The organism is Peribacillus sp. Hz7 (assembly GCF_042136355.1).
Lineage (GTDB): Bacteria > Bacillota > Bacilli > Bacillales > DSM-1321 > Peribacillus > Peribacillus asahii_A.
The window spans coordinates 115,344-173,014 of the sequence record NZ_JBHHJV010000007.1; the positions used below are offsets into that span (position 1 = coordinate 115,344).

General features: G+C 37.5%; 46 protein-coding genes, 1 pseudogene and 1 riboswitch (1 of these 48 only partly in view). Of the genes and pseudogenes, 13 read left to right on the plus strand and 34 right to left on the minus strand.

Going from position 1 to position 57,671, the window contains the following annotated elements; translation table 11 throughout:
* Positions 1–126: the 5' end (the start) of a YfkD famly protein gene (locus ACE199_RS11845; RefSeq protein ID WP_375349980.1), read on the minus strand. 690 nt of this gene lie to the left of the window's left edge; the window shows 126 of its 816 coding nt (coding positions 1–126); it begins with the start codon at positions 124–126; its stop codon lies beyond the left edge, outside the window.
* A gap of 182 nt (positions 127–308) precedes the next feature.
* A complete protein-coding gene (cax, locus tag ACE199_RS11850; protein WP_375349981.1) occupies positions 309–1,376 on the minus strand; it encodes a calcium/proton exchanger in 1,068 nt (355 codons plus the stop codon).
* A 443-nt stretch (positions 1,377–1,819) separates the two neighbouring features.
* Between cax and ACE199_RS11855 the strand changes: the two genes are divergently transcribed.
* The gene (locus ACE199_RS11855) at positions 1,820–3,739 is read left to right on the plus strand and encodes a heavy metal translocating P-type ATPase (protein ID WP_375349983.1); all 1,920 of its coding nucleotides are present in this window, start codon (positions 1,820–1,822) and stop codon (positions 3,737–3,739) included.
* 265 nt (positions 3,740–4,004) lie between these two features.
* On the opposite strand, the gene ACE199_RS11860 is transcribed toward ACE199_RS11855, so the two are convergent.
* Complete coding sequence (locus ACE199_RS11860; RefSeq protein WP_252292880.1) at positions 4,005–4,844, minus strand: YihY/virulence factor BrkB family protein; 840 nt, start codon at positions 4,842–4,844, stop codon at positions 4,005–4,007.
* Between the two features lie 17 nt (positions 4,845–4,861).
* Complete coding sequence (locus tag ACE199_RS11865; protein ID WP_127759002.1) at positions 4,862–5,248, minus strand: YtxH domain-containing protein; 387 nt, start codon at positions 5,246–5,248, stop codon at positions 4,862–4,864.
* A gap of 184 nt (positions 5,249–5,432) precedes the next feature.
* Between ACE199_RS11865 and ACE199_RS11870 the strand changes: the two genes are divergently transcribed.
* On the plus strand, positions 5,433–5,657 hold the full coding sequence (locus ACE199_RS11870; protein ID WP_119115680.1) for a DUF1128 domain-containing protein: 225 nt from the start codon (positions 5,433–5,435) through the stop codon (positions 5,655–5,657).
* Positions 5,658–5,700: 43 nt separating this feature from the next.
* Here ACE199_RS11870 and map read toward each other — a convergent pair whose 3' ends face one another.
* From map to ACE199_RS11890, 4 genes are all read right to left on the minus strand, one after another.
* Positions 5,701–6,447: a type I methionyl aminopeptidase gene (gene map / locus ACE199_RS11875; protein WP_375349984.1), complete on the minus strand. Its 747-nt coding sequence runs from the start codon at positions 6,445–6,447 to the stop codon at positions 5,701–5,703.
* Positions 6,448–6,672: 225 nt separating this feature from the next.
* On the minus strand, positions 6,673–7,407 hold the full coding sequence (motB, locus tag ACE199_RS11880; RefSeq protein ID WP_252292877.1) for a flagellar motor protein MotB: 735 nt from the start codon (positions 7,405–7,407) through the stop codon (positions 6,673–6,675).
* A complete protein-coding gene (gene motA, locus ACE199_RS11885) occupies positions 7,400–8,191 on the minus strand; it encodes a flagellar motor stator protein MotA (protein WP_375349986.1) in 792 nt (263 codons plus the stop codon). Before motA ends, motB begins: the two co-directional genes overlap by 8 nt.
* A 177-nt stretch (positions 8,192–8,368) precedes the next feature.
* Positions 8,369–9,472 carry an AbrB family transcriptional regulator gene (locus tag ACE199_RS11890; RefSeq protein WP_375349987.1) on the minus strand — a complete coding sequence of 368 codons (1,104 nt, stop codon included), beginning with the start codon at positions 9,470–9,472 and terminating at the stop codon, positions 8,369–8,371.
* Positions 9,473–9,665: 193 nt separating this feature from the next.
* Between ACE199_RS11890 and mreBH the strand changes: the two genes are divergently transcribed.
* On the plus strand, positions 9,666–10,673 hold the full coding sequence (gene mreBH, locus ACE199_RS11895) for a rod-share determining protein MreBH (protein ID WP_375349988.1): 1,008 nt from the start codon (positions 9,666–9,668) through the stop codon (positions 10,671–10,673).
* A 123-nt stretch (positions 10,674–10,796) separates the two neighbouring features.
* Positions 10,797–11,645, plus strand: a complete 849-nt coding sequence (locus ACE199_RS11900; RefSeq protein WP_127758995.1) for a YihY/virulence factor BrkB family protein — start codon at positions 10,797–10,799, stop codon at positions 11,643–11,645.
* Positions 11,646–11,741: 96 nt separating this feature from the next.
* On the opposite strand, the gene ACE199_RS11905 is transcribed toward ACE199_RS11900, so the two are convergent.
* The 10 genes and pseudogenes from ACE199_RS11905 to speD form a co-directional block, all read right to left on the minus strand.
* Positions 11,742–12,908, minus strand: a complete 1,167-nt coding sequence (locus ACE199_RS11905; protein ID WP_375349989.1) for a DHH family phosphoesterase — start codon at positions 12,906–12,908, stop codon at positions 11,742–11,744.
* Positions 12,909–13,105: 197 nt separating this feature from the next.
* Complete coding sequence (gene ribH, locus ACE199_RS11910; protein ID WP_127758993.1) at positions 13,106–13,573, minus strand: 6,7-dimethyl-8-ribityllumazine synthase; 468 nt, start codon at positions 13,571–13,573, stop codon at positions 13,106–13,108.
* 37 nt (positions 13,574–13,610) lie between these two features.
* Positions 13,611–14,234: pseudogene (gene ribB, locus ACE199_RS11915) on the minus strand (3,4-dihydroxy-2-butanone-4-phosphate synthase); the annotation flags it as partial.
* 12 nt (positions 14,235–14,246) lie between these two features.
* Positions 14,247–14,888: a riboflavin synthase gene (gene ribE / locus ACE199_RS11920; RefSeq protein WP_127758991.1), complete on the minus strand. Its 642-nt coding sequence runs from the start codon at positions 14,886–14,888 to the stop codon at positions 14,247–14,249.
* Between the two features lie 153 nt (positions 14,889–15,041).
* Positions 15,042–15,172: riboswitch (FMN riboswitch) on the minus strand.
* Between the two features lie 120 nt (positions 15,173–15,292).
* A complete protein-coding gene (locus ACE199_RS11925) occupies positions 15,293–16,429 on the minus strand; it encodes a DEAD/DEAH box helicase (RefSeq protein WP_375349990.1) in 1,137 nt (378 codons plus the stop codon).
* A gap of 38 nt (positions 16,430–16,467) precedes the next feature.
* The gene (locus ACE199_RS11930; protein WP_375349991.1) at positions 16,468–17,748 is read right to left on the minus strand and encodes an ATP-binding protein; all 1,281 of its coding nucleotides are present in this window, start codon (positions 17,746–17,748) and stop codon (positions 16,468–16,470) included.
* Positions 17,749–17,916: 168 nt separating this feature from the next.
* Positions 17,917–19,386 carry a sodium/proline symporter PutP gene (putP, locus tag ACE199_RS11935; RefSeq protein WP_375349993.1) on the minus strand — a complete coding sequence of 490 codons (1,470 nt, stop codon included), beginning with the start codon at positions 19,384–19,386 and terminating at the stop codon, positions 17,917–17,919.
* Between the two features lie 162 nt (positions 19,387–19,548).
* Positions 19,549–20,880 (minus strand): aminotransferase family protein, encoded by a 1,332-nt coding sequence (locus tag ACE199_RS11940; RefSeq protein WP_375349994.1) that lies wholly within the window; start codon positions 20,878–20,880, stop codon positions 19,549–19,551.
* A 370-nt stretch (positions 20,881–21,250) separates the two neighbouring features.
* The gene (locus ACE199_RS11945; protein ID WP_375349995.1) at positions 21,251–24,736 is read right to left on the minus strand and encodes a S8 family peptidase; all 3,486 of its coding nucleotides are present in this window, start codon (positions 24,734–24,736) and stop codon (positions 21,251–21,253) included.
* A 195-nt stretch (positions 24,737–24,931) separates the two neighbouring features.
* Entirely contained in the window at positions 24,932–26,239 is a 1,308-nt protein-coding gene (speD, locus tag ACE199_RS11950; RefSeq protein ID WP_375349996.1) for an adenosylmethionine decarboxylase, read from the minus strand.
* A gap of 208 nt (positions 26,240–26,447) precedes the next feature.
* Between speD and ACE199_RS11955 the strand changes: the two genes are divergently transcribed.
* On the plus strand, positions 26,448–27,722 hold the full coding sequence (locus ACE199_RS11955; RefSeq protein WP_375349997.1) for an S-adenosylmethionine decarboxylase related protein: 1,275 nt from the start codon (positions 26,448–26,450) through the stop codon (positions 27,720–27,722).
* A 43-nt stretch (positions 27,723–27,765) separates the two neighbouring features.
* Here the strand turns inward: ACE199_RS11955 and ACE199_RS11960 are convergent, their stop codons facing one another.
* On the minus strand, positions 27,766–28,200 hold the full coding sequence (locus tag ACE199_RS11960; protein WP_375349998.1) for a ferritin-like domain-containing protein: 435 nt from the start codon (positions 28,198–28,200) through the stop codon (positions 27,766–27,768).
* 216 nt (positions 28,201–28,416) lie between these two features.
* On the opposite strand from ACE199_RS11960, the gene ACE199_RS11965 reads away from it, so the two are divergent.
* The 4 genes from ACE199_RS11965 (at position 28,417) to ACE199_RS11980 (ending at position 33,113) form a co-directional block, all read left to right on the plus strand.
* Entirely contained in the window at positions 28,417–28,965 is a 549-nt protein-coding gene (locus ACE199_RS11965) for a 3D domain-containing protein (protein WP_375350000.1), read from the plus strand.
* Positions 28,966–29,198: 233 nt separating this feature from the next.
* Positions 29,199–30,110 (plus strand): ketopantoate reductase family protein, encoded by a 912-nt coding sequence (locus ACE199_RS11970; protein WP_375350001.1) that lies wholly within the window; start codon positions 29,199–29,201, stop codon positions 30,108–30,110.
* A gap of 143 nt (positions 30,111–30,253) precedes the next feature.
* Positions 30,254–31,543 carry a dicarboxylate/amino acid:cation symporter gene (locus tag ACE199_RS11975; RefSeq protein ID WP_286676607.1) on the plus strand — a complete coding sequence of 430 codons (1,290 nt, stop codon included), beginning with the start codon at positions 30,254–30,256 and terminating at the stop codon, positions 31,541–31,543.
* 151 nt (positions 31,544–31,694) lie between these two features.
* Positions 31,695–33,113, plus strand: a complete 1,419-nt coding sequence (locus tag ACE199_RS11980) for an NAD-dependent succinate-semialdehyde dehydrogenase (protein ID WP_375350002.1) — start codon at positions 31,695–31,697, stop codon at positions 33,111–33,113.
* A gap of 39 nt (positions 33,114–33,152) precedes the next feature.
* Here the strand turns inward: ACE199_RS11980 and ACE199_RS11985 are convergent, their stop codons facing one another.
* From ACE199_RS11985 to ACE199_RS11995, 3 genes are all read right to left on the minus strand, one after another.
* On the minus strand, positions 33,153–34,094 hold the full coding sequence (locus ACE199_RS11985; RefSeq protein ID WP_375350003.1) for an NAD-dependent epimerase/dehydratase family protein: 942 nt from the start codon (positions 34,092–34,094) through the stop codon (positions 33,153–33,155).
* Between the two features lie 80 nt (positions 34,095–34,174).
* Positions 34,175–34,759 carry a TetR/AcrR family transcriptional regulator gene (locus tag ACE199_RS11990; protein WP_375350004.1) on the minus strand — a complete coding sequence of 195 codons (585 nt, stop codon included), beginning with the start codon at positions 34,757–34,759 and terminating at the stop codon, positions 34,175–34,177.
* A 178-nt stretch (positions 34,760–34,937) separates the two neighbouring features.
* Positions 34,938–38,021: an efflux RND transporter permease subunit gene (locus ACE199_RS11995; RefSeq protein WP_375350005.1), complete on the minus strand. Its 3,084-nt coding sequence runs from the start codon at positions 38,019–38,021 to the stop codon at positions 34,938–34,940.
* 98 nt (positions 38,022–38,119) lie between these two features.
* Here ACE199_RS11995 and ACE199_RS12000 point away from each other — a divergent pair, with 98 nt between their 5' ends.
* Positions 38,120–38,953: a TetR/AcrR family transcriptional regulator gene (locus tag ACE199_RS12000; protein WP_375350006.1), complete on the plus strand. Its 834-nt coding sequence runs from the start codon at positions 38,120–38,122 to the stop codon at positions 38,951–38,953.
* Between the two features lie 156 nt (positions 38,954–39,109).
* Here ACE199_RS12000 and ACE199_RS12005 read toward each other — a convergent pair whose 3' ends face one another.
* The 10 genes from ACE199_RS12005 to ACE199_RS12050 all read right to left on the minus strand — a co-directional run bounded on the left by ACE199_RS12005 (position 39,110) and on the right by ACE199_RS12050 (position 51,197).
* Positions 39,110–40,213 (minus strand): AI-2E family transporter, encoded by a 1,104-nt coding sequence (locus tag ACE199_RS12005; protein ID WP_127758977.1) that lies wholly within the window; start codon positions 40,211–40,213, stop codon positions 39,110–39,112.
* A gap of 286 nt (positions 40,214–40,499) precedes the next feature.
* Entirely contained in the window at positions 40,500–42,026 is a 1,527-nt protein-coding gene (scpC, locus tag ACE199_RS12010) for a succinyl-CoA:acetate CoA-transferase ScpC (RefSeq protein WP_375350007.1), read from the minus strand.
* Positions 42,027–42,168: 142 nt separating this feature from the next.
* Positions 42,169–42,822, minus strand: coding sequence for a LytTR family DNA-binding domain-containing protein (locus tag ACE199_RS12015; RefSeq protein ID WP_252292858.1), 654 nt, complete (start codon positions 42,820–42,822; stop codon positions 42,169–42,171).
* A gap of 269 nt (positions 42,823–43,091) precedes the next feature.
* Positions 43,092–43,274 (minus strand): hypothetical protein, encoded by a 183-nt coding sequence (locus ACE199_RS12020; RefSeq protein ID WP_375350008.1) that lies wholly within the window; start codon positions 43,272–43,274, stop codon positions 43,092–43,094.
* 27 nt (positions 43,275–43,301) lie between these two features.
* A complete protein-coding gene (locus ACE199_RS12025; RefSeq protein ID WP_119115709.1) occupies positions 43,302–43,664 on the minus strand; it encodes a P-II family nitrogen regulator in 363 nt (120 codons plus the stop codon).
* 16 nt (positions 43,665–43,680) lie between these two features.
* A complete protein-coding gene (locus ACE199_RS12030; protein WP_375350009.1) occupies positions 43,681–44,895 on the minus strand; it encodes an ammonium transporter in 1,215 nt (404 codons plus the stop codon).
* Positions 44,896–45,190: 295 nt separating this feature from the next.
* Positions 45,191–45,394, minus strand: a complete 204-nt coding sequence (locus tag ACE199_RS12035) for a YbdD/YjiX family protein (RefSeq protein ID WP_119115711.1) — start codon at positions 45,392–45,394, stop codon at positions 45,191–45,193.
* 15 nt (positions 45,395–45,409) lie between these two features.
* A complete protein-coding gene (locus ACE199_RS12040) occupies positions 45,410–47,461 on the minus strand; it encodes a carbon starvation CstA family protein (RefSeq protein ID WP_375350010.1) in 2,052 nt (683 codons plus the stop codon).
* Positions 47,462–47,698: 237 nt separating this feature from the next.
* Positions 47,699–49,474: an ABC transporter ATP-binding protein gene (locus ACE199_RS12045; protein ID WP_375350011.1), complete on the minus strand. Its 1,776-nt coding sequence runs from the start codon at positions 49,472–49,474 to the stop codon at positions 47,699–47,701.
* Positions 49,458–51,197, minus strand: a complete 1,740-nt coding sequence (locus ACE199_RS12050; RefSeq protein WP_375350012.1) for an ABC transporter ATP-binding protein — start codon at positions 51,195–51,197, stop codon at positions 49,458–49,460. The genes ACE199_RS12045 and ACE199_RS12050 overlap by 17 nt, the downstream gene beginning before the upstream one ends.
* Positions 51,198–51,929: 732 nt before the next feature.
* Here ACE199_RS12050 and ACE199_RS12055 point away from each other — a divergent pair.
* The 3 genes from ACE199_RS12055 (at position 51,930) to ACE199_RS12065 (ending at position 55,310) form a co-directional block, all read left to right on the plus strand.
* Positions 51,930–53,000 carry an acyltransferase family protein gene (locus ACE199_RS12055; RefSeq protein WP_375350013.1) on the plus strand — a complete coding sequence of 357 codons (1,071 nt, stop codon included), beginning with the start codon at positions 51,930–51,932 and terminating at the stop codon, positions 52,998–53,000.
* A gap of 192 nt (positions 53,001–53,192) precedes the next feature.
* Positions 53,193–53,537 carry an ArsR/SmtB family transcription factor gene (locus ACE199_RS12060; protein WP_375350014.1) on the plus strand — a complete coding sequence of 115 codons (345 nt, stop codon included), beginning with the start codon at positions 53,193–53,195 and terminating at the stop codon, positions 53,535–53,537.
* Between the two features lie 30 nt (positions 53,538–53,567).
* Positions 53,568–55,310 carry a SulP family inorganic anion transporter gene (locus ACE199_RS12065; RefSeq protein ID WP_375350015.1) on the plus strand — a complete coding sequence of 581 codons (1,743 nt, stop codon included), beginning with the start codon at positions 53,568–53,570 and terminating at the stop codon, positions 55,308–55,310.
* A gap of 122 nt (positions 55,311–55,432) precedes the next feature.
* Here ACE199_RS12065 and ACE199_RS12070 read toward each other — a convergent pair whose 3' ends face one another.
* Positions 55,433–56,779, minus strand: coding sequence for an aspartate kinase (locus ACE199_RS12070; RefSeq protein WP_375350016.1), 1,347 nt, complete (start codon positions 56,777–56,779; stop codon positions 55,433–55,435).
* 326 nt (positions 56,780–57,105) lie between these two features.
* The gene (gene queF / locus ACE199_RS12075) at positions 57,106–57,603 is read right to left on the minus strand and encodes a preQ(1) synthase (RefSeq protein ID WP_127758965.1); all 498 of its coding nucleotides are present in this window, start codon (positions 57,601–57,603) and stop codon (positions 57,106–57,108) included.
* Positions 57,604–57,671 lie beyond the last annotated feature (68 nt).

Sequence of the window (57,671 nt, forward strand, 5' to 3'; positions counted from 1 at the left end):
AGCTGGAGGAATAGAAGTTTTCATAGAAGTTGCCTTTTTGACATCTGTTTTTTGCACAGCTCCTCCGATATCCGCTCCAATGAATGAACACATTAAAATGGCCAAAATCATTACTAGTCTTCTCATGGTGTCGCGCTCCTTTTAAAGAGAATAAGTCAATTGTCTATAGATTTTGTTCGTAGACCGTATTCTATACACAAGGTCGCTTCTCCAAACTTTTCCTTTCCTGCATAAGAAAAGAACAAAGCACCGGAAGCTAGACACCAAACTGTTTAGAAATTTATATTTTTTAACCTTTTAGCTTTGTTCTATAATAAATAAAAGCCAATTCCCATAATGACGTAAGCTGCCAGTAACGTTAATCCTTCAAACCAGTTTGTTTCACCATCATTCGAAATCATAATCATTAAAAATACCGCTGTTACCATCGAAATGAGCTCAGGCCAGGTGAACACAAGCGGCATATACGTTGGGAAAAGTAAAGATAGCAAAACTAAAACAGGAGCGACGAACATAGCGATTTGCAGCGTAGACCCAACTGCAATTTCTACAGCAATATCCATTTTATTTTTATAAGCCATAATAATCGCTGAAGCATGTTCAGCAGCATTTCCAACAATTGCTACAATGATGACCCCAATAAACAGCTCTGTCCAGCCAAATGTCTCCCCTACTTCACTAAACGTATGAACAAGATTTTCTGAAACGTAAGCAACCGCAACAGTCGCAGCTGCCAGCACGCCTATAGCCGCCTTTTTGCCCCATTCAGGTTCTTCCTCTTCATGCTCTCCTAGCGCTGCACCTTTTTCTGTCGGCTGATAAACCCCACGATGTGTTACTAGCTTAAAGAATAAAGCCGCCAAATAGAGAACAATTAAAATAACGGAAATACCAATACTTAGTGACATAGTTTCTACATCATTCATATTTTGACTAAACACTTCCGGAATAACAAACGCTACAATAACCGCAAAAATCAACAATCCCGCATTATGTCTTGCATCATATACATTAAACGTCTGCCTTTTATATTTCGTACCACCGATAAAAAACGATAATCCGGCTACTAATAATAAGTTTCCCAAGACAGAGCCAGTTAAAGAGGCTAATACGATACCGACTAAGCCCGCTTTTAATGAAAAAATGGAAATAATGAGTTCGACTGCGTTCCCAAAAGTCGCATTCAATAATCCCCCAATTCGCGGTCCCAACACAATAGCTAGACTCTCCGTTGCTCGCCCCATAAAGCTAGCTAAAGCTACAATCGTTAAACAGTACACAACGAACATAACAACACTTGGCCAATGCAATAATGATCCAATCACAGAAAGCGGAACACCAACTAACACAAGAATTAGAAAGATTTTATTTGTCATTTTATCAAGCCACCAACTTTCACATTAAAATAAGCAAATTCCTTTTCAATGTATTACTACACCAATCACTCTATGTTCCACTAATATCCCCATTTTCTTTCAAGATATAAGTAACTGTAGATTACAAATCCCCTAATTCTTTTCTATAGGTCTTATTAAACAATCAACAAAGCTATATAACACCACCTTTCCATCTAAAGTACAATTAGTTATCTAATTATATTTTTTACTAAATTAGAATTATTATAGTTTACTTTTTTGGGAAATATGATATTATATAAACAATCAAACATAGACAAAAAGCCGATATTCATTGCTGTCATTGAATAAACAATGGCAGCTTTCATCTTTTTTTAACGAAATGCAGATGATTATCTTTCTCACTTAAATATCACCTAACTGAGAAAAGCTATCATCATAATTAAGAAATCGGGGGGAAGACAATGACTACAGATACGAAGCAATTACGACAGCCTGCTACACTGGAATCATCGTGGCTTGAAAAAGTAAAACCGCATCTTGAACTGATTGCCGCTCTACTTAGTGGTGTTTTAATCTTAGCTGGATGGCTACTGGATAAGAATGGACTTGGAACAAGTGCTGTTATCATCTATTTAATGGCTTTTATAATCGGTGGATTTGCCAAAGCAAAAGAAGGCATTGAAGATACGATTGAAGATAAAGAATTGAACGTTGAAATGTTAATGATTTTTGCTGCAATTGGTTCAGCGATTATCGGCTATTGGACAGAAGGTGCCATCTTAATTTTTATCTTTGCATTAAGCGGTGCACTTGAAACATATACAATGAACAAAAGTCATAAAGAAATTTCTGCGTTAATGGATTTGCAGCCAGAAGAAGCGTTGCGCGTCACAAATGGCTATTCAGAAACTATTGCTGTCTCTCAACTTGTTGTCGGTGACCTTATTTTAGTAAAGCCCGGTGAACGAGTCCCATCTGATGGAACCATTACAGATGGACGTACAAACATTGATCAAGCAGCAATTACCGGAGAATCTGTTCCTGTTACAAAATCTGTTGGAGATGAAGTATTCGCTGGAACAGTAAACTTACGTGGAACGATTACCATTGAGATTACAAAACCTAATAGTGAAACATTATTCCAAAAAATTATCACTTTAGTACAATCTGCTCAAAGTGAGAAATCTCCTTCTCAGCTCTTCATTGAGCGTTTTGAAGGAACTTATGTAAAAGTAGTATTAGCCGTTGTAGCACTAATGATGTTTGTCCCTCACTTTGCACTCGGCTGGAGTTGGACGGAAACCTTTTATCGTGCCATGATCTTACTTGTTGTCGCGTCACCATGTGCTCTAGTGGCTTCGATTATGCCTGCAACGCTATCAGCAATTTCCAATGGGGCTCGACATGGTATTTTATTTAAAGGTGGCGTTCACCTTGAAAACTTGGGCAACTTACAAGCAATTGCATTAGATAAAACAGGTACATTAACAAAAGGAAAACCGGAAGTAACGGATATCGTTATTCGTGAAAACTTACAAGAAGAAGATTTTCTCCTTCGTGTCGCTTCTATCGAGAATTATTCAAACCATCCGCTTGCAACAGCGATAGTACGTTATGCAAAGTCTCGTATTACTAAAGAATTAGTGAAACCAACTGATATGGAAGATATATCTGGAAATGGTGTTCAAGCGTACTTTGGAAACGAATTTTGGCAAGTGGGCCGCGCAAGCTTTGTTGGTCGTGATGAAGCTGAGCAGTTCCAAAACGGAATCGCTCTTTCCCTTGCAAACGAAGGAAAAACAATTGTCTTCGCCAAAGATGAACATGGAATTGCCGGGATTATCACTTTAAAGGATGTCGTTCGTGAAGAAACGGTGAAAGCGATTGAAGCATTAAAGAAAGAAGGCATATACACAGTCATGCTAACAGGAGACGGTGAAAAAACAGCAAGAGCAATCGCAATTGAAAGTCATATTGATGCTTATATTGCTGAATGTCTTCCAGAAACAAAGGTTGATGAAATTAAAAAACTAAAAGAACAATTTGGCACAGTCGCTATGGTTGGGGATGGAATCAATGATGCTCCTGCTCTCGCAACAGCTTCTGTCGGGATTGCAATGGGAGAAGGTACAGATGTAGCTCTTGAAACAGCCGATGTTGTGTTGATGAAAAACAACCTGCCGCGAATTGCGGAAGCCGTAAAATTATCCAAGAAAATGAATCGAATTATTAAACAGAATGTAATTTTCTCAATTGTTGTGATCATGCTTTTAATCGCTTCTAATTTCCTCCAATTCCTAGATTTACCATACGGTGTAATTGGTCATGAAGGAAGCACAATCTTAGTTATTTTAAATAGCTTGAGGTTATTAAGAAGCTAAGAACAAAAGCGTAAGCATGTTAATCCGCCACGACATAAATACTAAAATAAAGAGGGCCCCTTTACGAAGAAGGAGCCCTCTATTATTAATGGTAACCGTTCTTTCCGTTCGCTGAGCCTGATGTTTTATGCTTTGAACGCTTTTTCCCTTTTTGTTTTGTGCTGCCATCTTTTTTTGCGCTATTGCTCATAATCAAGTGCCTCCCTTTATAAAGATGTGTACAAATAAAGTATTCGACAAAAACCAATGTCTCATGTTAGGCAAATTACGCGCAATCTGGCTTTTTTTTCTCACTGACTGAAGCATTTATTTCTCCGCCAATAATAATGATAATTCCACTTAAATAAAACCAAATCATTAACACGATAATCCCGCCAAGACTTCCGTACGTTGTCGAATAATGCCCAAATTTCTCTACATAAAAGGAAAATGCCAAGGACATAAAAACCCAGCCTACTGTAGCAAATATCGCTCCAGGAAGTACACTTAAACACTTTAATTTCTTATTAGGAGCAATCCAATATAGCATAAAGAAAACAAAAAAAAGAACAACAGAGCTAATCAACCATCGCAGCGTATTCCAAACGTTAATAAATTCTTCTGAAAAACCAAACTTTGCGAATAAAAAGAAAACAATTTGTTTTCCAAACAGCGGAAGTAATAAAGCGGCAAGAAAAACAAAAACCATCGCTAATGTGAGAATAATCGACATTCCCCGGGCAATAAAAAAAGAACGGTTTTCTGTTACGTCGTATGCTCGATTAAAAGCACGAATGATGGCATTAAGTCCATTAGATGCTGACCAAAGAGTAACAAAAATCCCAAATGAAAGTAACTTCCCATTCCCTTTCATCATCTTATTTAAGTTTTCTTCAATTAACTCCATGGACTTCTCTGGAGCAAAAGTATGCACCGTTCGTAAAATTTCCTCTTCAGAGTATGGTAAATACGCGACTAACGTAAACAAAACAATAAGAAGTGGAAATAGTGATAGCAGGAAGAAGTAAGAAAGTTGAGCAGCAAGACCAGATACATCATCAGCTTTTATTTTTTCTAGAAGTGTTTTAAAGAAGCTCCATCTCAGCATCACTCTTTTTACCACCATGCCACCACCTCGATTGTCTACTTCACCTGTTGTTCGCTTAGTCCTGCCTTTTTCTTTTCAGCAACGAAAGCCTCTTTCGTTTCTTCAATCATTTGTGAGACTTCTGATGGAATATGACTCAATTCTTCTACAGTATCTACAAGAAGCGCAACCTCATCCGACACTTTCGTCACGGTTGTCCTCATTTGTGTTGTAGCTTCTCGTACTTGATCAATGACACGGTCTGGATTTTTTGCCAGATAGTTAATACGTTCGCACCATTGCTTCGTACTTGCTTTTACACTATGTCTCGTTGATTTATCAAGAAGGCTTAAACAGCCTCCAACAACGGCACCTATCACTACAGCTTGAACAAATTTACTCTTCGGTTCTTCTTTCCTATAGTGTCTGCTTTCCCTACTCATCTATACCCCTCCTTGTCGTATATTAAATCATCTGATATTCCAAGTATATCCAATAATTTAGTTGTTTGTATATTTTTTATTTCTTTCTAAAATAGTTGTGATTAGAACGTACTGTTTCCATTGACTTCTATTCGTAATCATGAAAAGATGAACATAATTGAAAAAGAACGAGAGGATGGTAAACATGGATTTAACAAAAAATAGCCCAGAAGCAGTGGAATTTATGGTAGAAGCAATTAAAGAAAAGCTAAGAATGATGAATATTGGTGCGATTAAATCTGATTCATTTAATGCCTCTATGTACGAAGAGTTACATGAATTATACGAAATGGTTATGCGTAAAACAAATTTCAGCCCAAGCGAAATGGAAGCCATTGCTGAAGAATTAGGCCGATTACGTAATGTGTAACAATAAAACAAAGGGACGGATTAATAAGCTCCGTCCCTTCTTCTTATTGTTCAGTTAAAATAATCGGACCGTTTTTAGTAATCGCTAATGTATGTTCATACTGTGCTGAATATTTTCCATCAGCCGTTGAAGCAGTCCAACCATTCGCATCTCTCACCGCTTCGTAAGTACCAACGTTCACCATCGGTTCAATTGTAAAGACCATCCCTTCTTTCAAGCGCAGCCCTTTATGAGGTAATCCATAATGCGGCACTTGTGGATCTTCATGAATCACATTACCGATACCATGACCGATAAAGTCACGTACAACCGAAAAACCTTCCGCTTCCACATAAGACTGAATCGCATGACCAATATCTCCAATTCGATTGCCTGCAACCGCAACCTCAATTGCACGATATAGAGATTCTTTTGTTACAGCTAATAAATGTTCCGTTTCTTTAGACACTTTACCGACTGGATAAGTCCATGCTGAATCAGAAAGCGTCCCATTATAATTCACTACCATATCAATCGTCACAATATCCCCACCTTTCAGCGGTGTTTTCCGAGGGAAACCATGACAAATTTCTTCATTGATGCTCGCACATGTTGCATATTTATATCCTTTATATCCTTTTTGCTCTGGTTTTGCTCCATGCTGTTTTAAATAGGCTTCTACAAATTCTTCAATTTCCCAAGTTGTCACACCCGGTTGAATAAGCTTCGCAATTTCCCTGTGGCAAGCAGCTAAAATTTTTCCTGACTCATGCATAGCCTGTATTTCACGTTCAGATTTTAATACGATCAACGATGACACTTCCTTTTTAAAGTAGGCTGTATTAAATACTATTGACTTTGAGCTTATTTTAACAATGCTGAAATGCACTAGAAACCAATAGCTCCATATAACCAAGCCTTAAATTATGATACTCTCTTTATCTTACTGTAAATGTATTCATATGAAAACAATGAGGATACATTTTCTCATAACAAGAAAAAGGAATAAAAAAATCTGTCACTTTGGACAGATTTTTTATTCATCTACGTTTGTTCTTGGCACAATTAAAATTTCAACACGTCGGTTTTTAGCACGGCCTTCCGCCGTTTTGTTAGACGCAACAGGCTTAAATTCACCAAAACCTTTTGCGCTAAACCACTCTGGATCTAATTTATCGTTCTCTAATAAAATTTTCATAAAGTTAACCGCACGCATAACACTCAAATCCCAGTTCGAATCAAATTGATTTGTTTTAATTGGGAGATTATCCGTATGTCCACTAATAACAATACTCCGTGGTGGGTTCATCACAAGAAGCTTCGAAATATCTTTTGCAATCTGCTGATTCTCTTTCCCTACATCAGCAGCCCCTGATTCAAATAAAACATTATCACGAATTGTAACAAGTAAGCCTTCATCTGTAAGCGAAGTGCCTAACTTATCGTTCAACTCTTTATTTTCAATATATGTATTAACTTTACCTTGAATGTGTGAAAGCTCTTCTTGCTCCGTCTTTCCGCTTCCGCCTTGTTTTAAGGACTCTGCATTGTCCATCTGTGTTGTACTAGGAAAGTCCATTACCCCCGCTCCCCCTGTAAACACTTGATTAAAGTAATTAGACATCGAATTGAACTTCTTGGAGTCGATGGAACTGGAAGCAAAGAGAACAATAAAAAGAGCAAGCAAAAGCGTTAAAATATCCGCATAAGGCACTAACCAAGATTCATCGATATGCTCTTCATGATTTCTTTTCTTTTTCTTCCTAGCCATCTTGCTTCACTTCGCCTTCCAGCCACTTCTTCCGATCGTCAGCAGGTAAATATGAAGTTAGCTTCTGCTCAATTGTTCTCGGAGCTTCCCCTTCAATAATAGATAAAATTCCTTCAATCATCATTTCTTTAACTCTTACTTCTTGTTGAGACTTACGTTTTAACTTATTCGCAAATGGATGCCAAAGCACATATCCGGTGTAAATCCCTAGCATAGTTGCGATAAAGGCTGCCGAAATGGCATGTCCTAATGCGTCAATATCGGACATATTTCCTAAAGCAGCAACTAAACCTAATACAGCACCTAGTACCCCAAGCGTTGGCGCATATGTCCCGGCTTGAGTAAAGATTGCCGCACCACCGCGATGTCTCTCTTCCATCGCTTCGATTTCTTCCGTCAAGATATCACGTATGTAATCCGCACTTTGTCCTTCAACAGCAAGATTTAAACCGTTTTTCAAAAACTGATTGTCTATTTGATCTGCGATACTTTCAAGTGCTAACAAACCTTCTTTTCTAGCAATAACCGCCCACTCAGAAAAGGTTTTAATTAACTCCTCTGGTTTTGTTAACTGTTGTTCTGTAAATAAAATTTTAAATAGTTTTGGAACTTTCTTTAATTCAGACATAGGAAATGCTGTTACAACTGCTGCAACAGTCCCAACCATAATAATCATAATAGCTGCTGGATTAATTAATGCTGAAAAAGCAACCCCTTTAAAGAACATTCCCAAGGCTATTGCAATAACACCAAGCAAAACCCCTATTAATGATGCTTTATCCATAATACTCACCCATTCATTTAAAATCTTCTAGTATCTATTTCTTATATCGGAAGGTTGAGTAAAAAAATGAATATATTTTTGTTTTTTCCATACTTCGATTTCTAAAAACTCGTTCATTCATCGAACTCTGACACAAATAAGTCAAACATCCACAGCATCATATACGTAAGCCTTATATCAAACTTTATGATTGGACACCACTGATTTTTTTAGCGCTACCCACTTAATAAGCGGAGAAATCAAAAACAGAATAAATAAAATTCTAAACAGATGGAAACTCGTTACCGTTGAAACATCGATATGAACCGATAAGGCCGTCACAGACATTTCTGCCACTCCGCCTGGAGCAAGGCTTAAAAATAGCTCATTTACAGGTATAGAAACATAAGGCCCTAGAAATACAGCCATTCCATAGCAAAAAGCAATTAATAGAACGTTACTTACAAAAATAACACCGAACATTTTCTTAAACAACTGTGGATTATCTACTCTTAACGTATATCCTAAGTGTGCTCCAATCATTAATTGCGATAAATTTAACCAAAAGCTAGGTACTTCAGGAGCACCAGGACCAACCAAATTGAATAAAGTAGCCGCCAATAAAGGACCTAATAGATGCGGAAGAGGAAAATGAATTTTCTTACCAAGACTAATAAACCCAATAAGAACAAGCAATAATAATAGCGCAAACTTCCAATCATATTGAAGGAAAAAGAAATGCTCATTTGTAATAGGACTAACCGCAACCGCATCATCAGACAATACATGTGTAACAAGCCACGGCACAATCGAAATGACGAGAATCACTCGAAGTGTTTGCATAAAGGTAACAACTGTTTCATCTACACCTTTTAATTCCTCACTTAATATGACCATTTGAGATAACCCGCCTGGAAAACTTCCTAACAATGAAGTACCTGGACGAATGTTCATCCACTTTGCAATCAATAGCCCTGTTAGTACAGTAAATACGGTAATGACTGCCGTTGACAAAAGCATAATTGGTAAATGATGAAGCATCTCTGCCAACGCTTCTTTTGTAAAAGCACTTCCTAGTTGAACACCTAAAATAATTAACCCGAGGCTTCTTAAATTTTTTGACCAATAAAAATAATAGCCGAACTTCAGCTTAGCAATTAAAATAACGAAAAGCGGACCTAGCATCCACGGTAAATACACACCTAAACGTTCGAAAAAATAACCTCCTATAAAAGCGAGAAGAGCTACAATAATCGTCTTTATCGTTGGATTTTCTCGTATACTCTCATTTATCTTCTTCACTACGATACCTTCTTTTTCACCATTTATTTCTCTATTCTAGCATAAAATATGAAATGAATATTTTTCTTAATTCATAACAAACATAATTGTTTATGAAAAAGGTTTAAATTACCAGCTAGAAAAACCCCCACAAAATCCTATCTTTAGGTAGAATAATATTTCGGGGGTCAAAACTCTTAGAGGGGTGACTATATTGTTTAAAAACATAGAAATTGGCATTGATTTAGGAACAGCCAACACATTAGTTTATAGTAAAAATAAAGGGATTATCTTTAATGAACCATCTGTTGTGGCTATTGATTTAAATACGAATCAAGTGTTAGCCGTTGGATTGGATGCAAAAGAAATGATCGGAAAAACTCCAGACCATATTAGAACAGTCCGTCCATTGAAAGATGGGGTCATTGCAGATTTTGATATTACTGCACAGATGCTTAAACATATTATGAAGAAAGCTACGAATTCTGTAAAAGTAGCTATGCGTAAGCCTAACGTTGTCGTGTGTACACCGTTCGGTGCAACAACGGTTGAAAAAAAGGCTATTCAAGATGCAGTAAGCAGCTGCGGAGCCAAGCGTGTTCATCTTATTGAAGAACCAGTAGCCGCGGCCATCGGAGCGGATTTACCGGTAGAAGAACCAATTGCTAATGTCATTGTAGATATTGGAGGAGGAACAACGGAAGTAGCCATTATTTCATATGGCGGCATCGTTTCTTGTCACTCTATTCGAGTTGGCGGTGATCAATTAGACGAAGATATTATACAATACGTACGTAAAACCTATAATTTGTTAATTGGTGAACAAACAGCTGAACAAATAAAAATGGAGATTGGCTATGCACCAATTGATCATTCACCTGTCTCTTTAGATGTTCGCGGGCGTGACCTTGTCACAGGTCTTCCAAAAACGATGACCATTCAGTCTGGAGAAATTCAAGAAGCTATGACAGAATCCTTACTACGTATTTTAGAATCCATTCGTGCGACATTAGAAGAATCACCGCCTGAGTTAAGTGGAGATATCGTCGACCAAGGTGTCATACTGACTGGTGGAGGCGCACTCCTTAACGGGCTGCAAGAATGGTTGTCCCAAAGAATTATCGTCCCTGTTCACCTTACTGCTCAGCCGCTTGAGGCTGTTGTCATTGGTACAGGCCGCTCTCTTGATGTTATTAATCAATTGCAAAAAAAGATTAACTAATGAAAGGTTGCCCATAAATGTTTGGGCAGCCTTTTTATATTGACCTTGCCCTTTCCTTCCTTTAAGGTTAAATTTAACACTTCTACTACCTTGCACATTTTCTAATGCAGGAGGGATCTTATAATGACATGGTTCACTTTTGGAAGACAGCTTATCCAAAAACTCAAGGTTGATCGTGTAACCGGACTCGCTGCTGAACAAGCCTATTATTATTTACTCTCTCTCTTTCCGATGCTTATTTTATTACTTTCTATTTTGCCTTATTTATCTATCAATCCCCAAGCTGCTTTAACATTTCTGCATGACTTTGTTCCTTCAGAAACGAATCAACTCATCGAAGAAACGATTATTACTATTTTAAGTGAACGTAATGGCCGTCTGCTAACAATCGGTATTATCGGCACCATCTGGTCTGCTTCAAATGGGATGAATGCTTTTATTCATTCGATGAATATTGCTTTTGAGGTACAAGAAACAAGGAGTTTTATCATGACTCGTTTGCTTTCTATTATTTTAACATTTGGAATCATATTAGCTTTTATTGTAGCCCTTGCTTTGCCTGTATTTGGTCAGGTTCTCCTTGATTTCGTCAATCAATTATTTCCAATTTCGGATTATGGCCAAAGACTTTTCCATCTGTTACGCTGGGTCATTGCCGTTGTTGTAATCTCGATTGTACTAGCTTTTTTATATCAAATTGCTCCAAGTAAGCCTCTTCCATTGCAGCATGTTTGGATTGGAGCTGTTACGGCCGCACTTCTTTGGCTTCTCATTTCATTTGGCTTTTCCTTTTATGTAAACAATTTTGGAAACTACTCTGCTACATACGGGAGTTTAGGAGGGGTCATCATCTTAATGCTTTGGTTATTTTTAACCGGATTAGCGCTCATTATCGGTGGAGAAATCAACGCTATTTTACAACGAAATCATACAGCACCACATTCTAAAACAACGAGGCATTTCTTTTTTTAAGAAGGCTATGTTAATGAATAGTGTTGGTTTATATGTTATTTAACAAAACACGAGGAGAAAGAGGATGCCCTGTAGACATCCTCTTTCTCCTTATGTTTATGCTTTTTTTATGTATTCCTCATACGGCTCATCATAAGCGAGCCAAGCACCGAATCTGCGTTTAATATACCTTTCCGCTTCTTGAAAAGTGATAAACGTTTGACTTTGTTGTTTATGATTGATTTCTAAGCCCCACTCATTCTGTTCATTCGGTTTAAGAAAAAGGAGTTGTTTATCCTTTGTCGTATATAAGGAACCTGTTTCAGATTCTTTTACATTGATTTGGTTATTGTGTGCATCACGCTTAATCGGCTCTGAATAAAACGTTTGCTCAATAAATTGTTTAAAGGCTTGTTCTGTTAAATTGCAGCCTGCAGCTTTTTGATGGCCGCCTCCTTCATATTTCCCTGCTACTGAAGAGACATCAATATCATCATGAATTGTACGTAGACTTAATCGTTTACTGCCGACCATTGCAATCGCAATATAATCCAAGTGATTATATTCTTTCGATAACTCATTTCCTAATTCGGAATGATAGGATTCAGCGTGAACAACACCTGCCACATGAGGTCCAACCGCTACTTGATATACTTCACGTTTCTTTCTCTTTATGTATCGATCGACCCGACTTTCTTCTACTTTTAATAAAGTCTCCTCTACTTCATCAAAATCAAAAGAATCAGCATTAGCTAGCTTATTCGTAATTTTTTCCTCAAACTCTTCGATAGAAAACATAAAAAAAAGATCATTTAGCCGTTTCGCTGTGAGATTCTGATTAGCTTCCCACTCCCACGTGTCATATTGACGAACTAATTCAACAAACTCCTCTACGTTTTGTGAACGAGAAAGCCAATTTTGTTGAACTGCGTATTCATAGAACAGAGAAGTAGCGGACGCTAACTTTCCATCTTCCCGTTCAACTGTCACATTCGCCCAAGGATGTGCATTTAAATGTAGAGCTGTTTTATGATGATCAATTAATGTAGCACTACCACCATTCGCAACGAACTGTGAGATTCTTTGTTCATTCTCTTCATTGACAGAAAGATCGGTTACTAGCAACCTTTGTTCTTTATCTGCTTGCTCCAAAAACGCTTCAACTTGGTAATTCAATCGACCAATTGAATTATAACTCACCTGCACATCTTCCCCAAAGGCAAGCTTAGCAACAATACCGCAGCCGACACCATCTAAATCATTATGTGTAAAAAGATGGTACACATAAACCCCTCCTCAAAATCCATATATATTACTTTTCCCCGAAAGAAAGGAATTATTGCTTCATTACGTATGTATTTTAACATGTTATTAGATTGCTGTAATACTTTGAACGACGGTACTTTCATTAAATCAAACTAATCCATGCCAAATAAAAGAGGCTGTCCCCAGTTTATGGAACAGCCTCTCCTAACTCTATGTTATCCGATTAATTTACCCAAGTTAGCCATTTCAATAGCCGAAATAGCAGAATCATATCCTTTGTTTCCAGCTTTTGTACCAGCACGCTCAATTGCTTGTTCAATATTTTCTGTTGTAACTACGCCAAAAATAACAGGAACTCCTGTATCTAACGTCACTCTCGCCATTCCTTTTGCTGATTCATTACATACATAATCGTAATGAGTTGTTGCACCGCGGATTACTGTTCCAAGCCCAATGATGGCATCATATTTTCCTGTTTCAACAAGCTTCTTTGCGATTAAAGGAATTTCAAAAGCTCCCGGTACCCAAGCTACATCGATGTCTGCTTCTTCTACACCGTGACGCTTCAAGCCGTCAAGCGCTCCGTCCAATAACTTACTCACAATAAATTCATTAAATCTTCCAACTACTATACCAATTTTTAATCCTGTTCCAATTAACTGTGCTTCAAAATGTTGTCCCATTTTCGTTCCCCCTAATATAATTCAGTATGATTTAGTTCACTTCAGCTGTTACACGTGAAGCTTGTTGTTTACGATAACGAATTAAATCTGCAATCGTGATAAATTTTAATTGAAATTCTTCTGCAACTTTGACTAAGTCAGGCACTCGTGCCATCGTACCGTCCTCTTTCATAATTTCACAAATCACTCCAGCTGGAGCTGCTCCACATAATTTAGCTAAGTCGACCGCAGCCTCTGTATGGCCTGCTCTTTGCAGCACACCGCCCGCCTTTGCTACAATTGGAAAAGTATGACCAGGGCGTTTAAAATCCTCGGCTACAGCCTCATCATCTAGAAGAGCATTTACTGTAATCGAACGATCAAAAGCACTAATGCCAGTTGAATTACTTCTATGATCAACACTTACTGTAAAAGCCGTACCATGTGGATCGGTATTTACCTCAACCATCGGATGTAAATTTAACTTCTGTGCGCGTTCTTCAGTAATCGCTGTGCAAACAAGACCTCTTCCATATGTAGCCATGAAATTAATCGCTTCCGGGGTTGCTTTTTCCGCTAGAACAATAAAATCCCCTTCGTTTTCACGATTTTCATCATCCACCACAATAATTGGTTTTCCTGCTTTTAAATCTGCTAATGCCTCTTCAATCGTATTAAACACTCTACTCACCTCTTAGTAAAATCCATTTTCAGCTAAAAAACTTTTGGTTAATGATTGTTTTGGTTTATTTGTCTGTAGGTGCTGCACGATATATTTACCAATCATATCATTTTCGATATTAACAATATCCCCTACACCTTTCTGTCCGATAATCGTGTCTTGAAACGTTAACGGAATTAATGAAACTGTTAATAGGTTGCCCTGAATATCAAAAATAGTTAAGCTCGTTCCATCAATAGCTACAGAACCTCTTGGGATACAATATTGACTCAAGCCTTCTTGAAGCTCGATTGTGAAGTACACGGCATTTTCTTTCGGTTGTTTTTTAATAATCGTCCCTGTCCCATCAATATGTCCTGAAACAAAATGACCACCGAATCTGCCTTGTGCACTCATTGCTCTTTCTAAATTGATAGGAGAACCAGGTTTTAATAATTGGATAGACGATGCTTTTACCGTTTCTGGCATTACATCAACAGTAAATGTATTAGTTGTAAAAGAAGTAACGGTTAAACAAACACCATTTACTGCAATACTGTCTCCAAGATGAACATCTTCCACAATTTTCTCTGAAGAAATCGTTATCTCCATGCTCTGCTTGCCTTTCTTTAACGATTGAACAACACCGATGTCTTCAATAATTCCAGTAAACATGTCTTCACCTCTTTTGCCGAAAAATAAAAACCCCATAGAGATACCTACAGGGTTTGCGGGAGTATATGGTGAAAAAAATGTATACTTAAATAAACCTTTAACTTCGAGTTCTCAAAATTTAAAGGATACACTCATACATTTTAAAAAATTCCACACGTCCTTCTCCCATCCAGACTTTACTGTCGGCTTTGGAATCTCACCAAATCCTGCCTTAAAAAGGCTCGCGGGCTTAGAATTGCTTCATCACCGCCGGTTGGGATTTACACCCGACCCCGAAGGACAAACTATTTATAACTTACAGTTAGTTTATCACGATAAAGTTATATTGTAAATTACTTACTCTCAATCTCATAACTACTAAAAGCGGAAGAAGAATAAATTCGTCTTCCGCTTGTATGGTTCACTTATTTTGCATCTACAATCTGTCCAGCATAAAACTCTTTTTTTTGTAGAGAAAGCTCCAGTTCACGAGCAATCTTCTTTAATTCACGCTCTTCTCGTTCCGTAACAATTGACATCACTGTTCCATCTGCGCCCGCGCGGCCTGTTCGACCAGAGCGATGTACATACTGATCTATGCTATTTGCTAAATCAACATGAATGACCGTCGTTAATCCTTTAATATCTAAACCGCGGGCCGCTACATCTGTCGCTAAAAGCAGTGGATGTTTGCCTGATTTCAATTTACGTAAAGCTTTTTCACGATCTACTTTGTTAGATTCTCCATGAAGCAGCCCCACTTCAACCTCTTTATATTTTAGCTTTTCTCCAATAACATTGAGCTCTCCGATATCATTGATAAAGGCTAGCCCTTTCATACCCTCTAAGCGAGAAATTTTCTCTAAAATTTTGAACTTATCACGTTTTTCTACAACAAAGTACATGTGATCTACTTTCGATTGCATTTTCTCACTTTTATCGACTTTAATCGTAACAGGCTCATTCATAAAGGCACGGGCTGCTTGTTCTGTTTCTTGCGGTAATGTTGCTGAAAACATCATCACTTGGCGATCTTTTAACGTTGTCTTCACAATATTACGGATCGTTGTAAGATGCTCTGGAACAAGCAATTGATCTCCTTCGTCTAACACGATCGTTTTCACTTCATGCATTTTTAATTTCTTTTGAGTAATAAGTTCCTGTATACGTCCTGGTGTCCCAGCAATAACTTGCGGGCGTTTTTTTAGTTTTTCTAATTGACGCTTCACATTTGCGCCTCCAATAAATGCCGCACCATTAATGCTGCTGCCTTGTGACCAAATACGAACCTCTTCATTAATCTGCATCACAAGCTCACGAGAGGAAGCAAGAATAAGAGCTTGTGGGGATGATTGATCAGGGTCTATTTTTTCAAGCAACGGAAGTAAATAAGCAAGTGTCTTTCCTGTTCCCGTTGGTGATTCAGCGATAACATCTTTTCCTTCCATAATTTGCGGAATAGCTTTCATTTGAATGGGAGTTGCTTGGGCAAAGCCCGATTTATTCCAAGCTTGCTCGATAAATGGTTTCATCTTTTCAAGTAATGCAGGTGTATTGCTCATTTTCTTCTCCTTTTATCTAAAAAAATCAATTACCTAGTTTATAGTACCACTTGTTCCTTTGCTAGTGGAATCCGAATCGTCACTAACGTTCCCTTGTTTTTTTCACTTTCAAAGAAAATCTCTCCATGGTGCCTATGAATAATCTTTTGACATACAGCAAGCCCAATACCTGTACCTTTTTCTTTTGTTGAATAAAAAAGCTGACCAATCCGTTGTAATCGTTCAGGCTCCATCCCAACCCCATTATCCCGAACCGTTAAAACAGCTGTATCTTCTTCTATTCTTAACACAACGTCAATCTTCCCACGTTCTGTAATCGCTTCAATGCTATTTTTAATAATATTAATCAATACCTGCTTCATCTGTGATTCATCAGCCATAATAAGAACAGGCCGCGGAACTTCTTTATAGCACAACTCAACATTATCGAGATTTGTTTGTGCTGTCATCAGTGTAAATACTTGTCGAATACTTTCTCTTATATCAATTTTTTTATAAGTTACTTGTTGCGTTTTCCCTAAAATCAATAGCTCACTTGAAATGGTATTAATACGTTCGACCTCTTGCAAAATAATATCCAGATGCTCGTCATTCAACTCTCTCGTATATTGCATCAACTGAATAAAGCCTTTTAAAGAGGTAAGCGGATTACGGATTTCATGAGCAACCGCTGCAGCTAAATGACCTATTACGGATGTTCTTTCTGACATAATCAACAGCTCTTCTTCCCTGCGAAGACTCGTGACATCTCTAGCAATTGCATAAACGCCAATAACATCTCCTTGTATAATAATAGGGACAAAAGAACAGCGCGTAAATTTAATTTCTCCCTGTGCATCTCGAATCACTGTTTCAAAATTCAAAGCCTCTTTATTAATTGCTCTTCTATAACAATGAATGACTTTACTGAGGTCCTCACTATTGATGAGCATACTCGCTAAATGTTTATTTAATCCCTCTAAATCATATCCAAATAAAGCCTTTGCTTGTGGATTGATTGAAACAACTTTCCCTTCAAGATTCAACTCTAGAACAGCATCAATATTATACATGAACAAAGATTGGTATTGCTCATCTCTTACCTGTAGTTCCTTTTGCGAATTCAATAATTTCTTTGTCCAATACACTATCGTGCTATATAAAATAGCTCCAGTTATTATGATATATAACCAACCTTTTGAATTTTGAAAAGTAATAAATAATTGATAATTATTCTGAGCAAGCTTGATCGAAATATGATCGGTAACAATAAGCCATAAAATGCCTAAAATTATATATATAGCAGAAACTTTTAATGCAATTTTCCGTGAGTGATCCATACATCCCCCTGTATATATTAATAAACCTATTATCTCCTGTTCTCCAATCTATATATTCACTGACAGCCTGTGATATATACGCATATGAAAAGGCCCTCAACAATTTGAAGGCCTTTTCATAAAGAACACCAATAAAAAAGCGATTAAATAACAAATAGATATCACTTGTTATGTTAATTTGTCTACTGCTTGATCGAACTCTTCTTTCATTTCTTTCGAAGGTTCAACTGATAATAAGCTGAAGATAACCACCGCAATCATCCCAACAATAAAACCTGGAATAATTTCGTATACTTCGGCAAATCGATCAATTTGATCCCAGACAATAACCGTAACCGTACCTGCAATCATCCCCGCAAGCGCACCCCATTTTGTCATTCGCTTCCAATATAAGCTAAGTAAAATAACCGGACCAAACGCAGCACCGAATCCTGCCCATGCATATCCAACAAGATTTAAAATGGTATCGCTTGGATTGAATGCAAGCACTAAAGCAATAATAGCAATCGCTAATACGCCAAGTCGCCCAACAAGAACTAATTCTTTCTCTGATGCATTCGGACGAATAAATTGCTTATAGAAATCATCCGTTAAAGCACTTGCCGATACAAGAAGCTGAGATGCAACCGTACTCATCACCGCAGCTAAAATAGCCGCTAGTAGGAACCCCGTAATAAGCGCTGGAAACAACTCTTTAGAAAGAACAATAAAGACGGTTTCAGCATTTTTCTCGCCAAGTGGATTGCCATTTAAACTAAAATACGCAATCCCTACTAAACCAGTAAACATCGCCCCGACAGTAGAGAAGATCATCCAGCTCATACCAATTCGACGAGCCGTCTTCATTTCTTTAACCGAAGAAATTGCCATAAAACGAACAATAATATGCGGTTGCCCAAAATAGCCGAGTCCCCACGCTAATAAAGAAATAATACCAATAACAGAAGTTCCTTGAAAAACATGTAAAAGGTTCGGATCAATCGAACGAATCTCACCAAATGTTTCAGATGCGCCACCGATATTCACAATCGTCACAGTCGGTACTAAAATCAAAGCAATAAACATGATTGTTCCTTGAACAAAGTCTGTCCAACTTACAGCCAAGAAACCGCCAAATAATGTATAAAGAATAACAACACCCGCTGTTAACCAAATTCCCCATCGATAATCCATGTTAAATGCAACACGGAACAGCTCTCCCCCCGCTACCATTCCTGAAGAAGTATAGAAGGTAAAGAAAATTAAAATAACAAACGCTGACGTTACCTTTAGTATACGTGAATCATCACGAAAGCGGTTGCCCAAGAAATCTGGAATCGTGATTGAATTGTTTGCGACCTCCGTGTATGTTCGTAACCTTGGAGCTACATATACCCAGTTCAAATAAGCTCCCATACATAACCCTACTACAATCCACCCGGCACTAATTCCGCTCAGGTACATTGCACCAGGTAAGCCCATCAATAGCCAACCACTCATATCAGAAGCTCCGGCACTTAATGCCGTTACAGCTGGACCTAGGTTTCTTCCACCCAGCATATAATCTGTTAAGTTTGCCGTCTTTTTATAAGCATAAAAGCCAATTAAAAGCATGGCAGCCATATAAATCACAATTGATATTATTACTCCATAATCCAAAATAGCTCCTCCCTCAATCTGCCACAAACACTTTTGTACAATAAAGTCTTTTCCATTAGATAAGCTTATCAGAAATAAAATCAAATGTTAAGAAATTTCTTAACTCATCCATTTATTTCATTTTTCATAATAAGTGGCATCTGAGGGGGAATCGCTAGCTATCTAGTCTTTGCTCTGAAGGGCCTGCTCAACCGCAGCTACAGCCTTATCTAACCGCTCAATTAACTTCGCTATTTCTTGCTTTGTAATAATCAGTGGAGGTGCAAAGACAACAGTATCCTGGTCAAACGTTACAGCACGACAAATAAGCCCTTGTTTCATAGCTTCTGCAACAATAAGCGGGGCCACCGGTGTCTGAAACCTTTCTCCTGTTTGTCGATTCTTAACTATTTGAATAGCACCAATTAGTCCAAGTGCTCGCACATGCCCAATGATGTTTCGTTTGCTTTGAATTTGTTGAAAACCACTTAGTAAATCTAATCCCCGAAGCTTGGCATTTTCCACTAATTTTTCTGTTTCAATGATTTCAATATTTTTCAAAGCAACAGCACAAGCCATCGGATGGCCGCTATACGTATAACCGTGAAAAAGTGTCTCACGCGAAAGTGAAATCAACTCTTGATGCAATGTTTCTGAAAGCACAACGCCACCGAGCTGGGCATAGCCACTTGTTACCCCTTTGGCAAAGCACATCATATCTGGTATCACCTCATCATGCTCAACACCAAAAAATGTGCCTGTTCGACCAAATCCAGTAATTACTTCATCTGCAATCAATAAAATACCATACTGATCACAAATTCCCCTCACTTCTTGCATATATCCTGGAGGTGCAAAATTCACTCCCCCCGCTCCTTGAATCGGCTCAGTAATAAAAGCCGCAATCGTCTCCGCACCTTCCTGTTCAATCACATTACGTAAATCTTCAATCGAAGAGCCGTCTACATAATAAAAATCCGGGGCAAGCGAATTTGTAAAATCACGAAACGGCTTCAATCCAGTTGCACTGGTCGCCCCCATCGCTACACCATGATAAGATTTCGTTCTTGAAATGATTTTCTGACGATTTGGCTTTCCTTTTAATAACCAATAATGACGAGCCAGCTTAAAAGCTGTATCATTCGCTTCTGAACCTCCTGAGGTAAAAAAAACGGCATTTAACGCCCCCGGGGCAAGCGAGGCGATCTTCGTTGCTAATCGAATCGCTGGTTCATGACTAAAAGTAGAAAAACACGAACTAAATGCAAGCTTCTCCATTTGCTGCTTCGCGACTTCCGCTAACTCTTTTCTACCATGCCCTACATTTACATTCCAAAGTGAGCTCATCCCATCGATATAAGAATGCCCCTGTATATCTTTTAAATAAATCCTCTCTCCCTCTGTAAAAATTACACTTGGACCATTTGCTTGCTGCTGGACAATAGAAGACGTCGGATGAATAAAATGTTTTTTATCTAAATCAATTAATTCTTGTATATCGTTTTTTTCATTCAATAAGAAACACCCATCCCTTCTGTAATGTGCTCAAATAATATCTGTCACTTCTACCTGTAAATATATGTTCATAATTCTCGAACATGCGAACGTATACGTTTTCCTAGCCATGCGAAAAAGCTGATTCAAGCTAGTCTTTATATCATGACTAGCTGAATCAGCTTTTTTGGACTATCCACTATATTTATCAACAATTCGGTACTTTCATAGTTGTTTCTTTTATCCCACACTTAACGGGCAGTAAGACCCCCACCTCAAGCTTATGAGGACCAAAGAAGATAGGTAGGGGACAACTGCCCGTAAAGGTCCGATTGGTTCAACTAACCATCAGTGGGGGATGAAGGAACCCCCCACTGATGGAAGTTTCACTTTATTTCATATTCACTTTTAATGTATACGGCTTAATACTCGCTTGACCGTTAGCATCACTAATTCTAATTTGGTACTTTCCTTTTTTCAAACTAAGGTTCAGCACTTCCGTATCACCTTGGAGATATAGATCAGATTGTTTAATACGCTTGCCATTTTGGTAAAGACTAATTACACCATCTGTTTCTTTACCTGCAATTAACTGGATGCTTCCTGATGCATTCTTACTTAATTCAAAGTTATAATAGTCGGTATCTCCACCTGTGACTCCAGCATTAAAATAACCTTTAGACGAATAAGATAGCGTGCTTTGTTTCTTTATTTTAACCGGCTTTTTCAGCGTAAATCCATCTTTTTTAGTCATGGAAACTAAATTAAATGTGTAAGGTACAATAGAGGAAACAAGGTTTGTATCATTTATCCCTGCTATCTCAATAAGATAGCTTTTGCCTTTAACCATCTTAAATGAACCGCTTGAAAATCCTTGAGTTCCTTTTTGAATAACAGATACCACATGATCTTTATCTGGATCAAATGTACGGTTTTTATTTGTATCTTCAATAACCGCTGCTACTCCTTTATATTCATTGAGAAATGCCTTCTGATATTTTGCTTTCATGCTGGCTGTTGCTTTAGAAGGCTCCACCGAAATGGCTTTAATTCCTGTTTCTTTTGCTGTGTAATAAAAGACGTCCGTATCATTTGGCATCGCAAAGTTCCCTTTGAAGGATGTTCCAGGTAGCTTTTTCACATTTTTATAATCGCTTGGTTCATATTGATCTTCTACATTGGTATTCAATTTCTTAGATGATAGATGGTAAGGATCAAATGAAACAGCACTTGAAGCCAACAGCGTATCACTATACATTTTTACAATATATTGCTTCCCGCGTTGCAGTCCTGTATACATTTGTTTATTCGCTTTCACACTAAATCCTTCTAATGCCATGTTCGTCACAACAGGAGCAGTATAAAGAATCGGTTCTCCTTTTTCATCTTCCTCTTCTACAATTTCAAGAATTTCTGTTACAGGAATGGTTCCGCTTTTATTACTCAATTCAAATTGATATAGAGCGGATTCAGTTGGCTCAATCAAAAAGTAATCCTCATCCATATCGTTTTGAATATAACCTGAGGCTTGTTTTCCAAGTGCATACGGACGGGCATTTTCAAGAATCGTCTGAATCATATCCGTTTGTTCATCAATAATGGATTCACTTGTTTCTTCCTCCACATCCACTAAATCTAATTCAGGTAATAAAGCGTTGCCGCTCCCCCCCATAAGCATATCTTGACTTAAGTAATCTTCATCTTCAATCGTCTCTTTACCTACTACTTCTAATTGATAAGGTAATAAAGAAGATTGTTTTTCTTGTACTTCAAGCGCAGTATCCAATCCTAGTAACATATTTAACAGCATTTCTATTAGATTAGAACTAACCGCATCTCCAGCTACTTTAATGACATATTCCTGATCAGGCTCTGCCACAAATGTTAATGTTTCTCCTTGGCTTGTCCCGTTACTATTTGCGTAGAATTCTCCCTTAATAGCTTCTTCCCCTTCTAGTAACTCTTTTAATAAAGCTTGTTTGTCTTCCTCACTCATCTTCTCTTCTTCCATGCTTTCTTCAGGAAAGAAATTGGTCATATTATAAACGCCAATGTCAGTGTTTAAACCAGGAATAGCAGAAAGATTGATTTGAACGAGCTGTTGTTTATCTACTTTTAGCTTGAAATAATCATAATCACCTTGTTCTCCTGCTAAAGTAAAAGGTTGAGGTAACTTATAAGGCAGATGATCAACCTGTATCATATTTTCAATCGTTGTTTCGTCTTCGGGCAACTTAGAAGCTTTCTTGACGGTTAACTTATAAGTAGACCTCTTGCGTCCGCTGTCATCAAAACTTGCATTGACATCTTTTACACCAATAACTACGGTCGCATCAAAAGGGGCTTGTATTAATTTCGCTTCTGAACGTCCATCTTGTGTTTGATTGACTTCAAACGATTCTATCTTATTTTGTTTGCCATAGAAATGGCCAATAATCTTATAATCATATTGCTTAGAGCCCTCTAATAGCGTTTGAATAGACTCTCCTTTTTTAACCTCAAATTTAACCCACTTTTGCTCAAAAGGTTTTGTAATAGCACCTTCTCTAACTACCTGTTTAGTCGTATCAACCGCTTCTGCCTTAGCCAGAATTTCTGTCTTCGTCCATTCTTTCTTTACATATGTAGGTAATTTCTTTATATCAAAAGATAATGCTCGAACAGGATTCACTAACCCGTTAGCATATGTCGTATCAAAGCCTGAAGCTCCAAGATTATCCGTTGTTTTCTCTAAAACATATTCCACTTGAGCCGGTGTCAGCTTTGGATATTTCGTCAATAAAAGCCCTGCGACTCCTGCCACTACAGGTGATGCCATTGATGTGCCGCTCGCACTCATAAAAGTGGATTTCTTGCCCTTGTCATACAGCGTACTATAAACGTTTTCACCCGGCGCTACAACATCTACAGATGGACCATGATTTGAATACGAAGATAATTGCTTGTCCTCATTAATACTTCCTACACTAATAACCCCTTCATATGCGGCAGGATAACTAAGTGCATCTGTGCTTTCATTTCCAGCTGCCGCTACAATAATGACACCTTTCTTAATAGCTGTTTGAACCGCTTCTTCCATTAATGGTGTCGTCCCGGGTCCTCCTAAACTCATATTAATGACTTTAGCTCCCTTTTCTACAGCATAAAGAATACCTTCTGCTATACTTGCATCCGTTGCTCCTTCTTGCCCATCAAACACATCTACAGGCAGAATCTTCACATTTGGACTAATCCCATATCCACCAATACCATTATTTTTTGCAGCCGCTATAATTCCTGAAACATGCGTGCCATGTTCCATCGGAATTGGTTGATTAGCCGGATTGGCTGCATTGTAACCTGGTAATAAAGCATTTTTTAAATCAGGATGCTTTGAGTCCGTTCCTGTATCCACAACAGCGACGGTAATTTTATTTTTACCGGCTAATTTTTGGGCTTTTTCTATTTGCAACATCGTGTGTTGATATTGTCGACTCGCTTTTGGATCAACAGAAGCAGTACTTTTATACAAAAAGCTAGGACTCACACTTTCTACTTTTCCAAGCTTTTGATATTTTCGCATCACTTCTGCCAAATTCGCTTTGTTTTTCACTTTGATTTCGGCATAGTTTAGATGAGAAAATTGACGAACAACAGTCCCGCCTAACGCGCGATGCTCTGCTGCTGAAATCGGCTTACTATACTTAATCGTAAACGTCTCGTTGCTCATAGGTATTTTCTGTTCTAGCTGTTTCTTTTGGCTTGTCCCCTTCTCTGATAACAATGAGGATATAGCACTCGTAGATTGTTCATTATACGCATTGGCAGGCATAGCTGTAGATACTAGAAGCAATGAACTTAATCCACTAGCAGCCAAAACTTTTTTTATCCTTTTCACCTTTAAAACCTCCCGCTAACATCTAAGTTTATAAATCTATTATACTATACAACTCGATACTTTCAGGAAATTGAACAAAACTTTACCATTTGATAAAAAATTTGGATTATTAGCTATTTCTGTTTTCCAAACAAAACAAGCTCTCTACTCAATAGGCAGAGAGCTTATTTTCATTACATTTGTATAAAGCTATCCCTATTTCTGTATTTCTTCTTCATACACTTTATGCAACCTTAAGTTACTTACCTCATTAACAATTGCATGCTGTCTCTCAGATAAAATAGTTGGAGAAAGATTGAATAAATGAGTCATATCCTTTGGAAGAGCCTCATGCGGCACAGATATCTCCGGACTTTCTTCTGAAAGTTCTTTCTTTGTCGCCAAATGAAACCCCCATACACCAAATGAAGGAACAAGGATTTTATATCCACGTGTATAGAAACCAGCTGCTTCAATCGTTTTGCCAATACTCCAAAATAAGCGCGGTGCTTCTTCAGGTGAGTTCGATTGACACACTAATACACCGTCTTCTGCTAAAAGAAGCGCTACCTTAGAAAATAACTCCTTTGTATATAAAGAACTAATAATCGAATCACTAGGATCGGGGAAATCAATAATGATGACATCATACGGCTCTAGCTGTCCTGAGATATAGCCTTTAGCATCCTCGATATGAACGGTTACTTTCTCATCTAAAAAAGAACGCTCATTTTGAACTAACAATGCTGGATGCGTTTTAGCAAGCTGAACCATTTTGGGATCGATATCAACAAGATCTACATGCTCAACGTTTGGATATTTAAGAATTTCACGTACAGCTAGTCCATCTCCTCCACCTAAAACAAGAACCCGTTTTGGAGAGGCTGCTAACTCCATAGCCGGGAATACTAGCGCTTCATGATAATATCTTTCATCTAAAGAAGAAAACTGTAACTCCTGATTTAAATATAGTCGAATATCCGTCGTTTCAATGAGAAGAAGGTCTTGAAATGGGCTCGATCCATGATAAAGGATATTATGATTGCCTTTCAGCGTTGCCTTTAAGTAAGCCCGATCCCACCCATTTCCTATATCGTTCTTTACACGGATATCACTTTTTTCTTTCACTAAAGTATCCGAAAGAATATCCAGCTCCTTCATACTAGAAGGTCTATGAACGATGTCATGCCCACGTACAATTTCATGAACAGAAGCACGTTTCGCTTCCAATTTCAATAAAAGCTCTCTTAATACCGGCCACAGTTTTTGATCTCCACACGTATATAAATCCAAAGCAGCATACCCGTGTTCCGGCCAAGTATGAATAGAAAGATGAGACGTTGAAAGCACAATGACACCTGTTACTCCTTGAGGTGAGAAGGAATGAAAATAGGTAGATAAAATCTCCATCCCCAAATCTTCAACCGCTTTTATAAGAAATTCCTTTAATACATCTTCCTGATTCAAAATATCCGCCTGGCACTGGAACGCATCAATAACAAAATGTTGTCCTTTTGTGTCCACTGAATCACTTCCTTCTTTACTTTCCATACTGTATGCTTATACCGGTTGGCCAGCTTGTACTATCCCCTATTTTTATTAAATAATATTTTTAAGCATATTCATCCATACCCTTTTGATTATTCATACATATTCATATAAAGGCTATGTTTATAAATCTATTGACTATAACAAAGCCTACGAAAAAAAACAAAGATTGGATGAATGTTAAATGAATAACACCTCTACAGTTATCACTCTTCTAGGAAGTTCAGGCGGGGTTGCCAAATCTATACTTTCTATCTTAAATAAATCAGCGGTCGACAAAAAAGATCCGCTACATCCCTTGATTCAGAACTCTACTCTTCATTTAATAGATAATAAGCAAAAAGATATCAGCTACTACCACAATCTATTCCCTAACCTCTCTACTAAATGTGTCATTCATCAATTTGATTTACAAGATACAGATCACTTCACCCAACATCTCTCACGCACCCAAACCTCCATTGTTATTGATGTATCATGGGCAGATACAGTCGCGATGCTTGCTTGCTGTAATCAACTTGGAGTTAAGTATGTCAATTCCGCTTTAGAATGCGCTATGGTTGATGAAAATGAAGAATTATATGAAGGATTTCCTTTGATTGAGAGAATTCGATATTTTGAAGCATATAAGAATCAATTCCTAAATACGACCGCGATTATTGGTTCAGGCATGAATCCAGGTGTTGTACAATGGATGGCCATCGAATTGTTAACTAAAAGCTCAGAGCCCCCGCTCGGCTGCTATATTGTTGAGCACGACACTTCCTTCTATAAGAATCCTCAATACGCTAAACCAGGTGTAATCTATACAACTTGGGCACCTGAATGCTTCCTAGATGAAGCGATTCTCAGTTACCCGATGTTCATGCAGCATCATACTCCCCTCTTTTTATATGAACAAGTATACAATCTTGAATTTCAGGTTACTTTAGGGGACAAGCAGTTTGATGGATGCTTAATGCCCCATGAAGAAGTATATACGTTAGGTCAGCTGTATAATATGGAAAGTGGTTTTTTGTATAAAGTCAATGATCATACGACAGAACTCATTCGCTCTAAGCTTGATCATGTTCAGCAATTATGGGACCATGAAATGAAAGTTCTCGATCCCCTTGAGGCGCCGCTCGAAGGAGAAGATTTAGTGGGTGTCCTGCTCGTCTATCCCGATAGAGAACGCTATATGTATAATGTTACGGATAATCATTCTATTTATAGTAAATACAAAACAAACGCTACTTATTTTCAAGTAGCTTGTGGCATCTATTCTGCCTTAACCGTTCTCTTATTAGATTCCATCCCAAAAGGGGTTTATTATGTAGATGAGCTGCTATTAAAAACCAACAATCAATATGGACAATATTTACAATATTACATGCCAACATTTATTACAGGAGAAAATAATCAAACGGACGGTTTGCTATTACAAAGAATGAAAAAAATAAATAAACCGCAGCCATAATATAAGACAAGCTCTCTGGCCTTTTTGCAGAGAGCTTTTTTCTCTATTGATGTCCCATTAAAAAATATAAAAACCAAACAGCGTGATTTTGTTCATCTGCTGCCGCTCCTTTAAAAGCCGATTGAACCGTCGAATCACTTGTACCACTAGCGATATTACGATAAAAATCAACCGTTTCTTGCTCATCTATAAAAGCTGCTTTAATTGCATCAACATACGAATGCGGGCACGAAGGTTGTTTTTCAATTTGAGGTTGAGTGCCTGTTAGTTGTTGATATATCTGTGAAAACGTCTCAAAATGCCGAATCTCATCTTGCCGAATTTCTGTTACTACTTCCCTTACTTTCTGTGATGGAGCCATCTGAATAATCTCTTCATAGCAATGTATAGCCGCGTACTCCCCATTAATTGCTTTTAAAATCTGATTAGACAAAACAGACCGCTGGCCCCAATTGTTAATGGCGTAATAATGCATCATAGTCTCCCTTTTCTTTACTTTTTCATACGATATGCACTTCCCAAAAATATGTGATTACCCACTAAAAGTAAAATTTGTTATATATATCATTGTTTCATTTATTACAAAATGACGTTATTCGACATCTTTTTGTAATAAAAATAGTATTCCAGTGAAACACCGCTGTTACATTAAGCTGTTATTCTAAGACTACGATTTAAAACAAAGGAGATTATTATGAAAAAAACACTAATTACGATGATAACAGCTTGTTTTCTAGTATTTGGGTTTTCCGGAGTTTCATCGGCCGCTAGTACATACACTGTAAAAAAAGGCGACACATTATGGAATATCGCAAATAAACATAACGTAACCGTGGGACAGCTTAAGAGCTGGAATGGTCTAAAAAATAATACAATTAAACCAAAACAAGTTTTAAAAGTTACAAAAACAACAAAAAAAGCGACAGTTAAAAAAGCATCTACATCAAAAAGCTACAAAACATATACTGTGAAAGCAACAGCTTACACAGCTAACTGTAAAAATTGCAGCGGTATTACTGCAACAGGATTGAACTTAAAGAAAAATCCAAACGTGAAAGCAATTTCCGTTGATCCAAAGTTGATTCCACTTGGATCAAAAGTATATGTGGAAGGCTATGGAACAGCAATTGCAGCTGACACAGGCGGAGCTATCAAAGGAAAGAAGATTGATGTTTTCATATCTTCCAAATCTAAAGCTCTTAATTGGGGCGTAAAAACTGTTAAAATCAAAGTATATCAATAATTATACAGAACCGAATTGTGAACAATGTCGTTCCGATTCGGTTTTTTGTTGCATTAAAGAGCAATATTCGACTAGTACAGCCTCCCTTCTCTATTATCCACTTCTCCTCATCCCGAATTAGAAATCTTACAGTCTGTTAATCCTCTATAAAATCTAAATATAAGGAAAATTATGTTATCTCTTTCTGAATATGTGATATGATTTACATAATACTAATAGGAGAGGTGTTTATTTTGAAGATTGTTATTGTAGGAGCAGGAGCAGTTGGAGCCTATTTTGGAGCTCGTCTTGAAGAAGCTGGCCAGCACGTTACATTTCTCGTTCGTAAAAATCGCGCTCGCCAATTAGAAGAAGAAGGTTTACATATTACAAGCCCACATGGGAATTATCTATTTAATCAGCTAAATCTTATTGAAGATGTTAATCAAATTGAACATGCCGATTTAGTTATTCTCTCTGTAAAAGGCTATCATCTAGAAGGCACCCTGCCCGCTTTACGAACACTTGTCGAACGTGGAGCTAAAATCCTGCCGCTTTTAAATGGATTAGAGCATATTCCTATTCTTCAAGAGCAATTTGGAGAAGAAGCTGTACTTGGAGGCTTCGCTTATATTATCACAACCTTAAACGAAAAAGGTCATGTGATTCATTCCAGCCAAAATCATGACTTAATATTTGGCCCTTTACACCCTTCACAAACAGGCTTTTGCGAAGAGCTCGAACAAGTGATGAGCACAGCTGTAATCGATGCTCGTCAGTCTAAACAAATCCTGATGAGAATGTGGAATAAATATATGTTCATTACAGCTTTCTCAGGCGTAACAACCGCCGCAAATCTACCAATCGGTACAATCCGGCAATCTCCTTCCACTTTCAACTTATTGCATAAAGTGCTGATTGAGATGAAAAACCTAGCTAATGCGTATCACGTTTCAATTAGTGAAGAGCAACTAAATCAAGCTGTCACTAATTTACAAACGTTACCACACGAATCTACTTCTTCCATGCACCAAGATCGTCGAAAAGGTTTAACATTAGAAGTCGAACATTTACAAGGCGGTGCCTTACGATTAGCCAATAAAGCTGGGATTCAATTGCCTGTTATTGAAACTCTTTATGGACTTATTAAACCTTTTGAACATTAGAATTCAAGCTATCCTTATATATAGGGATAGCTTTTTTCGTACGCTAAAATAACCATTTACATCCAGAACAAAAAGACCAAAAAGAACAATATCACCAAAAAAAATATCATTCTCCTTCACCTGTTACAATGTAGACAGTTGTAATGAACCTATTATATAACAAAGGAGAATGCATCTTGAAAATTCTAAAAAATTTAACAGTTCAAGTTGTACTTGGTATCGTTCTCGGTATTGCAGTCGGATACTTCTTCCCGGCTTTTGGTGCTGAGTTAAAAGTATTAGCTGACTGGTTTATTAAATTAATTAAAATGGTAATCGCTCCAATCATCTTCTTTACCGTTGTAATTGGAATTGGCGGCATGGGTGATATGAAGAAGATTGGTCGAATCGGCGGGAAAGCTTTATTGTATTTTGAAATCGTTTCCACGATTGCTCTTGCTATTGGAATTATCGTTGTAAACGTGTGGGGCCCTGGTAAAGGATTTAATATGAGCGCTGTAGAAGACGCCGGTGCTGATGTTTCTCAATACACAACAGCGGCTGCAGAATCAGAGCATGGCGCTATCGCCTTTATTTCAAGCATTATTCCAGATAACGCAGTTGCAGCAATGGCTGGCGGTCAATTGCTACCAATATTATTGTTTGCGATTCTATTTGGTCTTTCACTTGCAGCTATGGGTGAAAAAGGAAAACCAGTTGTCACACTATTCCAACAATTGGCGGATGTTTTCTTCGGAATTGTAGGTATGGTAATGAAAATTTCACCACTTGCAGCATTTGGTGCAATGGCATACACAATCGGGAAATTCGGTCTTGGTTCACTTAGTTCGTTAGCTCAATTAATGGGTGCTGTTTATCTAACAATGTTCCTATTTATCGTCTTTGTTCTAGGTAGTATTGCAAAAGCATATGGCTTTAACATTTTCAAATTTATCGCTTACATCAAACACGAAATTATGCTTGTAGTCGGAACATCTTCATCTGAGTCGGCTCTTCCTAGTATGATGAACAAGCTTGAAAAATACGGTTGTTCAAAACCAGTTGTTGGGTTAGTTGTACCAACTGGGTACTCTTTCAATCTTGATGGTACATCCATCTACTTATCAATGGCTGCTATCTTTATTGCACAAGCCTACGGAGTTGATTTAACAATCTGGCAAGAAATCACTCTACTTGGGATTTTAATGCTAACATCTAAAGGTGCAGCTGGTGTAACTGGTTCCGGTTTCATCACACTTGCCGCTACATTAGCAGCATTCCCAATGATTCCTGTTGAAGGTATGGCTCTTCTATTGGGCGTGGACCGTTTCATGTCAGAAGCACGTGCGGTTACAAACTTAATTGGTAACGGTGTTGCAACAGTTGTTATCTCTAAATCAGAAAAAGAATTTGATCCTAATAAAGCAAACGTAGAGGCAGACACTGCTGCCTAAATATCTTCTCAAAACAGCTGTCCTTTTTAAAGGGCAGCTGTTTATTTGTTCTGATAAGCCTTCTTTATTTAATAGATTCTTCATTATATATATAATAGATAATAACTAGCATGTTTTACTATACATAATCATATATAGGGAGGTTTTTCATATGAAGCAATACGATTTATACATCAATGGAGAATGGTCTGATTTTGGACTCGAACGCATGGATGTAACGAACCCAGCGACGAACGAAGTCATTGCTACTATACCTATCGGCGGGGCCAATGAAGCTAAAAAAGCTACCGATGCGGCTTATGAAGCACTTAAAAGCTGGTCTGCTCTCTCAGTCTATGAACGTGCTGATTTGATTTGGAAATGGTATCACTTAATTGATGCTAATAAAGAAGAAATTGCAAAGATTATGACAGAAGAACAAGGGAAACCATTAAAAGAAGCTATCGGTGAAATGACCTATGCAAATGGCTTTCTTTCTTGGTTTGCAGAAGAAGGAAAACGCGTATATGGAGAAATGATTCCAGCAACACAATCGAATAAACGTCTATTCGTCTCCAAGCAGCCTGTAGGTGTAGTTGCTGTCATCACGCCATGGAATTTCCCAGCAGCTATGATTACACGTAAAGTAGCACCAGCACTCGTCGTTGGCTGTACAGTTGTCATCAAACCAGCAAACCTAACGCCCATTACAGCTCTAAAAATTGTCGAACTTGCAGAGCAAGCTGGGATTCCAAAAGGAGTCATCAACCTTGTCACCGGCAAGTCATCCGAAATTGGCGATACATGGCTTCAAGACCCTCGCGTTCGCAAATTGACGTTTACCGGCTCTACTGAAGTAGGAAAAACATTAATGAAGGGCTCTGCCGAAACTGTTAAAAAAATTTCTTTGGAACTGGGTGGACACGCCCCTTCTATCGTCTTAGAAGATGCAGATTTAGAAAAGGCTGTGAATGGTGTAATTAGCTCTAAATTCCGAAACGCTGGTCAAACATGCGTCTGCTCGAACCGAATATACGTACATGAATCGATTTACAATCAGTTCATCGAAACATTTGTTGCTAAAGTAAAAGAGTTAAAAGTAGGAAACGGTCTTGAACAAGGGGTCGATATTGGTCCACTCATCGACCAGCACGCAGTTGATAAAGTATTAGCTCATATTGAAGATGCTGTTCGTCGTGGCGCTAAGCTTGAAACAGGCGGAAAAGTAGTGAATGGTCTATTTTTAGAACCGACTGTTCTTTCAAATATCGATGACAGCATGCTCTGTATGACAGAAGAAACATTTGGTCCGCTTGCACCGATTACTTCCTTTAAAACGGAAGAAGAAGTCATTGAACGAGCGAACAGCTCCATCTATGGGTTAGCGGCCTACGTATTTACTGAAAATATTAGCCGCGGCATCCGTGTTGTTGAAGCGCTGGAATTCGGTATTGTCGGTTTAAATGATGGTCTACCGTCCACTCCTCAAGCTCCATTTGGCGGGTTTAAACAAAGTGGACTAGGTCGCGAAGGCGGACACCAAGGCATTGAAGAGTTTTTAGAAACAAAATATATTTCACTCGGATTATAAATACAAGAACATTCAGCTTATATCCGAAGTAACAGCCTATCAACTAGTTAGGCTGTTATTTTTTATGCTTAATAACGTTTGTTTAATTCCTTCTTCATATGGCGTTTTTGGTACTGGACCAATTGCTCGTTCATATTTATCACCATTTAACACAACAGGCTCTTCGTTTAAGTAATACATTTCTACATACTCTCTCATAAAAGAATCAAATCCCCCTATGAAGCGAATCATATTTTTACTGACAGTAGAGACCTTTTTGTTATACCCTGTAACCTGCTTAGCAATCCTAATAATATCTGTTCCTGTAATTGTCCCTGCCCCCGGGATATTCCAATTCTCCCCATCAAAGCGATTTTGAAACGCTAATTCAACAATTGCTTTTGCTCCATCTGGTGTATAAATAAATTCTCTAGCTAACATTTGATTGCCTATATACCTCGCTTTTTTATTCTGAATCATTGCTTGAAATGTATAATTGAGCAATGTACTTCCAGCGTTCGGTCCATAAAAATCTGGAAGATGCGTAATCAAAAGTGGTACACGTGACTGCTTCGCCATCTGCTCTAACTGTAAACGAATATTCCCTTTTTTCGTATGTGGTTTTTTCTTTACTTCCTCTGTAACAGGAACGCCATAACTTCTTCCATATGCATAAATATTATCTATCATCACAAGCTTCGTTCCTGTTTTCTTTACTGCCTCTAAAATATTGGTCAGTAATAGCGGCTGTTTTTCCTGCCATTCTGGATAAGGGATATTAATAGCATGGAATACAACATCTACACCTTTTGCAGCCTTCTCTACATCATCTTGTTGAAATACATCACCGATTGTTACCTTCACTGGCTGATTTCCAAATAACTTATTTAACTGATCCCCACTTCGAGCAAAAGCAGTTACTTCAACTCCTCTATTCACCAATTCATAAACAAGTGCACTTCCTATACTTCCCGTCGCGCCCAATACAAGTGCTTTTTTCAAGTGATTCACTCCCTTTTATTAATTAACCATCGGTCAATTAATTGCTGAAAAAATTCGCCCTTAGGCGATTTTTTCAGCAATTATCTCTCTTCTTCTATCCCAAGACCTTTTAGCATAAATCTGACATGAGTCTTTGCTAACCCTTCCACTTCCCCATACGTTTGCTCATTACGACAATGAACACTGACAAAGCCATGAACCGCTAAAAAAACAGACCAAATTGCTTGAGTAGTTACTCGCGAATCACATAATGTTGACAAAGCTTGTGCAAATTGCTCATAGCTTTCCGCTGGAGCCAGTTGTAAGTGCTGCTGGATATCGCGGTTTCTTGTTAAAAACATCAGTTCATAATGATTTGGATAATCTAAACCAAATTGAATAAATCGCAATAAGATTTTCTTCACTTTCTCCGTGTTCTTCAACTGTTCATTCATAATTTCCATTAATACATTATCTAATAAAGAGAAATCCTTAGCGACAATTGCATAAAATAGTTCCGCTTTATTTTGAAAATGATAATAAAGCGCACCATGGGAATATCCTAGTGCTTGCGCGATTTTTCTCATAGATACGTGCTGATAGCCAGCCTGTGCAAATAAAGTTCTTGCAGTATCAATAATCATATCTCTTGTTAATTCTTGTTCAACGGATTTTCTAGGTGACATTCTTTACTCCTTTTATTGACCATTGGTTAATAATTATTATATGCATTCATTCCATATTTGTAAATAAGAGGAATGATCAAACCAAGCCCATTTTTTTATAAATTAAGAGGCACTATAAAAGCGCGTACCGGAATGACCATCCGACACGCGCTTTATGTTGTAAACCAATCTTTTACGATTAGTTTTCTTCTATTTCTTTACGGTTTTTCTTAAATAGTTTAGATAACACTTCATATACAATCGGTACGATAATTAATGTCAGTAACGTAGAACTTGCTAAACCGCCGATTACTGTAATACCTAACCCTTTCGAAATTAAACCGCTGCCACCAGAGCCAATTGCTAATGGAATTAATGCGCCGATTGTTGCAATGGCAGTCATTAAGATTGGACGCAGACGCGTTACGCCTGCTTCAAGGATAGCTTCACGCATCGACATACCATCACGTTCCATATGAATGATTCGATCTACAAGTACGATTGCGTTCGTTACAACGATACCGATTAACATGAGCAGACCCATCATTACTGATACAGAGATTGTTTCTCCTGCAATTAATAAGCCGACGAATGAACCGATTACTGCAAATGGTAATGAGAAAAGAATCACAAATGGCGCTAAACCTTCACCGAATGTGACAACTAAGATAAAGTATACAATTGCAATCGCTGCAATCATTGCAAGACCTAGTTGTGTAAATGTTTCATTAATGTCAGCTGTTACACCAGCAACACCTAGTTCAACCCCATTTGGTAAGTCTAATTTATCAATCTCTTTATCCACTTCAGCCGATACCTTTGAAATATCATCGCCTAAAATGGTACCAGATACTGTTGCATAGTATTCACCTTTACTACGAGAAAGCGTATTTAAAGCGAACCCTTCTTCTACTTTTACGATTTCTGAAAGCTCCACTGTTTTTCCTGAAGCGGTTGGCACTTCTTTTTCAAGCATATCATCAATGGATTTAGGTGTTGTTTCAGCTTCTTGTTGTACAATGACATCTAACGTGTTTCCGTCTTTCTCAATTGTTGTTAATACATTTTGTTGCGTATGCGGGCTTAACATCTGCACAATTTGTCCTGTTGTTAAACCATATTGTAATAGTTCATCTTGTTCTACTTTGAATGTGAATTCTTTATAGCTTTCTTCTGCACTAGATGAAACATCTTTTAAGCCGTCATTCTTTGCTAATACTTTTTCTACCATTCCTACAGCTTCATTTAAATCATCTAAATCTTCACTGTAGAATGTGTAGCTAATTTCATTGCTCGAAACAGAACTTGCTGCGAAGTTTTGACTCTTCCATTCACCTGTTTGACCGATATTAAATACATAGTCTTCAATTTCTGCTTTTACATCGGCAAAGTTTTCTGTGTCTGGATCAAAGATTAAATACATTAACCCACCACCAGATCCTCCGCCCATCATAACCGCTGTTGGATCAGTACTATTTGTAATAGAAACTTGAACAATATCAATCTCATCACGCTTAAGCATTTTTTCTTCAACGGCTGCCATATTGGCTAACGTCTCTTCTTCGAGTTCACCAGCTTTTGGTGTGTATGTTAAATACATCACTTTCTCTTCTTCACTACCTAAGAAGCTAAAGCCAATAAGTGGTGTTAACATTAAACTTCCTACTAACATCGCTACAGCAACTACAGAAGTGACAATTTTATGGTTTAATGTCCATTTAAGAATTCCTTTATACCACTTTGAAAGTTTCCCTTGTTGTTTATGATGTCCTTCTGCTTTCTCACTATATAATTTTTTCTTAAACAAGAAATGAGAAAGAGCTGGAACGATTGTAATAGCGACAATTAACGATGCCCCAAGCGCAAACGTCATTGTCAATGCAAATGGCATAAATAACTCTCCAACCATACCACCTACAAAGATGAGTGGTGCGAATACCGCAACCGTTACTAATGTAGACGACAAGATTGGTTTAAACATTTCAATCGTCGCTTCACGAACTAACGCGCGCCCTGACAGCTTCTCTCCCTTTAAATGCAAACGACGATAAATGTTTTCTACTACTACGATCGAGTCATCAATAACACGACCAATCGCAACCGTAATCGCACCGAGCGTCATAATATTTAACGTAATATCCATCCAGTTTAATAATAATAATGCCATGAAAATTGAAACTGGAATGGAGACAATCGAAATAATCGTTGATTTGAAGTCACGTAAGAATAGCAAAATGATTAAAACAGCAATTAAACCGCCAAATACTGCTTTTTCAATCATTGTTGTAACGGATTCCTCGATTGGAGCACCTTGGTCAAGTGTCATATCAACAACAAGTCCGTCAATGCTCTTCTCTTCTTCTTTCATTAACTCTTTTACCTCATTAACAACTGTTACGGTGTTTGCATCTTGTGCTTTTACGATTTGAATCGCAATGGCTTCTTCACCATTCGTACGAGATACAGACTCCACTTTCCCAACTACTTCAATTTTTGCAATGTCACCAAGTTCTACAACTGGTGATGGGTTTGCAGCTGATGGTGTTACCGGAATTAACATTTTCTTTAACTCATTTGCTGTCATGAACTTCCCGTCAACGGAAACGGCTTGTTCTGATTCTTCAAACTCAAATAGACCTAGCGATACGGCCATATCACTTGCTTGAATCATCTTTTCAACGTCTTCTTCTGTCACACCTAAAGAAGCCATTTTTTCTTCATCGTATGTTAATTCAACTTCTTCAATATGTTGACCGGTAATTGTTGCAGAAGCAACACCGTCAATTTTCTCAATCTTTGGCAATAAACTTTCTTCTACTGTCTTTGTTAGCCCGACAATGTCTTCTTCCGTGCTGCTTACACTTAATGCAACAACAGGCATCATATTCATACTAATCTTAGAAATTGATGGTTCTTCGACAGTTTCAGGCAGTGACACTGTATCAAGCACAGCTTGGATTTCACGCTTTGCTTCATCCATATCTTTTTCATAATCATACTCTACCTGCAAACTTGCCATGTTAGAATATGAATTTGAGTAAATAGCTTTTACTCCTTCTAAGCTTTCAAGTGTTTTCTCTAATGGTATAGACACATCATCCATTACTTTTTCAGGAGTTGCACCCGGATACACTGCTGTTACCATTAAATATGGAATTGAGATATCTGGTATCGTCTCCATTTTCATTCGTGTACCGGAATAAATTCCTGAGACAGTGATGATAATTGTCAGTAACCAAACTGCTAGTTTATTTTTCAAGACAAAATTAACTAAACTTTTCACCCTTGCACCTGCCTTTAATTGACTTGTTCAATTCAATTATTTATACTAATGACTAATCGGTCAATTGTCAATAAATTATGTAGGAGAGATTTTAACAGATGGTCAAAAAACAATTAATAATGGATAAAGCATTAGAGCTATTTTCAGAACAAGGCTTCGAAGCAACTTCTGTTCAACAAATTACGGAGCGCTGCGGTATCTCAAAAGGGGCTTTTTACCTTTCATTTAAATCAAAAGACGAGTTAATTCTGGCATTAATCGATTACTTTATGATGCAAATCACATCTGATATTGACCAGTCAGTCAGAAATTGTTCAAACAAGGAAGAACTTCTTTATGTATTCTACTTCACAACATTCCGTTCTTTCAGTAAACATTCAGCTTTCGCTAAAATGTTTCTCAAAGAACAAACACAAACCTTTAATGAGGAACTAATCTCTAAACATGATTACTATGACAGTCACATTAATGAAAGCATACTGTATATATTAGATCAATTATACGGTGAACAGATTGAGGAAACGAAATACGATTTATTAATTTGTATTAAAGGGTTTATACAGATTTACTCAGGCTTGTATCTTCGCTTTAATTTACCGTTAGATATAGATTCATTAACTAAATCACTCGTCGAAAAAACAGCTTTACTAGCTCAACATTCAACAATCCCTTTCATTTCAGGAGATATTATACGTATTATTAAGGAACCTATACATGAACAGGTAACAACAGAACATATCGCTGCACTAATTGAACAAAAAATCGGTGATATCGAAAATCCTATTGAGCAAGAGTCGCTACAAATTCTAAAAGATAATCTATTCAAACCAAACACAAGCCTAGCTATTACAAAGGGCTTGTTAGAAAACATTAAAAACAACCCACAGTGCAAGTGGATTTCGTATTTAATTCGTGAATATTATCAATTATAAAGAACGTTTTTCATGATATCCTGTTTATTTGCAGATGGCTTTGCTAATAAACATTGTTGATTTATACAATTTTTGGTCTATGCGTGTGAAACCGCGGTTTCACACACCTTTCAGATAAAAAAATAAAAGCGAGTTCCTATAAGAACTCGCTTTTATTCACTCTAATATTTCTTCATCCTGCTCTTTTTTACGCAGTTTTATAAACTTCACGATATTTAAAACGATAGTTTTGACGACCGAATATGTTGGAACAGCCAAAATCATCCCTAAAATACCAGCCAGATTGCCAGCAACAAGTAAAAGAATAATAATTGTTAATGGATGTGTGTTCAACTTCTTCCCAATCACAAGTGGTGAAATTAAATTTCCATCAAGCTGCTGTACAATTGTAATGACGACAATCACCAAAACAGCCTGCGTTGGAGAATGAATTAACGCGATAACAAAAGCTGGCGCTCCGCCTAAGAACGGACCAACATATGGGATAATATTGGTAATGGCACATATTAAAGCAAACAAAATCGCGTATGGTAAATCAATAATTAAATACCCAATAAACGTCCCGACACCAACAAAGAAACAGACTAGCAGTTGACCTTGTATGTATGTTGCCAATGTTTCCATTGTCTCTCTTAAAATGACTAACCCAGACTTTCGATATCCTTTTGGTACAAAGCGTAATAAAGCACGCGAGAATTTATGTCCATCCTTTAACATATAAAATAAAATAAATGGAACTGTCACAATGACTAATGTAATGTTCGTCGCTACGCTAAAAATGGATGAAAGACTATTCGTTATATTACTTGGAAGTGTCGTTAAATAGTTTTGAAGTGTATTCCCAATCTCCTCTAATGAAACATAATCCTGCTCCATCGTCCACTTAAACCACATTGTTTCGGACATATCCTCAATGAATTTCCTAGACTCATTGAAATAACCTGGAATATCATTGATCAATTCTGTAACCTGTTTCGATAAAGATGGACCCAATAAACCAATTAACAGACCAATTAAACTAAGGGAGACAACATAAATAAGGAGAATCGCCAACCCTTTCGGTACTTTCCCTTTCGTTAAAAATGTCACAATCGGATTAAAGAGAAAAAATAGAAACCCTGCAATCAGAATAGGAAAAAACAAAGTTGTGATGAAAATACCTATTGGTTCGAATAGAAATGAAATTTTTGTACTTACAAAAATAAGCACAGCAATCATCAACAGCTCAAAGGTCCAAAAATGCAGTTTTGATTTAAACAACAGTTCCCCTCCTCCACATTTTTTCTCAATTCAATAAGATGGAGAAACATATCATTTCTTTTTTCTATTACTGATTGCAGTGTAACACACTTTCTCAACGGACAACATTTTTTATTATTATTTTTCCATATTAGCCTTACCAAATCACCTTATAACGTGTTAACGAATTCTCATTCTTTGTATAAATCTACATAATCTGTTTATACTATCTAGTAATTCAGAATGTATAACGTGCTTGTCCAAAAAAAATTCGCTACAGCAAATGCCATAGCGAATTGTTTATCTATTATTTTTGCTCTTGAAGAGAAGCTTCTTTCATTGTACCGTTCTTAGCAAGGTTAACGTGCCAAGATAATGCTTTTTCAAGAACGTGTGGAGTCTGATGACCACCAGTTTTCTCAACAGCTTCGTTGAAGTAAGCCCAAAGCTGTTCACGATAATCTGGGTGTGCACAGTTGTTAATGATTAATTCAACGCGTTCTTTTGGAGCTAGTCCACGTAAGTCAGCGATACCTTGTTCAGTTACGATTACATCCACATCATGCTCAGTATGGTCTACGTGTGAAACCATAGGTACGATACTTGAGATGTTTCCACCTTTTGCGTAAGATTTCGTTACGAAAATACCTAGACGAGCGTTACGAGCGAAATCTCCAGATCCACCGATACCGTTCATCATTCTTGTACCTGAAACGTGTGTAGAGTTAACATTTCCATAGATATCAAGTTCTAACGCTGTATTGATTGAAATTAAACCGAGTCGACGGATAATTTCTGGGTGGTTAGAAATTTCTTGTGGACGTAAGCAAATTTTATCAGCATAAGCTTCTAAGTTGCCATATACTTTTTTCTGTAACTCTTCAGTAAGTGTAATTGAAGTAGCTGCTGCGAATTTAACTTTACCTGCATCGATTAAGTTGAATACAGCATCTTGAAGTACTTCTGAAGATACTTCAAGATCTTCAAATTCAGAATTAGCAAAGCCATCTAATACCGCGTTTGCTACAGAACCTACACCTGATTGAAGTGGAGCTAATTTATTTGTTAAGCGACCAGCTTTAATTTCTCCACGGAAGAAATCTAATAAAAGGTTTGCCATTGTTTGCGTTTCCTCATCTGGAGGAACGATTAATGAAGGAGCGTCTGGCTCTTCAGAAATTACAATACCTTTAACTTTTGCTGGATCTAATGGAATACCAATTGTTCCGATACGATCTGAAGCTTTCGTCATTGGGATTGCCTCACGCTCACCTTGTGGAGCAGGTACATAGATATCATGAATACCTTCTAATGAATCAGGATGAGTAACGTTCAACTCAATGATAATGTTTTTCGCTTCTTGAACGAAGATTGGTGAGTTACCTACAGATGTTGTTGGAATTAACAAACCATCTTCAGTAATTGCAGCAGCTTCGATAATTGCATAATCGATTGGTCCCATAATTCCTTGACGAACTAATTCAGCATTATGAGATAAATGTGCGTCAACATAAGTAACTTCGCCAGTATTAATTTTGTTACGAATTCCAGCATCACCTTGGAACGGTCCGCGCTTACGGATAACTCCAGCTTCTGCCATAAATTTATCAACTTCTGGCCCTAATGAAGCACCAGTATATACGTCTACTTTAAATTGTTCAGTTTTTGCTCTTTCAACAAGTGCCATTGGAACAACTTTAGCATCACCAGCACGAGTGAATCCACTCATACCAAGTACCATGCCATCTTCAATCCATGAAGCAGCTTCCTTGGCAGTTACAATTTTATCTTGAAATTGCTTATTGCGAATTTTCTTGAAAACGCTTTCGTTCATACAAAAGTCCCCCATTTCCGCTTTTCTATACTTGTTCATTTTAACAATCTAACGTTAGAGTCACATTCATTTTGGAATGAAAGGCCTTAAAAATAAATCAAGCCAGAATTTTTAAGGCACAAAGAAGAAAAAAGCCAATAAATCAGAAACCTAACGCTCGTCTAAATTGACTTGCATATGTTTGACTCACCTGAATTTTCGACTTATCCTTCATCACAAGTAAAAAAGTTGAATGAAAATCTGGCAAGATTTCCTCAATAAAGTGGATATTCACAATATATGAACGATGCACTCTAATGAAGTTATCTGTTGGTAACACAAGTTCAAGCTCACTTAAATTCAGTTTATGAAAGCCATTGACACGACTCGACTGAATACGTGTTTTTCGATTTTGTGCTTCCAAATACATAATTTCATCATTCGGAATAGGCATCCAACGATCATTCGTTTTCACGGTTAAGAATGATGTAGAAAGTAAAAGCGGCTTGGAAGGCAGAATAGCTGTAACGACTCCCTTTGGTTTATCTCCGTCCATAATCGGCACAGCAACTCCGAAATACGGAATACCAAAGCTATTATTATCAACGTGCTCAGAAACCTTTCTTTGATCACTTAACGCTTTGTACGTTATAGTGTCGCTATTTATTATGTCCCCTGGTTGAATCTTTAAGTCAATTTGTTTACTCGGTTGATAATAAATAAATTGCTTTTCATCAGACACAGCAATTGATGCATTCTCCATTGGTAAAAAATCATTTACAATATTTAATACAGATTCAATTGAAAATCGATCCATTTTTTCATCCCACCAACCTACTCTTTTGTTTCTCGTTTAGTCTATTTAAAAAGGTTCTTTTTTGTTTTATATCTAAAATTTGATTAACACCATCGTCTTTTTTATTTACCAAACAAAAAATGGTGTTAAAAAAGCGAAAAACGTGAAAAAACCAGAAAAAATGCGCAATAATTATTTCTTCACTCATTATAGTCGGAATGCAAAAAAATTTCTATGGGTAAAACAAGAAAACCGTCCTTCCATCTAAAGAGGAAGAAGAACGGCTCCTTCTACGTTTGATTGTTTTCTTGATTAATCATCGATTCCCTTTGAATTAATAAAAGGTCTTCTAAATTCTTTAATGGTAAGTCTAATAAAAAGGAACGGTCCGTAGGTTCATACACCTTCTCTGCTATAAGCGTATTAACAATCTTCTGTTTCTTCGCCGTAACAATGCGAACTAACCTTCCCATTATGACCGCTCCTTTTTCAAAAGATGCTTACTTCTCATCTTTCAGTGCATCATAACCTTCTGCACCTGTGCTGATTTTTACTACATTCGCTAATTCATAAATGAATATTTTCCCATCCCCTGGTTTTCCTGTACTTAAAAACTTCCTTGTCACATCCACTACATCTTGGACAGGAACTTCACAAACGACAATTTCAATTTTAATTCGATCATGTAATGAATTTTCTCGATTGACTCCACGATATGTTTCAATATAGCCTTTTTGAAGACTGGTGCCCTTCACATCCGATACCGTAATCCCACTTACCCCAATTTTCGCAAGCTCCGCTTTAAATTTCTCGAAATTAATCGGCCGGGTAATAATATCAATTTTCGTTAATATCTCACTCATATATAATCACCTTTCTTTAAATTGATTCGTGGTATGCTTTTTCACCATGTAAAGAAATATCAAGACCAACCGACTCATCTTCCTCATTCACACGAAGCGGCACAAAAATACTAGTAACTTTCGCAATAATGAATGTGACAACTGCAACGAATATATAAGTAGCGATAATAGCAACTAAGCTTTTCCATAATAAGCTAGCATCACCATAGAATAAACCATCTGCTCCACCGGCGTTTACAGAAGTTGTTGCAAATAATCCTGTTGCAACACCGCCCCACGTTCCGCCAATTCCATGTAATCCAAAAGCATCCAAGGCATCATCATAGCCTAATTTCGATTTCAATGAGAAGATAGCCCAGAAGCATAATGCCCCGCCAATAAGACCAATAATAATAGAAGCTGAAGGAGTGACAAATCCACAAGCTGGTGTGATTGCTACAAGACCTGCAAGAGCCCCTGATACCGCTCCAAGCATCGTTGGCTTTTTATTAATCATGTTTTCGACAACTAACCAACCAATAATCCCAGCCGCTGCCGCAACCGCTGTGTTTACAAATACATTCATAGCTACTTCATCAAGTGTAAGAGCACTTCCTACATTAAATCCGTACCAACCAAACCAAATTAGTGAGGCACCAAGAAATGTTAACGGAAGATTGTGCGGAGAACTATTTACGGATTCTTTACGTTTCCCTAACATAATCGCTAATACTAAACCAGCTACACCAGATGAAATGTGTACAACGTTGCCGCCAGCAAAATCGATTGTACCAATTGCGTGTAACCAGCCGCCGCCCCATACCCAGTGTGCAACCGGAGCGTATACAAACAACGACCATAAAATTGAAAAAATTAAGAAGGCTGAAAATTTCATACGCTCAGCAACGCCGCCAGCGATGATCGAAACGGTTAAAACCGCGAAGGTCATTTGAAATAACATAAATAAGCTGTGAGGAATTGTGTCGCTATACGGTCCAGGTTCAAAACCTACCCCTTTTAATCCGACCCAATCTAGTCCACCGATGAAAGTATTTCCTGGAGAAAATGCAAGCGAGTATCCAATAACTACCCAAAGAAGAGAAATAACAGCCATTGGCATATAACTATGCATTGCTGTACTTAGCACATTTTTACTTCGTACCATTCCTCCATAGAATAAGGCAATTCCTGGAGTCATTAACCAAACTAACATTGTAGCAACAAACATAAATACCGAATCTGCTAATTGCATAATTCCCTCTCCCCTTTATGTTAATATTCCTTACATATAGTGTTATATAATATATCATATGATTAATTTTCTAAAAATTCAATACATTTATTTAATTTTTTTCGTAAATGTTATTTTTTATTACATGTATTATATTAAACCATTTATAATGCCATACCACTTAGATTCCTCCGCTGCTAAATTTCCCATTATCATGCACGAAAATATATTTCAAAGAATGTCAGGCCTATCTCAACGCCAAAAATAGGCAAAAAAAAAGAATCCTCACAACGGAGGACCCTTCCTCATACTTTTATTAACAGCAACGAGATACTTTGCCACCCTTTGCGTTATATCGTTCTTCTTGTACTTCACAGAAAAATACTTTACGACTTTTAATCGGTTCGTGCGGATGATGTTCTTTCATATGTTCCACATATGTTTCATAACTCGGAACACCGACAAGCAAACTAATAAACTGCTTACGATAACGTAACATATTGACTATTTTCTTTACCATTCTTCATTCCCCCACTCATGTTCGTGAGACGTAAGGCGTTTCATGTGAATCAATTTTTTGATTCTTTAATATTTTAATCCATAATCTAATCGCCGAAATTAAAACTGTAATTACCACAATCATAAAAATTGCACATAATGCTGCATCGACATAATCATTAATAATGACTTGCTTCATTTGAGCCAAATCTTTTGCTGGTGCAAGCACTTCCCCATTATCATAAGCGTCTTTAAATTTATTCGCATGTGCTAAGAAACCGATCGCAGGATTTTTATGGAATAACTTTTGCCAACCGGCTGTCATCGTAATCACTAATAAGAAAGTTGTCGGTACAAGTGTAACCCATGTGTACGCTTTCTTTCCCATTTTAAACAATACCGTTGTCCCCAGTAAGAGAGCAATGGCAGCCAACATTTGATTGGCAATCCCAAATAACGGCCAAAGAGTATTAATCCCTCCAAGAGGATCGATAACCCCTTGATAGAGGAAATATCCCCACAAAGATACACATAAGAAGGTCGCTATTACGTTTGGAAGCCACTTTTCTGTTTTCTTAAACGGCTTATAAACCGTTCCGATAATATCTTGAATCATAAAACGGCCCACTCTCGTCCCCGCATCTACCGTGGTCAAAATAAACAAGGCTTCAAAGAGAATCGCAAAATGATACCAAAAAGCCATCAAGGCCTTCCCGCCAATGATTTCTGAAAAAATATAAGCCATTCCAATCGCAAATGTCGGTGCCCCGCCCGTACGCGATAGAATTGTTTCTTCTCCTACATCATCGGCAAGCGTCGTAATATCATCCGGGGTAATGACAAACCCCCATTCAGAAATGGTCGTTGCCGCTGACACTGCATCCGTTCCAATGACGGCAGCTGGACTATTCAAAGAAAAGTAGATACCTGGCGTTATTACACAAGCTGCAATGATGGCCATAATTGCAACAAACGACTCCGTTAGCATCGCACCATAACCAATTGGACGAGCATGCGATTCACGTTCAATCATTTTCGGTGTTGTTCCAGAAGCAATAAGAGAGTGAAAACCCGATACGGCTCCACAAGCGATTGTAATAAATAAGAACGGGAACAAGTTACCGGAGAATACAGGACCCGTACCATCGATAAACTGAGTTACAGCTGGCATTTCAAGCACCGGTAATACAAATAAAATCCCTAATGCTAAACCGATAATCGTCCCAATTTTTAAAAATGTACTTAAATAATCACGCGGAGCAAGCAACAGCCAAACCGGGAGAACAGATGCTACAAATCCATATATAATCATCATGATTGCAATCGTTTCACCACTAAATGTGAATAATGGCGCTAGCGTTTCACTTTCTGACACGTATTGACCAAAGTATAAAGCGAGTATTAATAGAATAATACCGATAATCGAACCTTCTCCGACTCGTCCCGGCCGAATATAACGCATATAGATTCCCATAAAAACCGCAATCGGAATCGTTGCCGCAATCGTGAACATCCCCCATGGACTACCAATTAAAGCTTTTACCACTACGAGAGCAAGGACCGCTAATAAAATAATCATAATGCCTAAAATGCCTACCATTGCGATTAAACCCGTAATTGGCCCCATTTCCTCTTTAATCATCTCTCCAAGCGACTTACCATTACGACGCATCGATCCGAATAGAATAATAAAATCCTGTACAGCTCCCGCCAAAACAACCCCAACAATAAGCCAAATCGTTCCAGGTAAATACCCCATTTGTGCTGCCAAAACGGGGCCGACAAGCGGACCTGCACCAGCAATCGCAGCAAAGTGATGACCGAATAACACCCATTTATTCGTCGGTACATAATCTTTCCCATCATTATGGATTTCTGCAGGCGTTTTCCTATTATCATCTAATTCAAACACTTTTCTAGCAATAAACTTACTATAAAAACGATAGGCAACTGCATATACACTAAGAGCTGCTATTATAAGCCAAATAGCATTAATACTTTCTCCTCGGTTTAAGGCGATTGCTGCAAAACTCCACGCTCCTATAGCCGATACAATTCCCCAAATAATCAACGATTTAAGCGCTTTCATTCTCCTTCAACCCCTCTTCATCATTTTTGAAAAAAAATTAGATGCTTAAGAAAGAAAGGTCGCGTGAACCATCCGCCCACCTCCTTTGATGATTAGCTATGTAACATACAAGAATCCATCATGTAATTATCTTTCTATTCTGAATTATAAGTAACCGATTTCTTTTATATGCAACAAATTGGATTTGTTCATAAAAAAACATGCTATTCAGCCTTTTCCCTGAATAGCATGCAAAAGTTAACCAATCTTATCTCCTTTTAATTGACTATGGTACAACTCATAATAAAACCCTTTTACTTCTAACAATTCTCTATGCGAGCCTTTTTCAATAATACACCCTTTTTCTAACACCAGAATTTGATCAGCTTGTTGAATAGTATTTAAGCGATGAGCAATGACAAAGCTCGTTCTTCCTTCCATTAAGTGTTCCAACGCTTCTTGAATCTTCACTTCTGTTATTGTATCGATGTTACTTGTTGCTTCATCTAAAATTAAAATTGTTGGATTTGCTAGAATCGCTCGTGCAATCGATAACAACTGTCGCTGTCCTTGGCTAATTCCACTATCATCCTGTTTCAGCACTGTGTCATATTGATCGGGCAACTTCATAATAAAAGAGTGTGCATTAGCTAGTTTAGCAGCCTCAACGACCTCTGTGTCACTTGCTTCTAGACGTCCGAATCGAATATTTTCACGAATCGTTCCTTGAAATAAAAACGAATCTTGCAGAACAAAGCCCATATGAGAGCGCAAGCTAACTCTTGTTATATTACTAATATCCTGTCCATCTACCATAATACGTCCACTTTGCACCTCATAAAAACGAGATAGTAAATTAATAATCGTCGTTTTTCCCGCTCCTGTCGGTCCAACAAGTGCAATTGTTTCCCCTGGATTAGCATGAAAACTTACATCTTTAATCGTATTATTCCCTTCTTTTTCATAGGAAAAAGAGACTTGTTCAAACTCTACTTTCCCTGTCACATGTCGGAGAACACTAGCCTCCTTCTCATCTTGTGCCTCTTCTCGTTCGTCTAACACTTCAAATACTCGCTCTGCACCTGCAATCGCCGATAACAATGTATTAAACTGATTGGCTAATTCGTTCAATGGACGAGTAAACTGTCTGGAATATTCCGTGAAGATTACAATAACCCCAATTGAAACAACACCCTTTAACGCCAGATATCCACCAATTGCTGCAATAATCGTAAAGCTAAGGTTATTTAGTAAGTTCATCAACTTAGGAATTAACCCCGAGTAAGATTGTGCCCAAAAGGAAGAACGTTTGTATCTTTCACTTCTTTCTAAAAACTCTCCAATAACCTTCTCTTCTTGAGAAAACGTTTTGACAATCCGCTGTCCAGAAATGGTTTCCTCAATAAATCCATTTAATTCACCAATGCTGCTCTGCTGCTCTTTAAATAGCTTTCCTGTTCGATTGGTAATCCACTTCATGCCGTAGAACATAAGCGGCACAATCGTAAGCGTTAGCAATGTTAATAACGGACTTAACCATAGCATTACTCCAATCGTTCCAACCAGCGTCAACACACTAGAAAAAATCTGAATAACGGAGCTATTTAACGTAGAACTAACATTTTCCATATCATTCGTAACACGACTCATCAGTTCGCCATGCTTTCGTTTATCGAAAAAGGAAATCGGCAGTAATTGAAATTGATAAAACAAATCGCTCCGCATCCGGTAAACCGTATGTTGAGCTATCCCAATCATCCAATAATTTTGCAGCCATGTTGAAAGAGAATAGAATACATAAACACCAAGCAAACTGCACAATAAAAGCAAAAGCCCGCTCCCATCTTTCGTTACAATATATTCATCAATCGCGACCCCTACCAGATAAGGTCCTAATAAACCGAGCATAGAGCTTGCAATAACCATAAGTAAGACAAATACAATGCCTTTTTTCCTTTCACGCAAATAACCCCAAATACGCTTTACCGTCGGAAACCAATTTTCCGGCTTTTTCACCTTAGCTTTTGGCCTCAAATCGCAATCCCTCCTTTCCGAACTGGGATTGAATAATTTTTTGATAAAGAGCATTCGTCTCGGCTAATTGCGTATGTGTCCCTATAGCAATCAGCTCCCCTTCGTCTAACAATAAGATTTTATCCGCTTCCATCGCTGTGCTAATCTTTTGAGTAATAATAAGCGTCGTACAGCTATACCCTTTTAATGCATGAAGCAACTTTCCCTCTGTTTTTAAATCCAGAGCACTTGTACTATCATCTAACAAGAGAATTTGGGGATTTCGAACAAGGGCACGAGCAATTGAAAGACGTTGTTTTTGTCCACCAGAAAGGTTGATGCCTTTCTGGCCTAAAGTTGTTTCATATCGCTTAGGTAATTGCATAATGGTTTCATGAATTTGCGCATGTTTGGCTGCCAACATAATTTCTTCAATAGAAGCTTCTTCCTTGCCCCACGCAATATTCTCTCGGATGGATCCTGAAAAAAGGACAGCCTCTTGCGGCACATAGCCAATTTGCTTTCGAAGCGTATGAAGCGGTATATGCGTAAGCTCTTCATCATCCAAATAAATATACCCAGACTCAATATCAAAAAGCCGAGGAATCAATTGAAATAATGAGGTTTTCCCAGATCCTGTCGTCCCCATAATCGCTACCGTTTCTCTCGGGTCAGCGGTAAACGAAAGATTTTTTAATACAAGTGCTTCACTTCCTGGGTAACGAAAAGAGACCGAATCAAATTGTATCTTTCCTTCATATTTCCCCTCTATATAACCCGTTTCCTTCGCATCAAGAAGATCGATTTCTGTATCTACTATGTCATTCACACGGTCTGCGGATGCCTTCGCTCGTGCAACTACTGTCATTAACCAAGATAAGATAGAGAGGGAAGCTGTAATTCTCATTGCATAATTGACAATAGCAACTACCTCTCCGACTTGAATATCGCCAGTCGAAATATACTCACTGCCCAGCCAAATAATAAAGAGAATTCCGCCATTCATGACGAGCATTAATACTGGTATCGTCGTTTCAATGAATCGTAGAGATACAGTTGTTTTCTCTTTTAATTCATCACTTGCTGCAGCAAAACGCTTCACCTCATGATCTTTTCGCAGAAACACTTTAATGACTCTCATTCCCATCAAGTTCTCACGTATTACACTATTTACTTGATCTAATCTCTCCTGTACACCTTTAAATAAACGCATCGCTCGCTTCATCATCCATACTAAAAAGAACACAAGAACGGGAATCATAATGACTAAAATAAGCGCTAACTGAACATGGACGAAAAGCGCCATTACAACCCCGCCGATGACCATTAGCGGGGCACGCAGCATAATGCGAAGGCCCATAAATACTGTACTTTGAATCATTGTTACATCATTCGTTAATCTCGTAATTAACGAAGAAGCAGCAAATTTATTCAAATTAGAAAATGAAAAGGCTTGCACTTTTTCAAACAAACGTTTTCGAACATCGTAACCAAAACTTTGAGCAACATGTGAAGCAGCAAAAGAATTAACAATTCCTCCAAGAAAGGAAAACAGCGCCATCCCCATCATGATAGAGCCCCAAAAAACAACGACCGATAAATCTTTCTGCATAATTCCTTCATCAATAATTTTTGCCATTAACAACGGCTGTACGAGCTCTACTCCAAGTTCAACGAATAGAAAAAAGAGAGCAAGCCCGATGAATAGTTGATATGGTTTCAAATATTTAAATAGTTTTATCATCGATTCACCCTTTTTGAACATCCATTATGTATTTTATTTTCCAAAAATCTGAAAACCTTTTGTTAATTGTTCCAATTATACAATTTGCATTAAAATTTTAACACGATTTAGCTGCTCTTCTATTTTATAAAAAAAATTTCCAACACATCTGTTGACAAAAAAAGAAAAACGAGATAAAATTCTAATTGATAATGATTTTCATTATTATCTCATGAATTTTGATAAGTACGTACGATCTTTAAAATCGTACACCTTTTAGACATTGTACAAGCATACAATGTCACCCCGACTTTCTCTGTACCCATTAGAAATGATTGATGCTTTGTGTAAATATGAGTCACTAGAATATTGCCCCCTCTTTATTCAGTTATCTTCATTTACCACAATCAAACATCGGGTAGTCGGGGACTATTTTTTTACATAACAACGCCTCCAGCTTTTTTGCTAGAGGCGTTTTTTATCACCATTTAAACAATTGTTGAGGAGAAAATTCCTCTATTCAGAAATTCAAATGAGTCCCCCCTATCAAAACGAGAGGAAATTCCTATCTACTTTTACTAGCGATTCCATTGAAATATATTTGAAATATATTTGAAATAAGCTATAATTATATTTAAATAACTTCGAAACAATACTGGCTCTGTATTTTCACTTAAGACTTTTCCAAGTCTTTTTTTATTGATTAAAATTAACATTGCGAGCTAAGATTGTAAATATATAAAAATTAAGGGGATGTTAAGTATTAGTATTGTCAAGGAACGTGACCCTTTTTTGGATAACGCTAGATTTATTCTCGTATTTCTAGTTGTATTTGGTCACTTTATCGTGCAAGTAAAACATCATCATTGGTTTATCTTCGAATTAAACAACTTTCTTTCTTTGCTTAGAATGCCTGCCCTCATCATTATTACAGGCTTTTTATCCAAGGGCTTTAATCGGCCTGGTTACATTGAAAAAACGGCGAAAACAATCCTTGTACCTTATTTACTATTTCAAGTAATTTTTGCATATTACTATTACTTATTATATGACAAAAGCATATTCACTTATGACTTCTTCCAGCCACAATTTACTTTATGGTTTATATTCAGTTTATTTATGTGGAAAATGCTTTTATTTATTTTCTCTAATTTAAAGCATCCACTCCTTTTCGCTTTTATTTTTGGAATTGGAATCGGATATATCGAAGGTGCTGGACATTATTTTAATATTCAAAGAACCTTTACCTACTTTCCTTTCTTTATGTTAGGGTTTTATTTGAAGAAAGAACATTTTGAAATCGTTAAAAAGAAGTCTTCTAAATTACTAGGTATTGTTTTTATTGTAGTAGTTTGGTTTATTGTATCTCAATTTCCACCAGCCGAAGTTCAATCTTGGTTAGGAGCAAACCGTTCCTATATTGCAAATGGACATGAAGAATGGTATATCGGCTTAAAACGGGCCATGTTTTATTCATTTTCACTTTTAGTAGGCTTTGCGTTCTTATCCTTTGTACCAACCAAAAAGACATTCTTTACAAACTTAGGACGAAAAACAGCCTATATTTATATCCTTCACGGAGCAATCGTTCGAACACTATACGTATACGTCATCAATCCAGAAGAGTTTACAACAATCTGGCATTATTTACAGCTGCCGATGTATGCGATTTTACTTGTGCTCATACTAAGCTCTAAACCTGTCACTGTGCTGACGAAACCACTAATCGAAGGAAAAATAGTCGATTATTGTGCATTTCCTTTCAAATGGCTATCTAATAAGCGTAAACTTGAGCAGGAACCACCTATACAAAAAAGTGCGTAAGTTTAATTTAGATACAAAACAATCCCCTATAAGTAAACGGAATATGGATCACCATATTACCGTCTACTTATAGGGTTTTTTTATACCAAAGTCGATATGTAAAAATTTACAACCCATTGATGTTATTTACAAAATGTAGTAAAATCAACATATTCAAATATTTGAATATGTTGATTTTATATTCATAAAGAAATGGAGAATCATATGCAGCGATTTAAAACAGAATTTTTTAAGGCGTTAGCACATCCGTTACGCATTCAAATCCTTGAATTATTAACCGAAGGAGATCAAAGTGTTAATGAAATTCAAAGTAGTTTGGGAAGCGAAGGCTCAGCTGTTTCACAACAGTTAAGTGTTCTTCGAGCAAAAAATATTGTTGTAGGTACGAAGGATGGAAAAAAGGTCATTTATTCGCTTCGTGATCCAAAAATTGCTGACTTACTCGCTATCGCTAAAGAAATTTATAATAATCATTTAATTGATACCATTTCCATATTGGAAGACGAACTGGATGAGACAGAAAAGAGTGAACAATAAAACTATTGAACAGAAAAGAAGGGGCATACTGTGAGAACTAAATTTACAGGGAGATTTCAAGGCTATTCATCAGTCGATTTTCAAAAAGATATCCTCTCAGGTATAACTGTTGGCGTTATTGCTATTCCACTCGCTATGGCTTTTGCCATTGCTTCTGGAGTGAATCCAGAGTATGGAATTTATACAACCATTATTGCTGGGATTCTCATTTCTCTACTCGGTGGTTCCAAATACCAAATTGGCGGACCAACCGGAGCTTTTGTCCCTATTTTATTAGGCATTGTTCTTGCCTATGGTTATGCAGACTTGCTATTAGCTGGATTATTAGCGGGGATCATGCTATGTCTCATGGGTATGTTTAAGCTCGGTACATTAATCAAATATATCCCGCTCCCCGTTACAATTGGTTTTACTGCAGGAATTGCAGTGATTATTTTCACTGGGCAAATCGCCAACTTTTTAGGACTAACAGGCATTGAAAAGCATGAGCAGTTTATCGCAAATATGAAAGAAATTATCCTTCATGTAGATACTATAAATGTCTATAGCATTATAACAGCACTCATCTGTCTATCTGTGATTCTAGGCACAGCCAAACTTCTACCAAAAGTACCAAACTCTTTAGCCGGATTAATTGTTTCGAGTATCGTTGCGTCTATCTTCTTTGCTGAACAAGTTCCAACGATCGGAACCGTTTATGGAGGCATTCCTAATGCACTTCCACAATTCAGAATGCTTGATATAACTTGGGAAAGAATTGAACGATTGCTTGCTCCCGCTTTTGTCATTGCTGCCTTAGGAGCTATTGAATCTCTACTGTCAGCTGTTGTCGCTGATGGCATGACAAACAGTAAGCATAATAGTAATCGCGAACTAATCGGGCAAGGAGTTGCCAATATCGTCACGCCTTTTTTCGGGGGTATTCCGGCTACCGGAGCCATTGCCCGAACAGCTACAAATATTAAAAGCGGTGCCGTCTCTCCGATGTCTGGTATCATTCATGGCGTCTTTGTTTTATTCACTTTGTTATTGCTCGCTCCGTATGCTTCGGCGATTCCTCTGGCAAGCATGGCTCCTGTTTTAATGATTGTCGCTTGGAATATGAGTGAACGAAAACATTTCGCCCACTTACTTAAACAGAAAACCGGAGATTCTCTTGTTCTGCTTTTAACTTTTCTCTTAACTGTATTTACAAGCTTAACTGTAGCTGTTGAAGTAGGCCTTATTTTAGCCATCCTATTATTTGTCAACCAAATGAGCAAGCAGCTCATAACAGAAAAAGTACTGCCAGATCATCATAATAAGCAAAGTAAAGTGTTGCCCCATGTTGTAAATGATCAGCATGATTGTCCACAAGTGAGTATTTATACAATCGAGGGACCTCTCTTTTTTGGAGCAGCGCAAACGTTTGAAAAAAACATACTGAACACACTGCAAGGGAAACCACGAGTGTTAATTTTGCGACTTAGTAAAGTACCGTTTATGGATACAACTGGAGAAGCTACTTTCCGAAACATCGTAAAAGAGATTCATAATTCTGGAGGAACTGTACTAGTTTCAGGGGCTACATCAACGTTAAAAGAAACGTTACAAAAAAATAAATTACTAGAGGAAATTGGAGAAGAGTATTTCTTCAAACATACCGGAGAAGCTATTAACTATGCACTAACCCAATTAAACACGAACCAATGCATAGGCTGCCATCATTTCGCATTCCGAGAATGCAAGCAGCTTTCTCAACCTTCATGTTTAAACAATAAAACATATAACTAAAGAGAAGGTGAATTCGCTCACCTTCTCTTTCTACATATAACGAAGTCTAAAATAGAAGAATCTAACCAAATGCTTTCAGTGAAATTATTAGATTATATATCATATGAAATTAGCAAAAGTAATTAGAAGAATTCATGATAAAGAGCGTGAACCGCTTTGTCCTCTGACTCCCCTTTAACCGCAAACATCATGCTTACTTCTGATGAACCTTGGTTAATCATTTCAATATTAACCTTTGCATCAGCAAGTGCTTTAGCTGCTCTTGCTGTTGTCCCTACATTATGACGCATACCTTCCCCAACAACCATAATAAGAGCAAGATTATGTTCAACAATCACTTCGTCTGCATGAAGTTCTTCTGTTAAGCGCTGTACAATTTTCTCTTCCGTTTCTGCGTTCATTTGGTCTTGGCGCAAGATTAATGTTACATCATCAATCCCAGATGGAGTATGTTCATACGCTACACCGTACTCTTCCAAAATAGACAGCATTTTACGACCAAAACCGACTTCACGGTTCATTAAATATTTGCTGATATAAATGCTGCAAAATCCTTTGTCACTCGCAATTCCAATAACAGGCCCATTTGTATTGTTTCGTTTATTCACAATAAGTGTTCCAGGTGCTGTAGGATTATTCGTATTGCGAATGTTTACCGGAATACCTGCACGAAATGCTGGAATTAATGCTTCATCATGTAAAACAGTAAAACCTGCATAAGACAACTCACGCATTTCGCGATATGTAATCTCGCGGATTTCCTTAGGATTAGACACTACATTTGGATTCACGGAATAAACCGCATCAACATCTGTAAAATTCTCATAGAAATCTGCTTTAACAGCTGCAGCTAAGATTGAACCGGTAATATCTGAACCACTGCGTGAGAACGTTAATACATCTCCATCCTCTGTGTATCCAAAAAATCCAGGGAACACAACAATTCCTTTTCTATCACGCAAAGCACTCAATCTTTCATAAGATTCAGGTAATACACTTGTATATCCCTCTTCATCCGTTACAATTAACCCAGCCTGCTTTGGACATACATATTCCGCTTCTACACCTTGGCTTTGGAAAAACGCGGCTACAAGCTTCGCATTATTATCTTCACCGCTTGCTTTCAGCGCATCAATATAACGCTTCTCATCGCTTTGATCCGCGTGTACTAAAGCTAAAAGATCCTCACGAATTGTCGCGATAATATCTGCAGGAATACTTAATTCCTCGGCAATACTTGCATAACGTGCGATGATTTCTTCAATCAATTCTTCACTTTTCTCATTGCGTAATTGACGCTCTGCAGTAGCGATTAATAAATCGGTTACTTTTATATCATCAGAATTTCTTTTACCAGGAGCTGAAACAACAACAATTTTCCGTTCAGAATCAGAGATTACTATATTAAACACTTTTTTTAATTGCTCACCAGAAGCTAATGAACTGCCACCAAATTTAATAACTTTCATCACGACATCCCCTATTGTTAGAAATATTCAGTAAAAATTCTTCTATTATTATCACTTGTTTTCCTCAAACAATCAAGCACAAATTCTATTTATCGCGAACATTTGTATTTTCGGAGTGGACTCTTGGTGAAAAACTAAAATATATACGTTCTTACTTTACATTTCAAATATAAATCACCCTAAAAATTTCCTAAAGCATCTGGACACAGACCATGATATGAAATGTGTCATCCTAGAAATCCATTTCAATTTTCAGCTCATACATCTGAAGCTAAACTGAAAAAGACAACTGCCTAAGCAATTGTCTTTTTCATTCTATTAACTCTTTAGCGATTATCCACTTTCTCTGGATATAAATCATGGTTCATCAAGCGATGCTCCGCCATTTTTTCATATTTTGTACCCGGTTTTCCATAGTTCGTATATGGATCAATCGAAATCCCGCCACGCGGCGTGAATTTCCCCCATACTTCAATATAACGCGGATCCATTAATTCAATTAAATCATTCATAATAATATTCATGCAGTCTTCATGGAAATCTCCATGATTACGAAAACTGAATAAATACAGCTTTAAAGATTTACTTTCCACCATTTTTACATCAGGAATATAGCTAATATAAATGGTTGCAAAGTCTGGTTGTCCCGTCATTGGACATAGGCTCGTAAATTCTGGACAATTAAATTTAACGAAATAATCTCGACTTATATGCTTATTATCAAATGTCTCCAGCACATCTGGAGTATATTCAAATAAATACTTTGTCCCTTGATTCCCAAGTAACGTAATATCCTGCAGCTCACTTTCTGATCTTCCAGCCATTCAACAAATCCTCCTCAGTATTTATGCTCTTACAACGATGCCCATAAAGGCTATAAACGGGTCTATGT

Coding starts and splice junctions, on each gene's coding strand:
- cax (WP_375349981.1), bottom strand. CDS start 1,376: ATGACAAATAAAATCTTTCTAATTCTTGTGTTAGTTGGTGTTCCGCTT.
- ACE199_RS11855 (WP_375349983.1), top strand. CDS start 1,820: ATGACTACAGATACGAAGCAATTACGACAGCCTGCTACACTGGAATCA.
- ACE199_RS11860 (WP_252292880.1), bottom strand. CDS start 4,844: ATGGTGGTAAAAAGAGTGATGCTGAGATGGAGCTTCTTTAAAACACTT.
- ACE199_RS11865 (WP_127759002.1), bottom strand. CDS start 5,248: ATGAGTAGGGAAAGCAGACACTATAGGAAAGAAGAACCGAAGAGTAAA.
- ACE199_RS11870 (WP_119115680.1), top strand. CDS start 5,433: ATGGATTTAACAAAAAATAGCCCAGAAGCAGTGGAATTTATGGTAGAA.
- motB (WP_252292877.1), bottom strand. CDS start 7,407: ATGGCTAGGAAGAAAAAGAAAAGAAATCATGAAGAGCATATCGATGAA.
- motA (WP_375349986.1), bottom strand. CDS start 8,191: ATGGATAAAGCATCATTAATAGGGGTTTTGCTTGGTGTTATTGCAATA.
- ACE199_RS11900 (WP_127758995.1), top strand. CDS start 10,797: ATGACATGGTTCACTTTTGGAAGACAGCTTATCCAAAAACTCAAGGTT.
- ribH (WP_127758993.1), bottom strand. CDS start 13,573: ATGGGACAACATTTTGAAGCACAGTTAATTGGAACAGGATTAAAAATT.
- ribE (WP_127758991.1), bottom strand. CDS start 14,888: ATGTTTACTGGAATTATTGAAGACATCGGTGTTGTTCAATCGTTAAAG.
- ACE199_RS11925 (WP_375349990.1), bottom strand. CDS start 16,429: ATGAGCAATACACCTGCATTACTTGAAAAGATGAAACCATTTATCGAG.
- ACE199_RS11930 (WP_375349991.1), bottom strand. CDS start 17,748: ATGGATCACTCACGGAAAATTGCATTAAAAGTTTCTGCTATATATATA.
- ACE199_RS11955 (WP_375349997.1), top strand. CDS start 26,448: ATGAATAACACCTCTACAGTTATCACTCTTCTAGGAAGTTCAGGCGGG.
- ACE199_RS11960 (WP_375349998.1), bottom strand. CDS start 28,200: ATGATGCATTATTACGCCATTAACAATTGGGGCCAGCGGTCTGTTTTG.
- ACE199_RS11965 (WP_375350000.1), top strand. CDS start 28,417: ATGAAAAAAACACTAATTACGATGATAACAGCTTGTTTTCTAGTATTT.
- ACE199_RS11975 (WP_286676607.1), top strand. CDS start 30,254: ATGAACCTATTATATAACAAAGGAGAATGCATCTTGAAAATTCTAAAA.
- ACE199_RS11980 (WP_375350002.1), top strand. CDS start 31,695: ATGAAGCAATACGATTTATACATCAATGGAGAATGGTCTGATTTTGGA.
- ACE199_RS11990 (WP_375350004.1), bottom strand. CDS start 34,759: ATGTCACCTAGAAAATCCGTTGAACAAGAATTAACAAGAGATATGATT.
- ACE199_RS12000 (WP_375350006.1), top strand. CDS start 38,120: ATGGTCAAAAAACAATTAATAATGGATAAAGCATTAGAGCTATTTTCA.
- scpC (WP_375350007.1), bottom strand. CDS start 42,026: ATGAACGAAAGCGTTTTCAAGAAAATTCGCAATAAGCAATTTCAAGAT.
- ACE199_RS12015 (WP_252292858.1), bottom strand. CDS start 42,822: ATGGATCGATTTTCAATTGAATCTGTATTAAATATTGTAAATGATTTT.
- ACE199_RS12020 (WP_375350008.1), bottom strand. CDS start 43,274: ATGGGAAGGTTAGTTCGCATTGTTACGGCGAAGAAACAGAAGATTGTT.
- ACE199_RS12025 (WP_119115709.1), bottom strand. CDS start 43,664: ATGAGTGAGATATTAACGAAAATTGATATTATTACCCGGCCGATTAAT.
- ACE199_RS12030 (WP_375350009.1), bottom strand. CDS start 44,895: ATGCAATTAGCAGATTCGGTATTTATGTTTGTTGCTACAATGTTAGTT.
- ACE199_RS12035 (WP_119115711.1), bottom strand. CDS start 45,394: ATGGTAAAGAAAATAGTCAATATGTTACGTTATCGTAAGCAGTTTATT.
- ACE199_RS12040 (WP_375350010.1), bottom strand. CDS start 47,461: ATGAAAGCGCTTAAATCGTTGATTATTTGGGGAATTGTATCGGCTATA.
- ACE199_RS12050 (WP_375350012.1), bottom strand. CDS start 51,197: ATGATAAAACTATTTAAATATTTGAAACCATATCAACTATTCATCGGG.
- ACE199_RS12055 (WP_375350013.1), top strand. CDS start 51,930: ATGTTAAGTATTAGTATTGTCAAGGAACGTGACCCTTTTTTGGATAAC.
- ACE199_RS12060 (WP_375350014.1), top strand. CDS start 53,193: ATGGAGAATCATATGCAGCGATTTAAAACAGAATTTTTTAAGGCGTTA.
- ACE199_RS12070 (WP_375350016.1), bottom strand. CDS start 56,779: ATGAAAGTTATTAAATTTGGTGGCAGTTCATTAGCTTCTGGTGAGCAA.
- queF (WP_127758965.1), bottom strand. CDS start 57,603: ATGGCTGGAAGATCAGAAAGTGAGCTGCAGGATATTACGTTACTTGGG.